At 56.4% G+C, this 57671-nt stretch carries 47 protein-coding genes (2 of these 47 only partly in view); 25 read left to right on the forward strand and 22 right to left on the reverse strand.

Annotation, left to right across the window (positions count from 1 at the left end):
* From RV1423_RS28510 to RV1423_RS10845, 3 genes are all read left to right on the forward strand, one after another.
* A protein-coding gene (locus RV1423_RS28510) for a glycosyltransferase (protein WP_231502182.1) crosses the window boundary here: on the forward strand, window positions 1-866 show its 3' portion. The gene continues 1162 nt to the left of window position 1, outside the view; the window shows 866 of its 2028 coding nt (coding positions 1163-2028); the start codon falls outside the window, past its left edge; the stop codon is at window positions 864-866.
* A gap of 255 nt (window positions 867-1121) precedes the next feature.
* Window positions 1122-1844 carry a hypothetical protein gene (locus RV1423_RS10840; protein WP_155835081.1) on the forward strand — a complete coding sequence of 241 codons (723 nt, stop codon included), beginning with the start codon at window positions 1122-1124 and terminating at the stop codon, window positions 1842-1844.
* A 143-nt stretch (window positions 1845-1987) separates the two neighbouring features.
* Complete coding sequence (locus RV1423_RS10845) at window positions 1988-3538, forward strand: hypothetical protein (protein WP_155835082.1); 1551 nt, start codon at window positions 1988-1990, stop codon at window positions 3536-3538.
* A 93-nt stretch (window positions 3539-3631) separates the two neighbouring features.
* Here the strand turns inward: RV1423_RS10845 and RV1423_RS10850 are convergent, their stop codons facing one another.
* The 6 genes from RV1423_RS10850 to RV1423_RS10875 form a co-directional block, all read right to left on the reverse strand.
* Window positions 3632-4867: a class I SAM-dependent methyltransferase gene (locus RV1423_RS10850; protein ID WP_034296376.1), complete on the reverse strand. Its 1236-nt coding sequence runs from the start codon at window positions 4865-4867 to the stop codon at window positions 3632-3634.
* A gap of 24 nt (window positions 4868-4891) precedes the next feature.
* Window positions 4892-5854: a GDP-mannose 4,6-dehydratase gene (locus RV1423_RS10855; protein WP_034296378.1), complete on the reverse strand. Its 963-nt coding sequence runs from the start codon at window positions 5852-5854 to the stop codon at window positions 4892-4894.
* 61 nt (window positions 5855-5915) lie between these two features.
* Complete coding sequence (gene gmd / locus RV1423_RS10860) at window positions 5916-7004, reverse strand: GDP-mannose 4,6-dehydratase (RefSeq protein ID WP_034296380.1); 1089 nt, start codon at window positions 7002-7004, stop codon at window positions 5916-5918.
* A 149-nt stretch (window positions 7005-7153) separates the two neighbouring features.
* Complete coding sequence (locus RV1423_RS10865; protein WP_034296382.1) at window positions 7154-7936, reverse strand: DUF4422 domain-containing protein; 783 nt, start codon at window positions 7934-7936, stop codon at window positions 7154-7156.
* Between the two features lie 76 nt (window positions 7937-8012).
* The gene (locus RV1423_RS10870; protein ID WP_155835083.1) at window positions 8013-9071 is read right to left on the reverse strand and encodes a hypothetical protein; all 1059 of its coding nucleotides are present in this window, start codon (window positions 9069-9071) and stop codon (window positions 8013-8015) included.
* Between the two features lie 71 nt (window positions 9072-9142).
* Window positions 9143-10189 (reverse strand): glycosyltransferase family 4 protein, encoded by a 1047-nt coding sequence (locus RV1423_RS10875; RefSeq protein ID WP_034296384.1) that lies wholly within the window; start codon window positions 10187-10189, stop codon window positions 9143-9145.
* A 244-nt stretch (window positions 10190-10433) separates the two neighbouring features.
* On the opposite strand from RV1423_RS10875, the gene glmU reads away from it, so the two are divergent.
* On the forward strand, window positions 10434-11792 hold the full coding sequence (glmU, locus tag RV1423_RS10880; RefSeq protein ID WP_034296386.1) for a bifunctional UDP-N-acetylglucosamine diphosphorylase/glucosamine-1-phosphate N-acetyltransferase GlmU: 1359 nt from the start codon (window positions 10434-10436) through the stop codon (window positions 11790-11792).
* Window positions 11793-11813: 21 nt separating this feature from the next.
* Here glmU and RV1423_RS10885 read toward each other — a convergent pair whose 3' ends face one another.
* Window positions 11814-12278, reverse strand: a complete 465-nt coding sequence (locus tag RV1423_RS10885) for an Lrp/AsnC family transcriptional regulator (protein WP_034296388.1) — start codon at window positions 12276-12278, stop codon at window positions 11814-11816.
* A 147-nt stretch (window positions 12279-12425) separates the two neighbouring features.
* Between RV1423_RS10885 and glmS the strand changes: the two genes are divergently transcribed.
* Entirely contained in the window at window positions 12426-14243 is a 1818-nt protein-coding gene (gene glmS, locus RV1423_RS10890) for a glutamine--fructose-6-phosphate transaminase (isomerizing) (RefSeq protein ID WP_034296390.1), read from the forward strand.
* 873 nt (window positions 14244-15116) lie between these two features.
* Here the strand turns inward: glmS and RV1423_RS10900 are convergent.
* On the reverse strand, window positions 15117-15617 hold the full coding sequence (locus RV1423_RS10900) for a DUF6471 domain-containing protein (RefSeq protein ID WP_231502198.1): 501 nt from the start codon (window positions 15615-15617) through the stop codon (window positions 15117-15119).
* Window positions 15618-16335: 718 nt separating this feature from the next.
* On the opposite strand from RV1423_RS10900, the gene RV1423_RS10905 reads away from it, so the two are divergent.
* The 4 genes from RV1423_RS10905 to RV1423_RS10925 all read left to right on the forward strand — a co-directional run bounded on the left by RV1423_RS10905 (window position 16336) and on the right by RV1423_RS10925 (window position 20522).
* Complete coding sequence (locus RV1423_RS10905) at window positions 16336-16863, forward strand: hypothetical protein (protein ID WP_034296396.1); 528 nt, start codon at window positions 16336-16338, stop codon at window positions 16861-16863.
* Between the two features lies 1 nt (window position 16864).
* On the forward strand, window positions 16865-18286 hold the full coding sequence (locus tag RV1423_RS10910; RefSeq protein ID WP_034296398.1) for a hypothetical protein: 1422 nt from the start codon (window positions 16865-16867) through the stop codon (window positions 18284-18286).
* A 279-nt stretch (window positions 18287-18565) separates the two neighbouring features.
* Entirely contained in the window at window positions 18566-19714 is a 1149-nt protein-coding gene (locus RV1423_RS10920) for a hypothetical protein (protein WP_034296402.1), read from the forward strand.
* A gap of 91 nt (window positions 19715-19805) precedes the next feature.
* Complete coding sequence (locus RV1423_RS10925; RefSeq protein ID WP_231502184.1) at window positions 19806-20522, forward strand: hypothetical protein; 717 nt, start codon at window positions 19806-19808, stop codon at window positions 20520-20522.
* On the opposite strand, the gene RV1423_RS10930 is transcribed toward RV1423_RS10925, so the two are convergent.
* Together RV1423_RS10930 and RV1423_RS10935 are read right to left on the reverse strand one after the other, a co-directional pair.
* Complete coding sequence (locus RV1423_RS10930; protein ID WP_034296404.1) at window positions 20517-21587, reverse strand: TnsD family Tn7-like transposition protein; 1071 nt, start codon at window positions 21585-21587, stop codon at window positions 20517-20519. The two genes, RV1423_RS10925 and RV1423_RS10930, sit on opposite strands and share 6 nt — an antisense overlap.
* A 556-nt stretch (window positions 21588-22143) precedes the next feature.
* The gene (locus tag RV1423_RS10935; protein WP_034296405.1) at window positions 22144-23082 is read right to left on the reverse strand and encodes a LysR family transcriptional regulator; all 939 of its coding nucleotides are present in this window, start codon (window positions 23080-23082) and stop codon (window positions 22144-22146) included.
* Window positions 23083-23202: 120 nt separating this feature from the next.
* On the opposite strand from RV1423_RS10935, the gene RV1423_RS10940 reads away from it, so the two are divergent.
* From RV1423_RS10940 to RV1423_RS10950, 3 genes are all read left to right on the forward strand, one after another.
* Entirely contained in the window at window positions 23203-24642 is a 1440-nt protein-coding gene (locus tag RV1423_RS10940; RefSeq protein WP_034296406.1) for an NAD-dependent succinate-semialdehyde dehydrogenase, read from the forward strand.
* A 23-nt stretch (window positions 24643-24665) separates the two neighbouring features.
* On the forward strand, window positions 24666-24998 hold the full coding sequence (locus tag RV1423_RS10945) for a carboxymuconolactone decarboxylase family protein (protein WP_034296408.1): 333 nt from the start codon (window positions 24666-24668) through the stop codon (window positions 24996-24998).
* Window positions 24999-25067: 69 nt separating this feature from the next.
* Window positions 25068-26048, forward strand: coding sequence for an NAD(P)H-quinone oxidoreductase (locus RV1423_RS10950; protein ID WP_034296410.1), 981 nt, complete (start codon window positions 25068-25070; stop codon window positions 26046-26048).
* A 161-nt stretch (window positions 26049-26209) separates the two neighbouring features.
* On the opposite strand, the gene RV1423_RS10955 is transcribed toward RV1423_RS10950, so the two are convergent.
* Entirely contained in the window at window positions 26210-27205 is a 996-nt protein-coding gene (locus tag RV1423_RS10955) for an alpha/beta fold hydrolase (RefSeq protein ID WP_034296412.1), read from the reverse strand.
* Window positions 27206-27298: 93 nt separating this feature from the next.
* On the opposite strand from RV1423_RS10955, the gene RV1423_RS10960 reads away from it, so the two are divergent.
* A complete protein-coding gene (locus RV1423_RS10960) occupies window positions 27299-27718 on the forward strand; it encodes an Rrf2 family transcriptional regulator (protein WP_034296414.1) in 420 nt (139 codons plus the stop codon).
* 216 nt (window positions 27719-27934) lie between these two features.
* On the opposite strand, the gene RV1423_RS10965 is transcribed toward RV1423_RS10960, so the two are convergent.
* The 4 genes from RV1423_RS10965 to putA form a co-directional block, all read right to left on the reverse strand.
* Entirely contained in the window at window positions 27935-29422 is a 1488-nt protein-coding gene (locus tag RV1423_RS10965; protein ID WP_231502186.1) for a PepSY domain-containing protein, read from the reverse strand.
* A 20-nt stretch (window positions 29423-29442) separates the two neighbouring features.
* Entirely contained in the window at window positions 29443-31599 is a 2157-nt protein-coding gene (locus RV1423_RS10970) for a TonB-dependent siderophore receptor (RefSeq protein ID WP_081768782.1), read from the reverse strand.
* Between the two features lie 117 nt (window positions 31600-31716).
* Entirely contained in the window at window positions 31717-32094 is a 378-nt protein-coding gene (locus RV1423_RS10975; protein ID WP_197034919.1) for a DUF2946 family protein, read from the reverse strand.
* 292 nt (window positions 32095-32386) lie between these two features.
* Window positions 32387-36028, reverse strand: a complete 3642-nt coding sequence (gene putA, locus RV1423_RS10980) for a bifunctional proline dehydrogenase/L-glutamate gamma-semialdehyde dehydrogenase PutA (protein WP_051516624.1) — start codon at window positions 36026-36028, stop codon at window positions 32387-32389.
* A 358-nt stretch (window positions 36029-36386) separates the two neighbouring features.
* On the opposite strand from putA, the gene RV1423_RS10985 reads away from it, so the two are divergent.
* The 7 genes from RV1423_RS10985 (at window position 36387) to RV1423_RS28515 (ending at window position 43709) form a co-directional block, all read left to right on the forward strand.
* Window positions 36387-37307, forward strand: a complete 921-nt coding sequence (locus tag RV1423_RS10985; RefSeq protein WP_034296510.1) for a LysR family transcriptional regulator — start codon at window positions 36387-36389, stop codon at window positions 37305-37307.
* A gap of 146 nt (window positions 37308-37453) precedes the next feature.
* A complete protein-coding gene (locus RV1423_RS10990) occupies window positions 37454-38479 on the forward strand; it encodes an ABC transporter substrate-binding protein (protein ID WP_034296420.1) in 1026 nt (341 codons plus the stop codon).
* A 9-nt stretch (window positions 38480-38488) separates the two neighbouring features.
* Window positions 38489-39319 carry an ABC transporter permease gene (locus tag RV1423_RS10995; protein WP_051516626.1) on the forward strand — a complete coding sequence of 277 codons (831 nt, stop codon included), beginning with the start codon at window positions 38489-38491 and terminating at the stop codon, window positions 39317-39319.
* A 2-nt stretch (window positions 39320-39321) separates the two neighbouring features.
* The gene (locus RV1423_RS11000) at window positions 39322-40383 is read left to right on the forward strand and encodes an ABC transporter ATP-binding protein (RefSeq protein ID WP_034296423.1); all 1062 of its coding nucleotides are present in this window, start codon (window positions 39322-39324) and stop codon (window positions 40381-40383) included.
* A gap of 9 nt (window positions 40384-40392) precedes the next feature.
* Window positions 40393-41271, forward strand: a complete 879-nt coding sequence (locus RV1423_RS11005) for an ABC transporter permease (RefSeq protein WP_034296426.1) — start codon at window positions 40393-40395, stop codon at window positions 41269-41271.
* Between the two features lie 105 nt (window positions 41272-41376).
* A complete protein-coding gene (locus RV1423_RS11010; protein WP_034296428.1) occupies window positions 41377-43206 on the forward strand; it encodes a CocE/NonD family hydrolase in 1830 nt (609 codons plus the stop codon).
* Window positions 43188-43709, forward strand: coding sequence for a GAF domain-containing protein (locus RV1423_RS28515; protein WP_051516627.1), 522 nt, complete (start codon window positions 43188-43190; stop codon window positions 43707-43709). The genes RV1423_RS11010 and RV1423_RS28515 overlap by 19 nt, the downstream gene beginning before the upstream one ends.
* On the opposite strand, the gene RV1423_RS11020 is transcribed toward RV1423_RS28515, so the two are convergent.
* Window positions 43693-44667 (reverse strand): AraC family transcriptional regulator, encoded by a 975-nt coding sequence (locus RV1423_RS11020; protein ID WP_197034920.1) that lies wholly within the window; start codon window positions 44665-44667, stop codon window positions 43693-43695. The genes RV1423_RS28515 and RV1423_RS11020 overlap by 17 nt on opposite strands.
* Before the next feature lie 129 nt (window positions 44668-44796).
* On the opposite strand from RV1423_RS11020, the gene RV1423_RS11025 reads away from it, so the two are divergent.
* Window positions 44797-45585, forward strand: a complete 789-nt coding sequence (locus RV1423_RS11025) for an alpha/beta fold hydrolase (RefSeq protein WP_034296430.1) — start codon at window positions 44797-44799, stop codon at window positions 45583-45585.
* An 84-nt stretch (window positions 45586-45669) separates the two neighbouring features.
* Here RV1423_RS11025 and RV1423_RS11030 read toward each other — a convergent pair whose 3' ends face one another.
* Complete coding sequence (locus RV1423_RS11030) at window positions 45670-46614, reverse strand: LysR family transcriptional regulator (protein WP_231502194.1); 945 nt, start codon at window positions 46612-46614, stop codon at window positions 45670-45672.
* Window positions 46615-46886: 272 nt separating this feature from the next.
* On the opposite strand from RV1423_RS11030, the gene RV1423_RS11035 reads away from it, so the two are divergent.
* The 3 genes from RV1423_RS11035 to RV1423_RS11045 are packed head-to-tail and all read left to right on the forward strand — an operon-like array spanning window position 46887 to window position 50192.
* Entirely contained in the window at window positions 46887-47183 is a 297-nt protein-coding gene (locus RV1423_RS11035) for a DUF485 domain-containing protein (protein WP_051516629.1), read from the forward strand.
* Window positions 47184-47216: 33 nt separating this feature from the next.
* Window positions 47217-49103 carry a cation acetate symporter gene (locus tag RV1423_RS11040; RefSeq protein ID WP_034296435.1) on the forward strand — a complete coding sequence of 629 codons (1887 nt, stop codon included), beginning with the start codon at window positions 47217-47219 and terminating at the stop codon, window positions 49101-49103.
* A 45-nt stretch (window positions 49104-49148) separates the two neighbouring features.
* Complete coding sequence (locus tag RV1423_RS11045) at window positions 49149-50192, forward strand: carbon-nitrogen hydrolase family protein (protein WP_034296437.1); 1044 nt, start codon at window positions 49149-49151, stop codon at window positions 50190-50192.
* Between the two features lie 91 nt (window positions 50193-50283).
* Here RV1423_RS11045 and ilvD read toward each other — a convergent pair whose 3' ends face one another.
* Window positions 50284-52146 (reverse strand): dihydroxy-acid dehydratase, encoded by a 1863-nt coding sequence (ilvD, locus tag RV1423_RS11050; RefSeq protein WP_034296440.1) that lies wholly within the window; start codon window positions 52144-52146, stop codon window positions 50284-50286.
* A 255-nt stretch (window positions 52147-52401) separates the two neighbouring features.
* On the opposite strand from ilvD, the gene RV1423_RS11055 reads away from it, so the two are divergent.
* A complete protein-coding gene (locus tag RV1423_RS11055; RefSeq protein ID WP_155835086.1) occupies window positions 52402-53760 on the forward strand; it encodes a hypothetical protein in 1359 nt (452 codons plus the stop codon).
* A 147-nt stretch (window positions 53761-53907) separates the two neighbouring features.
* Here RV1423_RS11055 and RV1423_RS11060 read toward each other — a convergent pair whose 3' ends face one another.
* The 4 genes from RV1423_RS11060 to RV1423_RS11075 form a co-directional block, all read right to left on the reverse strand.
* Window positions 53908-54288, reverse strand: coding sequence for a cytochrome c family protein (locus RV1423_RS11060; protein ID WP_034296445.1), 381 nt, complete (start codon window positions 54286-54288; stop codon window positions 53908-53910).
* A 33-nt stretch (window positions 54289-54321) separates the two neighbouring features.
* Window positions 54322-56082: a GMC family oxidoreductase gene (locus RV1423_RS11065; protein ID WP_034296448.1), complete on the reverse strand. Its 1761-nt coding sequence runs from the start codon at window positions 56080-56082 to the stop codon at window positions 54322-54324.
* Window positions 56083-56091: 9 nt separating this feature from the next.
* Complete coding sequence (locus tag RV1423_RS11070; protein ID WP_034296451.1) at window positions 56092-56853, reverse strand: gluconate 2-dehydrogenase subunit 3 family protein; 762 nt, start codon at window positions 56851-56853, stop codon at window positions 56092-56094.
* A 208-nt stretch (window positions 56854-57061) separates the two neighbouring features.
* Window positions 57062-57671, reverse strand: the 3' portion of a protein-coding gene (locus RV1423_RS11075; RefSeq protein ID WP_034296453.1) for a methyl-accepting chemotaxis protein. The gene runs 1151 nt beyond the window's last position; 610 of the gene's 1761 nt are visible here — the last part of the coding sequence; the start codon falls outside the window, past its right edge; it ends in the stop codon at window positions 57062-57064.

The raw sequence follows: 57671 nt of genomic DNA on the forward strand, positions 1-57671 counted from the left end.
GCGCCGACCTGATCGTCCTGCACCGCTTCACACCGGGCCTGATGCCGATCAGTTCACTCCAGGCGATTTTCGACCTTGGAAAACCGGTCATCTACGAATCGGACGATCTGCTCAACGAGATCCCGCACGACCACCCCGAGGCAGCATCCGGCGCCAGTTGGAAAGAAGGGATCGAGTACACCGTCAGGCGCGCCAAGGGAGTTGTGGTGTCAACGCAATTCCTGGCGGAAAAATATCGCCAGCTCAATCCGAATGTCCACGTCCTGCCCAACTACATCGACTACGACATCTTTTACCGTCCGGTGCCGCAGAGGCGCGACGACAAGATCACCATCGGTTTGCTCGGATCATCGATCCAGCCGTCGAATTTCGCGCTGGTGGACCAGGCCCTGCGTACGCTGGTCGAACGCTACGGCAAGCGCCTGCATATCTATTTTGTCGGCTGGGTATGCCCGAAAGGCTGGGAACACCACCCGCAAACCACCTTCCTCAGCTTCGTTCACGAATACGTCAACTACGCCGAGCAACTTCGGAACTGGAACTGGGATATCGCCCTGATTCCATTGGCGTCGGACGAATACAATCAGTGCAAGAGCTATATCAAGTGGCTGGATTATTCGGCAGCCGGCATCGCCTCGATCTTCAGCGATGTCTCGGTGTATAACGAAGTCGTGACGCACGACAGCACCGGACTGCTCATGCCGAACTCGGATCAGGCCTGGCTGCAAGCCATCACCTTGCTGATCGAATCGCCTGAAAAGCGCCATGCGCTGGCAAGCGCCGGACAGCAGGCAATCAAAGCCGGCTACGATCTACGGGAAAAATCCGCGCTATATAACGACGTCTATGGCAAGCTGGCCTCATGAGCGCTTGAGCACTGACGAATAAAGGAAGCGCAGCGTCGATGGTCATCAATGCGGCGATTTATCGATGTTTTCGCCACCAGCTTTGAATTTAGAAGCAATAAATAGACTGCTATACTGAATTTCAGTAGTACACCATGCCGTCGCAGCCGTTCTGAGCGGCAGTTCAGACGAGCCTTATCTCCGATACGTCCTCCGCTAGCCATTTAATATCGTGTTTCAGTAAATGCTTCCGGACCACATTGATGGACACATAAAATGAATGAGAGCGTCCTTTTGAACACTTGGAAATGGCAGCCAGGAATGGCTGATTTTCTGAGATTTCCATTTGAAAATGCAAAACGCATCTCTCAAAATTACTCCCAGGCGTGGCAAGACCTTTTTGTATTGACGATGTTGGATGGACGTTTGAACGGACGCTATCTGGAAGTCGGCGCCAATGTCGCCAACTTCCACAACAACACCGCTTTGCTCAATAGCGCTTTTTCCTGGGAAGGCATCTCTCTCGAATACGACCCTGCCTGCCTTCAATCATGGATGACTGAGCGTCCCGATGGCAATTTCGTGATTGCCGATGCACTGGCGATTGACTACAGAGAAGCCATCGCCCAGTGGTTTGGCCCCGACACGAAGCGCATTGACTACCTGCAACTGGACATCGACCCCAGTTTTAATACGCTCAAGGTATTGAAGCGGCTGCCGCTGGATACGCATCGCTTCTCTGTCATCACCTTCGAAACGGATGCCTATTCCAAGGATTTTCGCGCCCGCGACGAAAGCAGGGAAATTCTCCGCCAACACGGCTACGAGCTGGTCGCAAAAAATCTGTGCGTGATGTATGCCGTGGTTTCGCCCGACCCGATCCCTTTTGAAGACTGGTGGGTGGACCCTACCGTCGTCGACCGAAAGAAGATCGACGAACTGCAACAGTTGCCGAATCTGCCCTTGCTGCCTCAGCACGTTCTATTTCGCAATAGCTAGCTGTTGCAGCTTGCCGGATGATTGCCGCCCGACGCTGCACGAGGAATCTGCAGCGTCGCCCGTGTTACCCCAGCTTCAGCCTCTTTTTATAATGCCCCGCCAGCCGTATGGAACGATGATGGAAATTCAAAGCGAGGTAGTCGATGACCATAAATAGAATCACGGAACCTCATATATGGAACAGGTTTGACGAGAAAAATTACCTCGATTTTTGCCCATCCGTCGCGACGTTGCCCAATGGTGAACAGTGGGTAGCGTTCCGCAGAAACAAGAGGCCGCCCGTATGGGGTGCAGGCGAGATATGGATGGTTCGGGTAGATCAGGAACTGGCGCCGATCGGCACGCCGTTTCAACTCATTCCCGCGGGGGAAGATCCGCGATTGCTGGTCCTCGGCAATCGGTTGTTTCTCATGTATGTCTACGTGGACCGCAGCGATCAGGGTGAAATTGTCGGCACAACGATTGCCATCGCGAAAATTGACTGGGCCAATGGCTTTCAGTTGATCCATCACCTCAAACTGCCGCAGAATCCGCTTGGCTCAGGAAAAAAGCCGGACAACTCGCTTGTCGGCTACGAAAAGAACTGGGTGCCATTTTTCATCGACAGCGACACCATCGGCATCCTGTATTCCCATTCGCCGTGGATCGTCCTGGAACTGTCCGTGGCCGGCGCCCCTGGCAGTTGGTCATTTAAAAATGCGCATCAGGACAACGGACTGGAATGGGGATACGGCGAAATTCGCGGCGGCAGCGTTCCAATCGAATACAGTCCGAATGAATACATCACTTTCTTTCATTCATCAGCCAAGACCGGCGGAAAAAAAATATATTATGGCGGCGCCTGTATTTTTTCAAAGCACGCGCCATATACGCCCACTTACTTCACAGCCGAACCGCTGACGACATCGCCGTTCAAATCAGGAAGCGACAAGCATGGCTGGTATCTGGGGCAACCGATCATCTTTCCTCTCGGCGCATCTTTCAATGCAAGAAAAGATAGCTACGAGATCCTGTGCAGTCTCGATGATGCATTCATCTGTCTTTACTCCATTCCATCCACTTATCTCAGGGAACGGCTGCAAGCGGCCGGCAAGGACCACCTGGTCCCGCGCATCCTGAGCTACCGCAAGAAGAAACCGGACGACAAGGATCTCTTCGTTATTTCCGCCAAGAGACGCATTCCATTCCAGGAAGAATTGATCAGATTTTTCAATGCGATGGAAATCAGCGGGGATATCTACTTTGACATCGGTGCCGATGACGGAGATTTCCTCGTGCTGCTGAACAATCAATTTCGCCAGAGCTATTCCGTTGCCCCCACGTCCGACTCGCAAGCATCCAGGCAAAGAAACATCCAGTTGAATGCCATGCATTCCATCACCTCGATCGACGAGGCGCAATTCCCATCCTTCATTGCCGCCATGACGTCCGATATGCCGATCAAAACCGGCGACGAAATATGGATGCGTATCGACTGCGCTGAAACACACGCCAGTCTCGATACCTACATTCCGGTTGCGCTGCAAATGAGCGCTTCACTTCTCTTGTCCGGAATTTCCCAAGACGCAATGCGAGCGCTGCTCGCCCAGTACGACATGAACGGCTATGCGATATCAGTCATCGCCAGCCTGAATCAAGTCATGTACTTGCTTATCGAAAAGAGCCATGTCAAGAAATATGAATGGTTCATCTGATCCGGGAGAGTTCCGCCATCTCCATCGCCGCCATACGCTCGTCATGCCGCGCGGACAAGAGCCGACGACATGCGAGCGGCGACGAGTCCGGCGTTAATTGACAATATCCAGGTAAGGAAGAGGGAAAACCAATTTCCCTTTTTTGAGTTTGTTGTTCCTCACGAAAAATTCCTTGAAATGCCAGGGAAGAACAATCAGAAAATCCGGCTCGTTTTCAATGAATTCAAGCTCGGGCACGATAGGGATCAAGGTGCCCGGCGTAAAGCAGCCGTATTTTTCAGGATTCACTTCGCCCACCGCTGAAATCTCGGCGGCAGTGAAACCGCAATACTGCAAGAGCACGTTGCCTTTCGTCGAGGCCCCCAGGCAAACAACACACTTTCCTTCGGCCAGGGCATCGGCGACAAAACGGCGCAATACGTCTCTGCTCTCTTTCACTCTCGCTGCAAACTCCTGGTAAGGCCTCAATGTGTCCAAGCCGGATTTCCTCTCCTGTTCCAGGATTTCCTGCAAGTTTTTGCATACCGGATAGGCCGAACTCTTTTTTGCGGCGGTGATGGAAAAGCTGCCGCCATTGACGTCATTGAATTCGACATCAACGATTTTCAGCCCGCTTCGTTCGGTCATCCAATGTATCTGCTTCAATGCGTAGTATTCCAGATGCTCATGGCAGGCTGTATCGTAGGAATTGCGCTCCAGCATCAACGGCATGTAGCTTTGTTCAAATACCCAGACACCCTGATCGTCCAGAATTTCGGCAACCTCATTGACGAAATCCATCGGACGCTCAAGATCATAAAACATCGAAAATGAGGTAACGACGCGTGCTTTGCGGTTGTGGAAAGCATCGCGGAATACCTTCGCCGTAAAGAAATCGGGAATCACCGTCACCCCTTCCGGATAGTACTGCCGGAACTTGGCCGCAGTAGGATCGATGCCGACACGCGCAAAACCTTTGTCGCCGTATGCACGCAAGGTGGTTCCGTCATTGCTGCCGATATCCAGGATAACGGGTTCCCCGCTCATGTCGACCAGCCCCAGGATCCGCTCGACCTTGCTATTCAGATGTTTGACCATACTGGCGTTGAGCCCGGACCGGTAACCGTAGTTGATCCCATACATTTCACTCAGGTCATAGGAATGGGCAAGTTGCAGCAGGCCGCAACAATCCTCCTTGCCCGTACATTTGACCAGGCGCAAAGGGCCTTTGGTGATGATTTGATCACGCTGCTTGGGAAAAACGCCCGTCAGCGTTTGTTCACCGAGATCCAACACCTGTTCGAGATGCGTGTTGCCGCAAATCCGACATGCTTTCAATTCGCTATACATAAGAATTATTTCCCGTTCTTCAATTTATTCAGCTTTTTTCAAACGATCGCGATCCGCGTCCACGAGCATCTTCACCAATCCGGGAAAATCCACGCTCCGACGCCATCCCAGTTGCTGCTCGGCCCGGCCTGGATTGCCTCTCAACTCGACGGTGTCGATTCTGCCGCCAAACGATTTGTTCACTTTCACATAGTCGTTATAGTTTAATCCGACATATTCAAAAGCGATTTTGCAGAAATCCCGGACGCTATGGGTTTCACCTGTCGCGATAACATAGTCATCTCCGACTGCATACTGCGACATTCGCCAGATCGCATTGACGTAGTCTCCGGCATATCCCCAGTCGCGCCGGCTATCCAGATTGCCAAGCTCCAGCTCATCGGATTTTCCGGCGGCAATCATGACTGCCGCCTTGGCGATTTTCCTCGTCACATAATGCTCTTCACGACGGGGACTTTCGTGATTGAACAGGATAGCGGTGCTGGCGTGCAGTCCATATCGTTCACGATACATCCGGATCATATGCAATCCATAGGCCTTGGCAGCGCCGTAACTATTGACCGGCGCAATTTCCGTCGTTTCGCTTTGCGGCGTTGTCTTTGCTCCGGCAAATATCTCGCTGCTGGCAGCCTGGCAAAAATGCGTTGCCGATGAAAACTGCCTGATCGCCTCAAGAAAGCGCACTGTCGCAACGCCATTCACTTCCGCAGTCTGAATCGGATCGTCGAATAGCTGGGCGCTCGATGCTCTTGCCGCCAGATTATAAATTTCATCAGGGCGCGTCGTCGCGACCACCTCGTTCACCGCACGGGTGTCCGCGAGATCCAGTTTCATTATGTCGATTACCGCTGCGCCGCAATGCATCTGGCCCGAATCCCGATGACTCGCCCCCAGGACCCGATACCCCTGGCCGCATAGCAACTCGGCCAGATAACTGCCATCCTGTCCGCTTATGCCGGTAATCAATGCAGTCTTTTGACTGGCCACTTCGTCCTCAAATCGTTAGCGTTTCATATGCAACCACGGCCGCTCGGAATACCGCCCGCCATTACTCATGATAGGCATTGGTGTAATATCCATGCCGTTTAGTCAATTCGTCACGCTCCGTCACTTTCAAGTCTTCCCGCACCATTTCCGCGACAAGCTCCCGGAATGTAATCTTCGGTTCCCAGCCCAGCATTGTTTTTGCCTTGGTGGAGTCGCCAAGCAAAGTCTCCACTTCCGTCGGACGGAAATAACGCGGATCTACCGAGACGATGCACTTCCCTTGGTCGTCGTAGCCTTTTTCGTCCACGCCTTCGCCCTTCCAGCTCATGTTGATGCCCAGTTCCATGGCAGCGATATTGACGAAGTCGCGCACGCTATGTTGGACCCCGGTCGCGATGACAAAATCTTCCGGTTTTTCCTGCTGCAGCATGAGCCATTGCATCTCCACATAGTCCTTGGCATGGCCCCAATCGCGCAGTGCATTCAGGTTCCCCAGATACAAATGGTCTTGCAATCCCAACTTGATGCGCGTCAATGCGCGCGTAATTTTCCGCGTCACGAAATTTTCGCCTCTTAACGGAGACTCGTGATTGAACAAGATGCCGTTGCAGGCATAAAGGCCGTAGGCTTCCCGGTAATTCACCGTGATCCAGTATGCGTAAAGCTTGGCGACGGCGTATGGGCTGCGTGGATAAAATGGCGTCGTTTCCTTTTGTGGAACCTCCTGCACCAGCCCGAACATTTCAGAGGTCGACGCCTGATAGAACCGGGTCTTCTTGGTCAGTCCGAGGATACGTATCGCTTCGAGCAAGCGTAGTGCACCGACGCCATCGACGTCGGCGGCATACTCCGGGGACTCAAAACTGACCGCGACATGGCTCATGGCTGCCAGGTTGTAGATTTCGTCCGGCTGCGTCTGCTGAATGATCCGCGTCAGATTCGATGAATCGCTCAGATCGCCGTGATGCAAGAAAAAACGGACGCCTTCCTCATGAGGGTCGCTATAAAGATGGTCGACCCTGGCGGTATTGAATTGCGATGCACGACGTTTGAGGCCATGAACCACATAACCTTTGCTGAGCAGAAGCTCTGCAAGATAAGCGCCATCCTGACCGGTAACACCGGTGATCAACGCAACCTTATTTTCCATTTCTCAATTCCTTTTCGCACTTGCGATCATCAACACAAGGATCCATGAAGGAGCTCTCGAATCTGAATCTGCACCGTTACTGCCGGCGCAGTCCGAAATAAACCGGAACGCCATTCATACGTTCGGCACTGCCATCTCGCCGTTTGTCCTTAACTTACCCGGCCAGTCGTCGATGTGACGGCATGCGACTCGGAGATCATCATGTTCTGCCCGAATTTTCCCATATTACGCAACAGTTCCAGGATCAAAAAACTGTGCAGGCGTTCCAGCAGGAAACCCATTGAGCGCCTCTGATAGCCATCGCGCACAACGAAATAAGAGGAATTCATGAATCCCGATGCCCGCTCAAGATACAGATAAAGTTTTTTGAAAATCTCGATCTGGTAAATCCCCACACTGCATGCCGGTATGATGTCTTGATAGCGCAAGAATTTTGCGGCATCCACTGGACTGAACATTTCAATTTCCATCAGATATTTGACGAAATTGAGAAAATCCTCAAGCACGTGCGCAGTCGCATATTGGCTCACGACGCCATCCGAAAAATGCACGGGAGTATTGAAGCAACTGATGGAATTGGTCCTGTCAAAACAAGACGCATACTTGCCCATATCGCTTTCCTGAATAGTCGTGATCCAAGGACCATTGGAGGCTTTGGTGCCATCTACCGGCTCGGGCGACACGAATCGTCTATAGTGCGAAATATTGACGTACTCGAAATTGGACGCAATGGCATCGATATTTTTATAGAGCCAAAGCAGTTGCGCATATTCCGACAGCGCATGACCGTTTTCGCCGTAGATGTCGTCCGGTACGATTGCTCGTCTTTTGGCTCCGCCCGTAATCACGTTGGGCGAAATAGCCAGGTCGATGAAATGTGCATGCCTTTCCGGGAAAGGCAAATGCCCGATACATACGTTGATGGTATTCATACTCGATTAGTGGTCTCTTCAAAATCGTCTGGCACGCGACCGGCTCCTTGACTTGCGCAGCCCAGGAGGCTTATTTTCATCTGCTATTCCACTCCGATATCTTTAGTGCATTCGAATTCTTCTGCGATGCGGAAACGGGTTCGGGAATGGGTGCGGAAACGGGAGCCGCAACTGGAATCGTCAACCCTGGTGCGGGAGGAACGGCCTTGTTTTCGGCAAGCGGCGCCGGTGCGGCGCCGGGCAGCGTCAATCCAAAATCCGCATACCCCTTGCGCTCGTTCAGCGCCTCCCCTTCGAATACCAATACGTCGCCAATCAGTTTGTCCTCGTAATATTCGCCTTCGAACAGTCCGGGAAACCGCAACAACGAGAGCACCACTTTTTCCAAAGGCTTCGGCCCCAAGTAATAGGCGCCGCCGGAAGCCCAGGCCCGCAATACCGGCCGGCCGTAAACGCGCCGGTTCAAATCCTGATCGAGACACAGCCCCCAGTGCATGCAGCGATCGTGCTCAAGACTCGCCGAAGGCACGCCCGCATAGACGTTTTCTCGCACCAACTGGTCCAGACTCTGGCGCAATTTGTCGGCATCTTGCAGCATCATTTCGTCGTCGACTTTCAGGACCCCGACATTGTTGCCGATGTTTTCATAAACCCAGGTAAAAGCGGCTGCAACTTTTTGAGGGATCGCTTCATATCGATCCGATATATCGACTTGCAAGGCCCTCACATGCTCAATCGAAGATGTATCGGCGCCGCTCACAATCATGTATTCGATATTCGCCTGATCGAATTGCGCCGCCAGCCTCAATGCCTTGGCTTCATTTTTCTTGCTCGTGATGATCAAGACCAGATTCTTGATGCCCGAGGTCTTTTTCACCAATTCCTTGTAATCGCCGAGGATATCGCCGTTATACGGCATGGCGGCAATTGCCGACTTCAAATGCCAGATCGCCTGGCTGTTGTTTCCACGCGCCTGCTCAACCTGGAAACGCTTGTAGTCCAGAGTCCATTTATAACCGGAAGGAATGTGCAGAAAGTCCGTCTCCAGTCGATCGCATTCCTTGAGAAGGCTATCCCACGTCAGCGGGGAAACCGGCAGTTGAAGCAAAGTAATAACGCGCTGATTGAAGTCCATTGTTCTGTCCCGTCTGGTTGTCTGGTTGTCTGGTTGTCTGGTTGAAATGGCGAACGGTTATTGGCAATCGATCAATAACCGAGCCGTTTAATTTCCGATTGCATGAACGTGCGATGCAAAATGCGCTCCATTGCATCCGTCCAGTCATTGGTGAGATTCCGCAACAGAAGCGCCTTGCCCGCTTTTGTCACGCTCTTGCGCAAACCATCGCTGGTCATCAGCATTCTCAAATTGGCGGAAAGCATCTCCGTATTGCCGACCGGATGCATCATCACGTTACGCCCGTGATGCAAGCCGATGTGCCGATATGTCTCGAGATCGGACAAACAAACCGGCACTTCCAGTTCGAAGGCTTCCCAGATCGTCAGCGGCTGCGATTCGCTGTAGCTGGCCAGCACGAACGCATCGGCCGACGCCAGGTAAGACAAGGTTTCTTCATTAGGCAACTCGCCCAGCATGCGATACCGTTCGGGAAACGCATCCGCCAGTTTTTTCGCGCCGTCGCTCAACTGCAGGTACTTGCCGATGAAGACACATTCGATATCGTTGCGCAGATCGGCCTCCATGGCATCGACGGCCATGATGGTGTCTTCCATGCGCTTGCGCGGCTCGATCGTACCGATGCAGACGATGCGCTTCTTTTGCTTCGGCATCGGTTGCAGGTCTTCATATTTGTAGATTGCATCGTTCCAGAACGGCATCACATGCACCGTCGCAGGACTGTCGAATAAAAAGCTGCCGTACACGATCCTCTGGTATTCGGTCTGAAACACGATATGCGACGCATGCTTGAAACCCGGCGCCAGTTGCGGGAAGCGCAGGATCATGTCGCGGCCGACTTCGGCCTCATGGATCCACCATACCACCGGGCATTTCGGCGCCGCCTCGGCCACATGAGCGCCGGCCATCAAGGTATTAGCCACGACCAGATCGACGCTCTGGATATTTTTGACAATGGGAATGCCAAGCGCCTCGAACTTCTTCCTGACCTCGCCTTCGCCATCGATGCGCGGCATGACGAACACTTCATGATTCTGCACCAGACGTTCGGCCAGTCGCAGCATGGCGGTACTGGCGCCGGTGGTATAAAACTCGTCATTCAAAAGAAGAATCTTCATGCACTGCCTTCAAAAACCGTCTGTTTCAATTTGATGCCGCCAAATTCTGTACTTGTCATTGCGGCGGCTGACGTTCACGCGTGCCGGGTGCAGCATGAGCAAGATGCCATATTAATGGCAAGGCAAGCAGTCAAAGGGTCGAGAACATGCCGAATTAACCCTCAACTTTGCATTTGGACAAAACCCGCAAGGCCTGCCGGAGCGTCTGCATGCTACACTTTTGCCTTATTTACCACTGCTTACTATGAACGTCGTCATCCTCGCTGCCGGTATGGGAAAGCGCATGCAATCCACATTGCCGAAAGTACTTCACCCCCTCGCAGGCAAACCTTTGCTGGCCCATGTCCTCGACACCGCCAAGACGCTCGCGCCAGGTCCATTGTGCATAGTCTACGGTCACGGCGGCGATGCCGTCCCATCCCGTTTTGCTGGCGACATGCTGTCGTTCGCCAGGCAGGAGCCACAATTGGGCACCGGCCATGCCGTCGCCCAAGCCCTGCCGCACCTCGATGACAATATGCCTACGCTGGTGCTGTACGGCGACGTCCCGCTGACTTCCGCTGCCACGCTGCAGCGCCTGCTCAATGCCGCCGGCAGCGACAAGCTGGGTGTCCTGACGGTGATGCTGGACGACCCCACCGGCTACGGCCGCATCGTGCGCGACCAGGGCAAGATCGCACGCATCGTCGAGCAAAAGGACGCCAGCGAAGCAGAACGCGCCATCCGGGAAGTCAACACCGGCATCATCGTCGCCCCGACCGCGAAGCTGCGCAAATGGCTGGCGGCGCTGTCCAATCACAATGCCCAGGGCGAGTACTACCTCACCGACATCATCGCCAGCGCGGTTGCCGACGGCGTCGAGGTGGTGTCGGCGCAACCGGACGATGCGGTTGAAATCATGGGCGTCAACAGCAAGGTGCAACTGGCCGAACTCGAACGCGCCTATCAGCGCAGCATCGCCGATACGCTACTGGAACAAGGCGTCACGCTGCTCGACCCGTCCCGCTTCGATGTGCGCGGCACGCTGACCTGCGGCCGCGACGTCAGCATCGACGTCAACTGCATTTTTGAAGGCAAGGTCGACATCGAAGACGGCGCGACCATCGGCGCGAACTGCATCATCAAAGACGCCCGTATCGGCAAGGGTGCTCAGATCAAGCCGTTTTCGCACGTCGACGGCGCCATCGTCGGCGCGTCGGCGCAAGTCGGCCCGTATGCGCGCCTGCGTCCAGGCGCCGAACTCGGCGAAGAAGTGCACATAGGCAACTTTGTGGAAGTAAAGAAGAGCCGCATCGCCGCGCGCAGCAAGGCCAATCACCTGGCTTACATCGGCGATGCCACGATCGGTTCGGGCGTCAATGTCGGCGCCGGCGTCATCACCTGCAACTACGACGGCGTCAACAAGTTTGAAACCATCATCGAAGACGATGTCTTCGTCGGCAGCGACAGCCAACTGGTTGCGCCGGTGCGCATCGGCAAGGGCGCTACCATCGGCGCCGGCACCACGCTGACCAAGGATGCGCCGGCTGACCAACTGACGCTGTCGCGCGCAAAGCAATTGTCGCTGCCCGGTTGGACCCGCCCGGTCAAAATCAAGAAATAAGCTCGTGTTGCAGGATTGCGCTCACACCGCAATCCTGGTTTCAAACTTGCTGCGATGGATGGAAAAGTAACTGCGCACGTTGCGCACATTCTTGTGCGTGGCGAACAAACGGTGCGCCAACGCGTGATAAGCCGGCATATCCGCGACCTGCACCATCAGCACGAAATCCGGCCCCGGCGACACACGGTAACACTGCAGCACCGCCGGTTCGGTCGCCACCAATTCCTCAAACTCCACCTGTCGCTCGTCGCCCTGCTGGTCGAGCGTGATCTCCACGATCGCAGTCAATGCCGGACCGAGCTTTTCCGGCGCCAGAATGGCTACCTGCCGCGTGATCACTCCCGCCTCGACCAGGCGCTTGACCCGCCGCAGACAGGTTGGCGGCGAGGCATGCACGTGTTCGGCCAGTTGGAAATTGGTCTGCGCAGCGTCTTCTTGCAAAGCATTCAAGATACGCCGGTCCAACTCGTCTAGATCAATGGTCATAATCTATAAATTTTAGTTTTATTTGAAATATTATTTCACAATGAATATTGTGAGCAATAATAGTCTAAATTTATATTAATTTAGAAATTTTATTTCACTTCGACTAGCCTAAGATGACGCCATTCACTCATTTCAGAAAGGCAGCATATGTGCGGTATTGTCGGCGCGGTAGCGCAAAAGGATGTCACCCCTATCTTGCTGGAAGGCCTGAAGCGCCTCGAATATCGCGGCTATGATTCCTGCGGCGTGGCGGTGCATATGGACGGCAGGTTGCAGCGCTCGCGCAGCACGGCGCGCGTTGCCGAGCTGCAAAAGCAAGTCGCCGAAACGCACCTGGCCGGCTTCACCGGCATCGCCCACACGCGCTGGGCCACCCACGGCGCGCCGGCCACGCACAACGCCCATCCGCATTTCTCGCGCGACCGCATCGCACTGGTCCACAACGGCATCATCGAGAACTACGAAGAATTGCGCGTCGAACTGCAGGGTGCAGGCTACATTTTTGAAAGCCAGACCGACACCGAAGTCATCGCCCATCTGATCGATCACATGTATACCGGCGACCTGTTCGACACCGTGCAGCAGGCCGTGCGCCGCCTGACCGGCGCCTACGCCATCGCCGTATTCTGCGTCGACGAACCGCACCGCGTGGTCGCCGCGCGCCAGGGGTCTCCGCTGATCGTCGGCGTCGGCCAGGGCCAAAACTTCGTCGCCTCCGACGCCATGGCGCTGGCCGGCACCACCGACCAGATCATTTACCTGGAAGAAGGCGACGTCGTCGACCTGCAATTGCAGCGCTACTGGATCGTCAACGCCGCCGGCAAATCCGTCGAACGCGAGGTCAAGACCGTGCATGCTTTCACCAGTGCGGTTGAACTGGGCCCGTATCAACACTTCATGCAAAAGGAGATATTCGAACAGCCGCGCGCCATTGCCGATACGCTGGAAGGCGTTGAAAGCATCATGCCCGAATTGTTCGGCGACGGCGCGCACAAGATATTCAAGCAAATCGACTCCGTGCTGATCCTTGCCTGCGGCACCAGTTACTACTCCGGCCTGACCGCCAGATACTGGATCGAAGCGCTGGCCAGGATTCCGGTGAACGTAGAAATCGCCAGCGAGTACCGCTACCGCGACAGTGTCGCCAATCCCAACACGCTGGTGGTGACGATTTCGCAAAGCGGTGAAACCGCCGACACCCTGGCCGCGCTCAAGCACGCGCGCGGCCAAGGCATGCACCACACGCTGACCATCTGCAACGTCGCCACCAGCGCCATGGTGCGAGAGTCGGAGCTGGCCTACATCACACGCGCCGGCGTCGAAGTCGGCGTGGCCTCGACCAAGGCGTTCACCACGCAACTCGCAGCGCTGTTTCTGCTGACGCTGGCGCTGGCGCAAACCCGCGGTCTGCTCAGCGACGAACAGGAAGCGCACCACCTCAAATCCATGCGCCACCTGCCCGCCGCGCTGCAAAGCGTGCTGGCGCTGGAGCCAAGCATCGTGGCCTGGGCCGAAGCCTTCGCCCGCAAGGAAAACGCCCTCTTCCTCGGTCGCGGCCTGCATTATCCGATTGCGCTGGAAGGCGCGCTGAAGCTCAAGGAAATCACCTACATCCACGCCGAGGCCTACGCCGCCGGCGAACTCAAGCACGGCCCGCTGGCGCTGGTGACGGAAGAAATGCCTGTCGTTACCATCGCTCCCAACGATGCCCTGATCGAAAAGCTGAAGTCCAACATGCAGGAAGTGCGCGCCCGCGGCGGCCAACTCTACGTCTTCGCCGATGCCGGTTCCAGCATCACCCCCAGCGAAGGCCTGCATGTCATCCGCCTGCCGGAACACTACGGCTTGCTGTCGCCGATCCTGCACGTGGTGCCGCTGCAGTTGCTGGCGTATCACACGGCGCTGGCGCGCGGCACGGATGTGGACAAACCCCGCAATCTGGCGAAGTCTGTGACGGTGGAGTGACGTGTCGCATGGCGATTGTCATGTTTGTCACGAAACAACAGAAGCACTTTATATTGACCAGAAATGGGCGGATTTTCGGCCAACCTCAATCGGCCTGAAATCCCCTACCTATCTAACTTTGGCGGGCAGTTCTTGTACCAGATTTTCGCTCCTAATCGCACCCCCAAAGCTGGTAAGCATTTTTCCGACTTTATCCTTATCCAGACATCTTTTCGTTGCCATTTGGAAAATAAATTCCGTCCGCCCGAGAGCTGCGGGCACTCCGCACAGAAATCAATGAAGTCATAGATTTCGACCACCGAAAATGGGAGCCGGCATCGCCTCCCATAATCGAGCGACATCAATTCGATTTAATACAACAATTCAACCTCGGCAGGATTGTCACCGGCCTTAACGGTCGCGGCATCATCAATGACGCATGACCTTGAGAAGCCACCGCCGTAGTGCACCACGATGACGGAGATATCCGGTGGGAGTTTCCCTACGAACTGGGTGACGGCTACAGCCCGCTCACTCGCCAAGCTGCCTTGGAGCATCTCGGAAGCCCGAAGCGAGGTGCCCTTGGAGAGGGAGTCGACGCCTGCGAAGCAGAGCCGGAGGTTTATGCGTGTCCTCCCCAGGGCTGCTTCTGCTTTTCTGGGGCAGCGATGGAGATGACGGCCACACCAAGAAGTGTTGGCAACTGTTCGTCATCGCCCCTAGACATGGCAAGGACCTGCCGGCCCGATGTCGGCGGGTTATAAAGTTGCCTGCATATTTCCCGCGATGAAAGATGCATTATCGACCATACCAATATCAATAAATATTGACACTCAATTTAAGATACAGTCACCTCTTCAGCAAGGGCCACCGTGCCGCACCAGCACGCGTGGCTTATCCAATAAACCCTGCCTTCGCAGCCGCGAGCAAATCGGAGTAATCGAGATACTTTTCAAGACTGGGACTTCTCAGAATCACCAAAGCGCGCAAGAAAACCGGCACCGAGAATGTGCCGCTTTTAAGTTGCCCCGCAAGCCTCACCTTAGGAAGCGACATTCCCATCGCGAGCATTTTCTGCAGCAATTCCTCTTGCTGCATCGCAGGACACTCTCCAAGCTCTGCATCCAAAACCCTGATAGAACGGGCTTCCCAACCACCTTCTTCCTTAATGGCGGCGCCCCACAGCGCTGGCATCGGAGCTCCGGCCGCAGTCAGTATTTGAAGGAACATCGACAGCCTCACCTGCCCCAGGGAGACCCTTCGAGCGAGCGCCTTTTCGCCCTCATCAACCCCATATTCCTTCAGCCTCTTAGAAAGCTCTGCATACCCAATATCTTTCCGCGCAAGAACTACGCGAATCAAGCGTGCGGTCAGGCTTACCCACTGAGAATTCATTTCACTCACAAAATGTCCTTGAATTTTGGTCCGTACCGTCTAAGGTAAACACCAGTATTTGCTGATTTTTGTGATTATATGAAACCGGACAAATCCAGTTGAGCCTTCGGCGCCTAATCGCAATTGGAGTGGGCTCGCTTCACCACTCTTAGCGAACGACCACCATCAACTTCCATTGCAATCGAATTGGAGAAATAGAGGCACTCACGCCAAAGGGAATCACAGAGAAAAATTATATCCAGAATGAGAGCAGCGCAATTTTTTTACTGCGCTTGACCAGGACGGCCGAAAGATGGGTACGACAAATACGCGCCGTTAACTTGCGCACAGCGAGACAGTCGGCTATTATCGCCGGCCATTGCTTTGCTTTACGAATGCAAAGCGCGTAGATATGGATTATATACTTAAATATACCATTTAAACGGCAAAAGTGCAACTTTAAGCTCGCTTTGAATTTCCATTGGCGACACATCCATCAACCATAGGCAGACATCGACATGTAAACAACATCTCGGCACGACCGCGAAAATCAGCGCGGAAAACAAAAAAGACCCGAGAAGGGATGGCAGTCCCTTCAGAGGTCTTCTGTGATTACTACTTGGTACGTCACTAAGACATACGCGCCTACATGTACGCGCATCTTGTCCTAAGTGACGTGCCGTGTCAATACTTGCGCCCATTTTCTGATGGGAACGGTACTACGTCACTAGGACAAGAAATGCAACAGACTTCTCGCAACTCGGGCGACGCGCGCGCCTACCCCACACCCAGCCTGCAATCGGAGGCGGTTTTACAGTCGGCTCTCACCTCAGTCGACTCCATCTCGTTCCCCAAGCCACCCCAACAGGTGGGCCACGTTTCGCCAAAGGAGGCATTAGAGCTGTTCTGCATTGACAATTTCCTGGTCAAAATTGCGCCACCATCGAGTAGCGCCCATGCGGGTCCAGCGCAACTCGTCTTGGACATAGCTCCGCGACCGGACAGTGAACTCATAGCAAAAGTCCTCCTCGCTGCTCGCAGGAATAACCTGAGAAGAAAAGCTGAAGCCACAGCGCTACGAAAATATGGCTGTGAGCTCACCAGTCTTGAGCAGCGCTTCATCGTGCCGGCTCCTATCACTAACTACGAGGTGAACACGACGGCACTCGCGCAGGCCATCAAACGATGCTACCCACGGACCACTTTCACCACGCGAATTCTGAGAGCGTTCGCCGATACGAACAGCCCTGACTGCGAAGGACAGTGACATGTCCGGAGAAATTGTTGAAACGACCGCGCGAGGCAAAGCAGTCGTCGCGCCTGATAGCGGCCTCACTTCGCTGCTATCGATTGCCGATTTTCCGTCGAAGGAAATGGCGGAGATGATGCGCACTCCCAAGACCAGTGAGCTTATGAGTCGTCTGGAGCGAATCGCTGTGCCCACGGACGCGGCCAGCGTTCCTGGGCAACTGACCAAAAATGCTGAGGCTAAGGTCAAGTACAGACGGTCGTACTTCACGACGGCACCAATCCTGGAGTTTGTCTCTGCATTTGGTGCGTCCGTGCGCGACGCCTATCGCACCAAACAATTCGGAAATCCTGAGTACCGTCGTTACCTATTCGAGACATTGGCACTTCGAGTGGGAGACAAACTGAAGCCTCTTCCGGCTTGTATTCAGGAGGCCGCTGGAACGAGCTTCGCGGTCGTAGCTCCTGTTCAGTGCGGCAAAGCTGCTCTTGCAACCGCGCTTGAGCGGTGCTTTCCCAAGCCATTCAAGATTGAGAATCCGCCGCTCGAAGGTCTCTCAGAAATCCTTGTCTATCCGGTTATTCGGCTTAAGTACCCGAGAAATCGGAAGCTGAATGGACTGCTTAAGGATTTGCGCGCGGCCATTCTGGCGTTCTCCTCTGACGAGAAGACTAAGCGGAGCGCGTTGTCCGAAATGCTCGAGGACGAATCTGGCGACATTGCTATTGCGACCTGCATCCTCGTCAATGTGGGCGGCATCATCATTGAGGGCGCTACGGGTCGCAAGCTGGATTACGTGCACACCGAAGAAATCTTGGAATTCTTGGTGAAGGCGCGTGACGACGCGGGCATTCCGGTGATGTTGATGTGTACTCCTGCTTTCATGCATGGAGTAAATAGCTATGGCAAGACCTACGCATCCATCTTTGAAGGAATGACGCTTCACTTGGATTCGCTTGAGACATCAGTCCAAAAGGGACTAGCTGCCCAGGGCTCAAAAATCGCCGAGAGAAAACAACCGGAAAAGCCAGGCGAAGAGAAAGCATTCGTCAAAGAATTTTGGGATAGCGGCCCCTCAACCAAAAGCAAGCGTATGCCTGGTTGGCTGCCTCAATTTGTCGTCGACTACTGCTACGGCCGTCAAGGATGGATTGCTCAATGCATGGAGCAACTGGAAATCGAGCTCGGCGGTGCTATTGCACCTGACAGCTTAGAAAAGGAAATCGTTGAAGCAATATTTGAATATCGCATGAAGGCGATGAAACCGATTCGAAAGGTGCTTGAGGAGCTTGAAACGATTGGCTTCATTAACTCCAAGGCCAGATTTCTGAACACGGTGGATTTCCTCCCGGACGAGGTGTTTGAAATGCCGCGGCAAGAAAACTGGTACGCAATCCTCGCGACTGGGAGACAAATCAAAAATGACGTCATTGACGAATAAATTGCTGGAGGGTCATAAGGTGCTGATGGCCAGCAGATGGGGTCGTTACTACCCGGAGATTTGGGAGGCGGGGAGGAAGAATCCCCGCATCTCTAACCCCTTGATGGTCCTGGGATGGTTAAGCGAGATTGCCGGGTTTAACTCAGATGCGATTGAGCGAGGTATAGGTGCGCTGTGCGGATATCTTGCTGCGAATGGTGGTGCTGCCTACGGGCTGACCAGGAATTCCGTGCGGGAATTCGTATGTCGGCATTTTCTGAATGCTGAAGGAGGCGCTCCATGAGCGATGCCCAGACAAAACGAATGTCGGACCTGCTGTTCGTCTCCGGCTTCCCAGAGGGTGAGACCCTGTACAGCTGCCTGCATCGGAACTTTGAATACTCGCGCGTTCGTGACTTCCCGGCTGCATTCAAGCGGGCCTTCCACTGCAAGCCTGGCCTGCGGGGGACGCCAACAAACATAGGCGAGATATATGCTGCTTTCGCCTATAGGTTCCGCTCGTTCGATGAGCTCATTGCGAAGAACACGGAGTATCCGTTGTACCTCAAGGGTCTGCCCGAAGAAAAGAAGTCGCAGCTGATTGAGCGAATAACAGGGAAGGTTCCTGGGCCGGCCCGGCCTACGCGCCCTCCCCTGCTGTTCGGTTCCAGCAGCGAAACGGCGAAGTATTGCCCAGAGTGCTCGGAGCAACGACGCTACGACCTCGGTTTTACGTATCAGCACCTACGTGAAAATGCGCCGTACGTGGAATATTGCCCTATTCATGGAAAAGAGCTCCGTTCGTCTAACGTGCAACTTCCCCTATATGACCTGTACTGCAAGGAGATGCCAAGCGCCTACCAGCGCGAGCGCTCAATTGTACTTAGCCAGCGAATCTGGACGTGCTTGGATGGCGACCAGGACAGCAGTCAATTCGAGAAAGCCCAGGTCATCGAAACCTTGCGGCACGCGGGGTGGCTTGGTGAGAACGGTCGCATGAATCTGGCGCTGTTCATCCAGAGCTTTAGCGCGTTCTTTGCTGGCTCCTTCTCCGATGTTCGAATCGCCCTGCTTTGCCATGAAGAGAAGCTGGTGCACGACACTATACGTGCGCTGCTTCGGCCCGACCACGGAGTGTTCTGGCTCTGGTGCATCCTTTTCACTTGGTTCGCCAACGAGCGGCCATGTGAGAAGGTGCAACAGAGGCGCATCCCATCAGAGAAACCTGTACCACCAACGCCGGAAGAGGTTTCCAGCCAGTTGGCTGTGCATATGTCGTTGAAGGCCACTGCGGTTGCAATGAATATCCCGGCCTCGGCGTTGACCATCCTCTGCCGACGATACGACCTTCCCATCACTTGGCGCGCCAAGAAGATTGACAAGAATCTGACTGAGGCAATCTACAAGGCGTTTATCCGATGTCCCAGAAGGCTCCGTATGCCTGATTGAGGAACCAGAAACTCACCTGCATCCTAAGCTACAGCGCTATCTCGCGCAGAAAATTGACGAAGTTGCAGAACATCGCCGTCTTCAGATGTTCATGACTACCCACTCGACCGTATTCCAACAATCCAATACTTGGAAGGGCGTCCCAAAGATTTTTGATGCGACAGGCGCCGACCTGAGAGAGATGAACTGTGCATGGAGCGTCATGGATGCCTTGGGCATCCGGAACTCTGATATCTCACAAAGTAATGGAATTATCTGGGTGGAAGGCCCCTCGGATCGGATGTACATCAAGCATTGGCTACATCTTTTCTGTAAGCTCTATCAGAAAACTGAGCCCAAAGAAAATATTGACTACTCCTTCTGCTTCTATGGTGGAGCCCTTCTCTCACATATGAGTGCGGCCGAGGAGGACTCCCTGATTTCCATGCTAAAGATGAACAGAAATATGATTGTGGTAATGGACAGGGACTTCGACTTTTCCTTCAATCCAGACGGTGTGCTTATAGTGCAGAACTCAAGTTCACCAAAAGTACGGATACTCAATGAACTGAAACAGCTTTCTCCGGCTCGCCTAAAAGTATGGATTACAGACGGCTACACAATGGAGTCGTATCTCCCAGCTTCATTTAGAAGCAAATACTTCGCGGAAGTCGACGGGCGACTTTTCCTCCACAAGGGGCGCAAGGTTGAAATTGCATCAAAGTATATGAAGCGATATCTAGAGCTTGGTTCGTGCACCGAATCAATTGAAGCTCTAACCACGCATATTGAGATGCTACATACAGTCATAAATCAGTGGAACCTATGATGCGTATTCCTGATCCGAGTTTTCCTTTTTCCCAATCTCCCGTATTTTTTCGTTTAGATTCTCCTGAAGGTAGGCGTCCCAGAAACTACCCCAGGTATCAAATAGCCAGCAAATTAGTAAAATATGCCGTAGTGGATGCGTGCCAGAGCGCGGATTCCGCAATAGTCGGAGCACTAGCCCACCAAACGCGTTTGGGTTTTCTGTAACATTTGAGAAATCTGGTATATGAGATAGTTCGCCGGCGAACATCGAATATGCCGCGCCAATTTCCGTATTATTTAGCTTCCCGCTATTTGTTAGTAGTCCCCGTTTAGAAAGTGCAGAATGATAGGTTTTGACTAGAATCCTTGAGTCAAAATGAAAACCACGCTGCAACGATAGAAGCCGCTCAGCGGTTTGAGAGATCTTGATAGCGGCCGCTAATTCACGGGAACAGAATTGCCTGCAATCAATTGAAGTTAGGACCTGTTGATTTGGAAGAAGCCAAAGAAATCTTCCAATGCCATTCGATTTCTCACTCGCCATCATCAACGGCTGCTCATGCGCTAAGCAAATCCATATTCCTGGAAGTTGATGACTCAAATGCCAATACGCCGTGCCGAAATTCTTCTGATCCTCTTCCATGCATTCAGCACAGGCTTTCAAGGGATGATTGGCACCAAACCGACTGGTAAGTATCCCCAGTTGAAATTTCATCGATCCAATTCCACTGCCAGCCATAGCCAAAAACGCGGCCTCCTCATCCACAGCTGAGCGAAATGGAAGATAGAAAGGCAGGAGCGTTCGCTCCCGAATAATATCGTCCGTGGTTCCCAGAAGCCCGCCAGTATTCTGCACGAACATATCTATTCGGCTTGGAAAATCATGAGCAGTCCCTTTCTGCGCGTGACCGAATAGCTGTTTGCATGTCGTCGACGCGAGCAGATTCCCACTGAGCTTGTGGTACCGACTACACATGCTGAAGATGGTCTCGTTCGGGAGCCAGTTCGCAATTCCAGATGTAGGAAATAGATCTATCTGTGAGCGGTCAAAGGACATGGGATATAAATGGGCCGGAGAGACCATTACGGTGGCACGACTACGCACCTCACCTAGTCGTGCGCGCAACCTCTCGCGCTGCTATGGGATTCTGCCTCATATCCCTTAGCAGACTATAGGCAAAACAGGACGTTTATGCTCGATAAATTCCCGCTATAATTGCGCCGATCGCATTCGGAGAGGGATTGTCTCGGACTATACGAAACGGCAGATTTAGCGGCGGCCATATTGGCCTGTTTGTCTCAGACTTTAGCTTGCCCATTAGAGTCGGAAATGTCGGAAATACCGACATATTTGTCTCAGACTTTAATATTGCGGAACACATGTTATCGAACCACGAAACAATACGTTAGCGACCGTTTTTCAGAAGGGATAACCGGATAGCCTTCACTCAGCCGGAAACCCTTTTACACAAAGGCCGCTAACACTTTCTTTAAGCACAACCACCTTGCGTAGCACCGTCCGGATTGCGCTTCGCTGAAATCTACAAGAAACCCTCTGTGGTGGCCCGAAGACAAGAGGCAGGTTTGCAGAGATGGAGCCATGGAACGCAAGTCCTCCATCTGAAGTGATGCTTAAATCTTCAGGCGCCAGGCTCTTGGAGTCCCAGGGACCAGCCCGGCGGATAGCCGATATGCGCTCGTAGCGTATCCAGCAGGACCGTGACTCGGGCTGGCGGCTGCCTCAATGCGCGTAAGGCATGAATTCCTGTGCATGCATGTGGTTGCTCTGACCACTCAGGAAAGAGCTGCAAAAGATGACCGGTTTTGACATCTGGCCCGACCACCCAGTCTGGAAGATAGCCAATCCCTAGCCCCTCCCTGGCGGCGAGGCGCATCGCCTCAAAATCATCACAGGCAAACACAGGCTGCGAGCTTACTGCGCGCGCCGGCTGACCAAGCACGTCAGACCATCCCAGCAAGTCCGCTCCATGCAATTTGTCGATTAAGCGATGCGATGCCAGGTCTGCGAGTTCGGCCGGAGTCCCTGCTTGCGCGAGATAGGCTGGACTTGCACACAAAATCCGGGTCTGCGTTGCAATGCGGGTCCCGATGAGAGTGCTATCAGCCATATCACCGATTCGGATAACCAAATCCAGACGCTCTGCCACCGGGTCAGCAAGCCTTTCAGTGAGGTCCAATTCCAACCGCAAATCAGAATACTTACGAGCCAGTTCTCCCATGACTGGCATGACATAGCGCTTGCCAAACGTCGGGAAGCAGGCCACCCGCAGGGTGCCGGTCACTGCGCCCTTCATCGATGCCAATTCTTGCTGCGCGTCTTCCAGTGAGTCAAGGATTTGCCTGGCCCGCACCAATAGCGCCTCCCCCGCGTCGGTGAGTGTCAACAGTCGTGTGGAACGCAAGAACAAAGGGGTATCGAGGTACTCCTCAAGCGTATCAATCTGGCGCCCGATGGAGGAAGGCGTGCGACCACGGCGTCGACCGGCACCGGAGAAGCTGCCTTCCCGCGCCACATCGGCGAAGACTCCCAGAAACTCCGCGAATTTTTCTGACTGCATTTGTGCATTCCTTGCATAACCATTGTGGGGAAGAGTCATCTTATCAACAGTCCCCCTCAGTTTTAATCTTCTTCCTACGGCAAGCCCACATGCTACCGAATTCAACCAAGGAAGATAATCATGCAAAAGTATAAATACGACCAGCTCTATCTGTTTATCAATGGTGTCTGGCTGGAAGCTGGAAACCGCGACACCTCCGCTGTCATCAATCCCGCAACGGGTGCGGCACTGGGCCGTCTGCCGCTCGCCACTGCCGCAGACTTGGACCAGGCGCTAAGCGCGGCTAAAGAAGCTTTCGAGGTATGGCGCCATACAGTTCCCGCCGAACGCGCCCGCATCCTGAGAAACGCTGCCGGATTGATGCGCGAACGCGCTGAGCACATCGCCGCGCTGATGACGCTGGAAGAAGGGAAGCCCCTGAGCGAAAGCCGAGATGAAGTGCTGCGCGCCGCGGAATACTTCGAATGGTTCTCCGAGGAAGCGCGCCGTATCGATGGCCGCGTGGTTCCCGCCAATCGCCCTGGCGTCCAGCAATTAGTGAAGCGTCAGGCTATCGGTCCGGTAGCTGCCTTTACGCCCTGGAATTTCCCTGCCATTACCCCTGCTCGCAAGCTGTCGGCAGCCTTGGCGGCCGGTTGCAGCGTCATTCTGAAACCAGGCGAAGAAAGCCCTGCGACGGCCTTGGCCCTGGCCCGCTGCCTGGATGATGCCGGTCTGCCTAAAGGCGTACTGCAAATCGTCTTCGGTGTTCCGGACATGGTCTCGGGACAACTGATTGCCTCGCCGGTCATTCGCAAGGTCGCCTTCACCGGTTCCGTACCTGTGGGACGCCTGCTGTCCGAGCGTGCTGCCGCCGGCGTCAAACCCATCACGCTGGAGCTAGGCGGACACGGCCCCGTGTTGGTATTTGAGGATGCCGATATCGATGCTGCAGCGGCTGGCGGTGCCGCCAACCGCTTCCGCGGCACCGGCCAAATCTGCATTTCATCGACCCGTTTTCTGATTCAGCGTGCCGTCTACCCCCGCTTCGAGGAACGCTTCGTCGCAGCAACGCAGAAGCTGGTCATCGGTGACGGCATGGATAGCGGCACACAAGTGGGTCCACTAGCCAATCCGCGCCAACTGGCCAAGATGGAATCGCTGGTTGCCGACGCAGTGGCGCAAGGTGCAAAGGTATTGACTGGTGGAAAGCGTATCGACCGTCCGGGCTATTTCTTCGAACCTACCGTGCTGGCCGACGTGCCGATGAGCGCTCGCATCATGCATGAAGAGCCGTTCGGCCCCATCGCCGTCTTACGCCCCTTCGACATGCTGGAGGACGGTCTGGCGGAAGCTAATCGCTTGCCCTACGCACTGTCTGCCTATGCCTTTACCCGAGATGCACGTACCGCCATCGACGTCGGTGACGGCCTTGAGGCTGGAATGATTGGCATCAACCAATACCGCATCATCGCCACCGAACTGCCTTTCGGTGGAATGAAGGAAAGCGGTCATGGCTCGGAAGGCGGCACGGAAGGCATCGGCCATTACCTGACCAACAAATTCATCAGCCAGGCCTGATTCAGATACGAACAGGAAACGTCATGAAACCCATCGATTTCACCAGCCCTCGCGCAACGGCCCGCCACTTCACCCCCAAGCTGTCCGATTTCGTCGAGCAGCCGCTATATTCGGAAGTCTGGACTGACCCGGACCTCGCACCGCGCGACCGCAGCCTCATCACCATCGCTTGTCTCATCGCGATGAACCACGCCAACGAACTTCCCGCGCATCTGCGCCGCGGTATCCAGAATGGTTTGACGCAGGCTGAGCTGAGTGCGGCCATCACGCACTTGGCGTTCTACGCCGGCTTCCCGGCGGCCATCACGGCGTCCGCTTACGCCAACGCGGTGTTCTCTGAAAACCAAGCCGCCTGACTATATTTTTCTACCGCGCAAGCCCCGTAGCGGCCATCCGGCTCTATCGCAGCGAAATAAGGAACCATCATGAAAGCTATTACCTTTGACCAATTCGGCGCCGCCGACGTACTCAAAATCAACGAGGTCCCAGAACCTGTCCTCCGTCCCACCGACCTGCTGGTGCGTACCCATGCAGCCGGCGTCAACCGCGCTGACCTGACCCACCGTCGCGGCGGCTACGGCTGGCCTGACTTTGGCGACTCCACCGTCATGGGCCTGGAAATCGCGGGCGAGGTGGTCGCCATCGGCTTGGAAGTCCAAGGCTATTCTGTCGGTGACCGTGTCATGGGTATTGTTGGAGGTGGCGCCTATGCTGAGGTTGCCCGCATCGACTACCGTATGGCGATGCCGATTCCAGACGGCATGGACTATATTCATGCTGCGGCAATCACCGAAGTATTTGTGACTGCCCATGAAGCGCTCATTCACTTGGGCAAGCTGCAACCTGGCGAATCAGTTCTGGTTCACGCCGGAGCAGGTGGTGTCGGCGGTGCGGCGGTACAGCTCGCACATGCGGTTGGCGCGACAGTTTTTGCCACAGCACAGAGCAGCGCCCATGATCTGGTTCGCAAAATGGGGGCGAATCATGTAATCGATTATGAGAAAGAAGACTTCGCGGAGGCAGTTGCTACACGAACAGAAAATCGCGGCGTAAACCTCATCCTTGATTTCATCGGCGCACCTTACTTCGAACGCAATGTGAATTCGCTCGACTTCGGCGGCCGCCTGGTGCAAATCGGTATCATGGGTGGTATCGAAAACGCGAAGATACCGCTGGACCGTCTGCTGTATCGCCACCTGCAAATTATGGGCACAGTCATGAAATCGCGTTCACAAGAAGTAAAGCACGCCATGTCGCGTCGTTTCAAGGAACGTTGGTTATCCCAGTTTGGCAAGGATGGATTGAATCCAATCATCGATAGCGTCTATCCCTTGGCCGAGGCAGGCGCAGCGCAGAAACGCATGGAAGATGGTTTGAACGTGGGAAAAATTGTCCTGACTACCTGAGCAAATACTTAAGTTGTGCATACGCTTGTTCATCTAAAAACAGCGTGCAAAAAAAGTCAGACCTCTTCGGGTTTCTCAGGGTTCTTCAGAGCCCCCTGAGAAACCGTCGCCGCTTATCGCAAAAGGAATTTGCTTGATGGTTGCCAACCAATTAGGGCAACCTACGCTGCCCCGTCCCCCAGCTCTTTGGCAAAATCAAGAATTACTTGAGAGACAACATCTGGCCGCTCCTGCGGCAGCCAGTGACCACAGTCCGGAATCACACGTGTTCCTCGGAGACATGGCACCTTCGCTGACATGGAAGCAATTATCTCTTTCATGCCTGGAATGCTCAGCCCGGTGTCCCGCTCTCCAACTAGATATAGGCTCGGCACAGTAACGACCGCATCTGAATAGCTGGCCTCAAGCGCCCAATTCCTATCTAAGTTCCGGTAGTAGTTCAGTCCTCCCCGGAAGCCGCTTTCTTCGAAGGCCAGTGTGAAGACATCGATATCGTCTTGCGTCAGCCAAGATGGAAGTTTCGAAGGAAGCGGGAGTGATGCCAGCAATCCGTCTTTCCTGTTCACCATGCCGAACGGATTCGGCGTTCCGTCTCCCTGCTCGCGCGGCCCGGCTTCGCCAGACGCTGCATACAAAATTTTCACCAAGGTTTCGTTTACGCTCGTTTCGAACTCTTTTTCAGCCCTGCCTTCATCTTGGAAGTAGAGCGCGTACAGCTCCAGGTCTTCGGTGTGCGGGAAGAGCTGTGTCGGCGGAGCGGGAGCTCGCGGCATCATCGGCACGCCCAGCGCTATCAAGCCCCTGAATCGGCTCGGATATCTCAACGCAGCATGCCAAGCCACGGTAGCGCCCCAGTCGTTACCGACAATTACGGCGTCCTTGGCATCCAGGGCATTAAGCAGTCCCACCATATCCGCCGCTAAATGCTCCACCGAGAATAATTCCACAGCACCAGGACTATCGCTCTTTCCGTAACCGCGCATATCCGGAGCAACCGCCCTGAATCCTGCTGCTGCCAAGGGGCCCATCTGGTGTCGCCAGGAGTACGATGTCTCCGGAAAGCCGTGACAGAGCAGAATGACAGGGCCCTCACCCTGCTCAGCGACATTCATGTTGATGCCATTCGCGGCAACCATCCTGTACTGAATTTTTTCCACGATAGAATCTCCTGATAAGATACATGCGTAACATCATAAGTTACACATAATCTCTGGTCAACCTCAACTCTCATAATTCATTGAAAGGCGTAGATGCGCACTGACACTCGTTTGTCTCGCATGCTGCACGTGCTGGTCCATATGCACTTACTTGGCGGCAAAGAGACGTCGGAGACAATTGCACTCATGCTGAACACGAACCCGGTCGTGGTCAGAAGGACGATGGCCCGCTTGAAGAGCCACGGCATCGTACAGTCCGAGGGAGGAAAAGGCGGAGGATGGGTACTGGCGAGGCCAGCGGAAGAGGTGTCACTGCTGGATGTGCAAGCTGCACTGAGCGCGGAAGACATTTTCGCAATTGGCCTGTCATCTGATCATCCCAAATGCCCAGTAGAAGCAGCGGTGAATTCGGCTGTTGGTGGGGCGCTCGAGCAAGCTCAGGTGCGCTTCAGCGAAACACTTCAAGGCATCACGCTGGCTGACTTGGCTTCCTCTTTCAAGAAAGCAGAATAATCTGTGGCGACGTATGGACCACATCGACAAGCCAACCAGTTTATTAAAACTGACGGCGGGCCAATTACGCGGAATCTAAGCAATAGATGACGCGCCAAAGGCGGATCATCTAGCTTTATCCCCGATTAAGTCTTTCGCAAGATATCCGGCAATCTGTGGATTTTCTTTTATCCGACGGATGCTATAGCCATACCAATCACTACCAAACGGCACATACTAGCAGCGCGATAACTTATGCTTCACCCGACGCCATGCGACAACGATTGCACTGGTCGACAAGGCCAATCCACCTAAGCTGAGCAGCACCAGAATAAGCTCCCGCAACCATCCGACTTCAAGCATCGGGCGTAAATCCCAGCTATGGAGAAAACTGAACAACCAACGCCCGACGCGCTGCGCGCGATCCGCACTGAGTTCCAATTGGCCGGTACGGACATCGATATAGGCTTGCGTCGCTCCTGCATCGCCGAACTCGAATTTGAGAACGGGCAATCTCCGTTCGGAACCGCCCATCATCGCCTCCGGCTCACGGCGATAGAAATAGGCGTCGTATTCTGCCAGCAGCGCCCGATGACGGATCGGCGCCGTCATCAGATGAGCTGCGGCAGTTTGCAACGTGTCGACAGGCCATTCAGCAAGGACTGCCAGCTTCGCATCTTCCTCAACGACGAGGCGCGAATTGTCGGCGGCGTCGCGTGCGAGCACAAACGGCTTGCCGTTGAGTGTTTTCCACTCCAGCTCTACCGCATGGAAATCGCCATCCCGCAAAACCTGCAGGATGGCCGAGGGCGTGGCATCCACGCGTTTTCCGGCAGGCGTTCCGCCAGCGTAGGCAGCGATATCGGGCCGAATGCCGGCAGAGAAGATACCCAACGGGTTCATCGACATCAACCCACTGAAAATCCATGTCAGCGTAATCAGGGAGAAAGTCAGTCCGAGAAGGTGATGCCATCGCATCCAGCCGGTCTGATACGGCGACCGCGATCCGGATTTGTAACGCCCCGCAAAGCGCCAGCGCCAGACGCCGACCAGAATGCCGCTGCAGGCAAGCAACACGCATCCGGCCGACAGAAGGATCACCGTCCAGGTCCAGACGTCATCGACCGGCTTGTTCTTGAACATGTAAAGCCAGTGCAGCCAGGCGCCGGCGAAATTCCAAAGCCGTTGCATACGTGGGGCCTGCATGACTACTTCCCCCGTATGCGACGACACGTACAGCAGCGTTGCATCTGCGTCATGCATCCGGATCATATATAGCGGTCGGTGAGGATCCAGGCCGCGCGAATGCGTCCAACGATCTTCTTGCACCGCACCGACGTATGTCGCGTCCGCTTGCGGCAAGAACAGTCCCGCAGAACGCAATGCATCAGTGGCATCAAAGCGTCCGCGGCGCTCGCCGCTGACGGCGTCGAACACATCGACGCTGCCGTCGGCGTAATGCAATACATAGCGGGAACGACCGTCAGCGGCATTGAACGTCATGCGTTCCGGCGGCATGCGAGCGGCCGCCACAATTTGCTCCGGCGTCCGGTATGAGGGCTCGGAAGCCAGTGCGGGCAAGGCATGCGACCTATCCCAAGGAGTGAGCTTGGGATAGCCGACGAACAACATGACGATGCCGCTCGCGAACCACAGCGCCATCAGCACGCAACCCGCCACGCCGCACCAGCGATGAGTCAGGTAGGTCCAGCGCCGCAGGCGCACTGATAGCTTTGTCATCCCGATCAAAAGCGATGATTGACGCTGAACTGGACTTCACGTCCCGGCCCTGCCAGCCATTGCGTACTGTTGTAATACGCGGTGGTGTAGTAGCGCTTGTCGAATACGTTGTTGCCGCGTAGCGTCAGCGTCGTCGCCGATGTCGCCCTCCACTGCAGCGCCAGGTCGGTAGTCGTGTAGGCCGGCAGCTTCAGCGTATTGGCGTTGTCCGCGTAACGTTTACCCACATATTGCAGGCCGCCGCTGGCGGTCCATGCCGGCACGAAATTCCAGCTCAGCCACAAATTGGCAAGTTGTTCCGGGACATTGGTCGGCACATTGCCGTTACGCGATACCGCGACGCTGCCGACCGCCTCGGAAAAATCGTCATAGCGCGCACGCAGCAGCGATGCGTTTGCGTCCAGCTTCCAGTCCCTTGCGAAGGCCAACGACAAACTTGCTTCGATCCCACGGGAAGACTGCTGGCCGACCTGGACTTTCAGGTTGGGGTTGGCAGGATCGCGCGTGAGCAAGCTGTTCTTGCGAATTTCATAAGCGGCCAGCGTCCACTCCCCGCGCTTGTCCCAGAAAGCCTGCTTGAGGCCCGCCTCTAGCTGGCGGCCGGTGGACAGGTCGAATTTACTATTCGATTGCGTCAGGAAAAGCATGCCGCTGACCGGATCGGCGGCCTTGGAATACTGGCCGTACACGCTCAGATCCGGCGTGATAGCAAAGACCGTTCCCAGTCGCGAGCCGACGGTGGAGAATTTCTGGCTGAAATTGTTGGCGCTATTGACCAGATCGCTGCGAGAGACATCGGCATGGTCGAAGCGCAGTCCGGCCAGCACGGTCCAGCGCTCCGTCAGGTTCAACTTGTCCTCGCTGAACAGCGAATATTGCGACGCCGTATTGCGGTAACGTGGAATGAAGGGAATGGCGCTGCTATAAGTGCCGGGATCAAAGCTATAAGGATTGACCGACGGGAAGTCTCCTGCGTAAGTATTGTTGGTATGCGTAAAAGTGCTGGAGTTGATATCGAAGCCGACCGAGACCTGATTCTTCAATCCGAACAAATGACCGCGGAACGTGGCATCCGTCGTATTGCCGGTCTGCGACTGATCATGCCGGATCTCGGTAGCTGCGGAGCGGTCAACCAGACCGGTAGCGGCGTTGTAGGTGTAATACTCGGCATTGCGCCAGTATCGGTTGCTGTTGATCTGGTACAGGCGCGTACGCACGGTGGCGTCGGCATTCGGCGTCCATTGCGCTTCCAGTTGCGCCCAGCGATCCTTGTAGTCGATCGCGCTGTCGCTGACGTCATAGTTTTTGTCGCGCAGGGCCTCCAGTTGTTGCCCGTTGACCAGGGGCGTTCCGAAATAGCGCATCGGACGCTGGTGTCCCTGTGCGTAACTCAGTTGTACAAACAGTTCTGGAGTGACGTCCAATCGCAACGCGCCCGAGAAGGATAGATTGTTCGAATTGCCGCGATCAACCCAGCCATCGGAACGGTCTCCGCTGATGTCGACGCGATAAGAGAGCATGTCATTGATGGCGCCGCCGCTACCAAGGCCGAGACGCTGGGTATTGTGCGAACCGACGGTCAGTTCCGCCTCATTCTCGATCTTGCCGCGCGTCGGTTTTTTCGGGACCACATTGACCACGCCGCCGATAGCGCCATCGCCGTAGATTACCGAGGCTGGGCCGCGCAGCACTTCAATGCGATCGATACTCCAGGTGTCGAACGGGAAACTCACGCCTACGCCGCCATACTGGCGCACGCCGTCGTACAGACGCATGACCGATGTCGTGTCTGTAAAGCCTCGCACCGACAGCGAACTGCCGCTGTTGCCCGGATGGCCGATGCTGCTGTAGCCGGGCGCGCGGGTGATGGCGTCGACAATGCCGGCGTCGCCGCGCTCTTCCAACTGCTCGCGCGAAATCACGCTGACGCTGGCGGGATTTTCCAATGGTGTCAGGTCCAGGTTGGAGCCGACCGATACCGGTTTGCTCAACTGTCCCGGACTTTGGGCGGAGACAGAAATCTCCGGCAATGAGCCGGCCGCTTCGACTGCCCAGGCAGCCTTGCCCAGACCCAAAGCGCATGGCGCGCAAGCCAGCAGACGAAAGAGTTGCGTTGAAATGTTTGCGTGGGGACGATGCAGCCGCAATGCTTGTTTTTTCATGATGATGAGAATTGTGCGTACTTGCCCGTGAGCGGGCAGATGCGTCTCTACGCCGACGCGAGTGGAGTTGGCATAGGGAAGCTCGAAGGAATGCCGGCAATATCGCCGACAGGATCATCAACAGATCGCGGGCGGTCCGCGCGAGGGAAGCGTCAGCCACGCTTCAGAGAGAATGGGTATGGCCTTCCGGTTTGCTGCGGGCAAGGCCCAGCCGGCAGGTGCAGCCAGCACAATATCGAATCGAGTGGGTAAAACATACATTGCATTCTGTTTGCAGCAGAACGCGCAATGCACATGCAGACTGTCTTTGCTGTGACCGGCTCCCGACGTTCCGGCGTCGATGCCTTTGGCATTGACCGAACAGATTTCTCCCCACGGCGTCTGACTCGTCGTATCCGGTACGACAGCCGTCGCTGTACCGGACCACAGCATCGTCAGCAACGCTGCGATAGTGATCCAGGACATCAGCCGCAAAGAAGACTGGTAGGTTTTCATGGGCGCCGATTCTACCGCGCCGCTCATCTTTCAGTGCATCTGAAATTTCCACGTAACGATATGAGATTTTTCCGCATAGGCTTGTGTACAAACGCTTTCCAGCGGTTTGCAGCATTCAGTGCCGGCTTGAAGTGCGACAATTAGTCGCACCTCGCGGAGAAACTTCGGCGAAGCAACGTCTGCCACCGAATCGCTGCCGCGGGATGCCGCCGGTCTGACCCAAGCCATGACAATATTTAGAACAAGACCGGATACCAGGGCAGCGGCCCGCATTAATCATTGACGAGGAATCTCAACGCGATGTGCCGGAAAAATCGATATCGCCGCCCATTGTGGAAGTGTTGACCGATACGGTTTTCTCCCGCAAAAGCCGCTCAAAAGAGAAGCATCGAGGGTGGCGGTCGCCGATTGCAGCAAACTGAATGCTGACAATCGGGCCGTCAAGAGATGCTACCGATTCGGCCAATCGTTGCTCCCCTTCCCGCGCGTCTTGCACCAAAACGGCAGATGGACGGGCCGAAGAGAGACTTTCGACAAGCTCCACCCGTTCCTGCAGCGCGGGAGTCAACTCGTTGAACACAAGTCTTGTATCGGGCTGCGAAAGCCATATAGCGCGTGAGCCGGCGGCGAGAACGAACGCAAGCTGAAAAAGATAATCGGCGCGGTTTGTCGCAACGCATAAAACACGCTCGCAAGGCAGAAGGCGATAGAGATTCGTTTCACCGATAGCGCCAGGCAACTCGAGCTCCAAGCCAACCGCGCTAGTCTCTCGAAAAATATCGCAGCACGCAATCAATTCCCGGTCTTGACCGCCCTGCAACCAGGAACGCAGTTGCGACAATCCTTCCATCAAGCGACTCCGTTTTCCCGACAGGCCGGCATCTTCAGGCGAGCCCGGAAGCAACTTCAAAGGCGCTTTTGCCAGCAGTCGGCGCAGAAACAACGGCCCGACGACTTTCGGCCCGCTGGCCGACAGACCTTCACCGCCCAGAAGCTGCCCACCGAAAACAGACCCCGCGGAGCTTGTGTTCACACACAGATTACCTGCGCTGACGCCGTCCGTTACGAATTCGATGGTCTTCTCCAGGCGCGAATACAGGCCGAGCGAAATGAAGTTTCCCGCCGTCTTCATTTCGTCAAGAAGACGCGGCAAATCGTCTCGTTCGAACCGAAGTATGTGTAATACCGGTCCAAAAATATCGCCGCGTACTGCATCGATACTGCTTACTTCAACCAAGGTCGGCGCCAGGAAGTTTTCTGATTTTGCAAACTCATCCCCGATAGCCGCCTGGAAGACAGGATGACCGGTTGCACGCATTCTCGCAATATGTTCTTCGACTGACCGACGGACATCGCGACGAACCATCGGCCCGATGTCGGTGCTTGGAATATCCGTTCTTCCAATCGACAATTCGGCCATTGCTCCCTTGATCTTTTCGATAACCGGTTGAGCGATGTCGGCCTGGATGCAAAGAAGTCGCAATGCCGAGCAACGCTGTCCCGCGCTGTCGAAGGCGGATGCAACGATCTCGGCAACCACGCGTTCCGGCGACACGGATGAATCCATTATCATTGCACTCAGACCGCCGGTTCCCGAGATAAAAACCGGAACCTGCCCGAATGCATTTCTGCGCGACGCCGCCGCTCGATTGACCTGGCGGGCGACAGCGAGCGAACCGGTAAAGAGCACGTTTTCGACCCTGGCGTCTGCGACCAATGCGGCGCCGATATCGCTCCCGCCCGGCAGAAGCTGGAGTACATTGTCCGGGATGCCGGCCTGGTGCATAAGCTGAACGACTAGCGCCGAAATGAGCGTCGTTTCCTGCGCCGGCTTTGCGACGACAGAATTTCCGGCAGCAAGAGCGGCCCCGATCTGGCCTGCGAAAATAGCGATAGGCGAATTCCAAGGGCTGATGCAAGCCACGACGCCCATCGGTTGATGCGTATCATTTGAAAATTCGAATCGAATCTGCGCAGCGTAGTATCGCAGCGCATCGATGGCCTCGCGCAACTCCGCTACGGCATTCGCAATGGTCTTGCCGGCCTCGCGCACCGCGAGCGAAATAAGACGATACCGCGCCCCGTGAATCAGCTCGGCGCTGCGCTCCAGCACCAGGGCGCGTTGCATCGGAGACCATTTGCTCCAGACGTGGCTTGCGACGACGCTCAACCGCAATGCGCGGTCAACTTCATCTGGATTTGCCGGAGTGACATCCCCCACGATGTCGCTGTGGATTGCCGGGTTTCTGATGCAGCGGGATGCAAAATGACGTGCATCTTCGGATTTCGCCGACCAATGCGCTGCCCACAACTTTCCGGCCTCCCTTGCGGTGGCGTCAGCCAGATCCGAGAGTGTCGATTCGTCCGCCAGGTCGACTCCGAGCGAATTCTTCCGGGTTGTTCCGTAGAGTGCGATCGGCAACGGGATCGCATTGTGCGGCCGGCCGATGTCACGGCGCCCCTCTATCGGCATCTCTGCAACGTCGACTGGATCCTGAACAAGCGTGTCCACAGAGATGGCGCTATTTATCAAGTTTTTAACGAATGACGTCCCGGCGCCGTCATCAAGAAACCGCTGCACCAGATAGGGAATCACTACACGCGATGATCCGATGAGCGAGTGGATACGGCAAGGACGATCGAGGCTATCGGAAGCGTTTCCCTTCACCACGTCTGCATAGATATATTCGCCAACGCCATACAAACCTTGGAACTCATACTGCCCGTGGTGGAAGTCCCGACCGGCTATCTCGCGTATATACGCCAGCGTGTGAGGATTATGTGTGGCAAATTGCGGATAGATACTTTCCGGCTCGGACAAGAGCCGTCGTGCACATGCCAGATAAGAGATGTCGGTGTGCTCCTTGCGTGTGAAAACAGGATAGTCTTCCAAGCCCTCCCGTTGCGCACGTTTTATTTCTGAAGTCCAATACCCGCCCTTGACCAACCGCACCATCATTCTTCGGTTGCCGCGCTTGGCCAAACTGACGACGAAGTCGATGATTTCAGAGCAGCGCTTCAGGTAGGCCTGAACCGTAAAACCGATGCCATTCCATCCGCGGAGCGAGCGTTCCTCGCAAAGTTTCGCGAGAAGGTCCATCGACATATCGACACGGCCATATTCTTCCGCGCCTATGCACATGCCTATGCCGTATCCTCTGGCCAGCTCGGCCAAGTGCCGCAAGCGCGGGTACAGTTCGCTCATGACGCGCGGATATTGGCTTCGAACATAACGCGGATGCAATGCCGAGAGTTTGACTGAGATAACGGCTTTCTCGTAAATTTCCCTCGTACCTGCAGAACGTCCGATGTCGTGAATTGCATTCTCATAGAGATGCACCGCCCTTTGCGCGTCCTCCTGGGAAAGCGCTGATGCCAGGGCGAGGCCGAAGGAGTAGTTGAAATCCTTCTTCGATGCGGCGTTATGTATCGCCTCATCCATTGTCCGGCCGAGAACGAAGCGACCGCCCATTTTCCGGATGAGGGTATTCATTCCGCCGCGCAAGACGGGCTCGAGCACGGAACGCGCCATTCCCTTGATCCTCGATTCCAACGGATGCGCCTGGTCTTCCGCAAACAGATGCTTCGCGACGTTCAATAGCCTGGAAACCACGTTCAACGCTATCGATATGTCAGGGTCCAGACCGGAGTGCCGGTGCGCTTTATCGAGTTCACCGCGAATCAGCGCATCGCTTGTCGCTGCGTCCGGTATGCGAAGCAGCCCTTCAGCCAGACGCAAAAGCGCAACGCCATCAGGAGAAGAAGGCGGATACGTGCGGAAGAAGTCATGAATGAATCTGTCGAGACGATCGGTCGTCGCAGCAGCTCGAAGCGTGTGGACAATGCCGCTTGCATCGGCGAGAACACGCGTCTTCTGCGCCCAGGACAACCGCGCCGAATCGATGAGTAAGGCAACGGCTTGCTGCTCTGGCATGGGAAATGCTTGGCAACTGTCTCTTCGCGATGCGGACCTGGCCAGCGGCTCGGGCAAGAAAGAGGAACGCTCGAATAGCGTCGGAAGCTCGCTGGCAGTATTTGTTTCTGGGGCAATCATCGGCGTGGCCGTCCGGTTGGGCTGACCTCCACTATATGAAGCGCAATAGAGGGTTGCAATCAAAACCGTTTGGCGCTCCCATATGACATTCCAATGCATCCATCGCTTTATCGTCTGGACTGAGATAGGCAAATACGTATTTGCATGGAACGCATCTCACGTCTATTGACGAAATGAGTTCTGATATTTTCTCGTGTGCCTTAAGATTGACAAAAAGCTGACCTTTGGAAGAGACGACATGGATTTCAAGCAATTAAAATACTTCGCGCGCATTGTCGAACTGGAGAGCATCACTGCGGCCGCACAATCCCTGTTCGTCGCGCAGCCGTCGATCAGTCAGCATCTTGCAAATCTCGAAGCCGAACTCGGCGTAAAACTGCTCAACAGAGGGGTGCGGGGCGCACGGCCGACGCCGGCAGGGGAACTTCTCTATCAATACGCGAAAACCATCCTGCGACAAATAGACGAGGCGACCGTCGTCGTCAAGCAGGAATCGACCGACCCAACGGGACATATCTCGCTTGGCCTGCCAACCAGCACGTCGAAAATGGTGGCGGTCGAGTTATTGGCCGAACTGACATCCAGATACAAACAGATTTCCGTGGAGATTGTGGAAGGGGCTACCGCGGACCTTGCGGAAATGGTGGCGAAACAGACGCTTGATATTACGGTCGGCGTCGATATCCAGGAAAGCACCAAATTCGATATCTATCCGCTCCTGATAGAAGACCTCTTGCTGATAGGACCTGCATCGTCCCCCCTCGATCACTCGCCGACCCTGGAACAGCTTTGCATGATGCCGCTTGTGCTTCCCAGCTTTCCGAATTCTGTCCGGGTCAAAATGGAGCGCGCCTGCACCGAACAAGGTCTGCGGTACTCCGTCATCGCTGAAAGTGCAGCCGCTTCGGTGATGGTGGGCGCCGCCCGCGAAGGACTGGCCTGGACCATTCTCCCCTGGGCGGCGCTGAAGGGAGAAAACCTGGAATTGCTGCGGTGTACCCGGATCGAGGGCGTCACATTGCAAAGAACGCTTTCTCTCTGCGTGTCGAAGGGGGCCATTTCCAACTCGGCCTGCGGAGTCGTACGAGATACGCTCGCGCGCTTGATTCGTCAGAAGGTGGAACGAAAGGAATGGCTTCATGTGACCCCCATTTCATAGCGCATCCACAACCCGTTGCGGTTGTCGCTGACGAAGGCAAGACATGCCTGCCATAGTCGAATTTTATATATTGATTGGAATTTCATGTTTGTCATCTGCCCTGGAAAACAATAATCTGGTGACTCACATCACAATAGAGGGCCAAAATGAACGTAAATCGTCGTCATCTGCTCTGCGCAACTGCTTCCTCCCTGCTTCTCCCCCGTTTCGCGCTCGCCCAGCAAAATCAGACAATTGTTGGCACCTGGGGCGGCGATTTTGGCGATACGCTTCGCAGCGGAGTCGACACACCCCTGATCAAGCCGAAGGGAATCGAGGTGATCCAGGACATCGGGGCACCCACCCAGCGCAGGACCAAGCTGATGGCCGAGCGCCAGTCGCGCCGCGGCAGCATGGATGTTGCCTGTCTCGCAGACTTCGACATGTATGCCGCAGGCCAGGCGGGTGCGCTTGAACCCATCACCGAAGCGAACGTTCCGAGGTCCGCCCTGATCCTTCCGTTTTTGAAAAGCAAATTCTCCATCGCACACATCTATTCTGCGCACGTAATTGTCTACAACACGGAGTTTGTGAAAACACCTCCGAAGTCATTTGCGGATTTGTGGGACCCGAAATACAAAGGAAAAGTCGGCCTCTCCGACTTCCTGTTCACAACCAATACGGTGGTGGCTGCGGTCGTCGGCGGCGGGTCGCCTACAAACATCGCACCGGCGCAGGCGAAGCTCACTGAACTCCGCAATCTGGACGCCAAGGTCCTGCCCTCCACCGAAGCAGTCGCCGCAGCGCTGAAGTCCGGTGAAATATGGTTCACCATCATCGCGGCTGCGCGTGCCTATATGTGGCGCAAAGCCGGCATTCCGGTCGACCGCGTCATACCGACCGAAGGCGGCTTCCCGACGCTTTACGAAGCCGGCGTCCCGAAAAACGCTCGCAACAAGGCAAACGGCCTGGCCTATCTGAATGCAATGCTGGAGCCGGCGGCACAAACCGCATTTGCCGAGAAACTCGGCTACCTTCCCACCGTGAGCGACGCCAAGATTGCACCGGAGCTCAACGCCAGGATTGGCTTCACCGAAGCAGAGCGCGCCCGCATGCTCAAGATTGACTACGCCTATCTGGCTCAAAACCAGGTGCAGATGCTCGACTTCTGGACGAAAACGCTTAAGTCCTGAGAGGTCAGAATGTATTCACGTCCGTACTTCCGGCGAGGCTTGTCCGGAGCCACGTTTATTCACCGCGTATTTGTGGCGCTGATGTATCTCTTCATGCTCGCACCACTGATTTGCGTTGTATGGATGAGCTTCTTCAAGGATGCGATACCCCATTTCCCGCCGTCTGGTTACACCACGCACTGGTACGGCAACGCCTGGCGCAATCCGTCGTTCGCAAACGGCTTCATCGCCAGCATCCAGATTGCCGCCGTTGCCACGTTGACAGGCGGTGCGCTTGGCATGCTGGCTGCGTTTGGGATCCAGCGCAACAAGTTCAGGGGAAGCCAACTAGTCAGCACATTGCTGCTATCCCCCGTGCTGATTCCCGGCATTGTCGCCGGCATCGCGATTTATCTGTTTTATGTCCAGGCAGAAAAATTTCTCGACCGGGACATCGTGGGCACACACGCGAGTCTCGTGATTGCGCATATCTGTTTGACGATTCCGTGGACGGTCAGGCTCGTTGTGGCGGGGATGAAAGGCCTGGACCGCACGCTTGAAGAAGCAGCGAGCGTACTGGGAGCCAGCCCTCGGGTTGTCTTTCTGCGCATCACCTTGCCCATGCTTCGTCCGTCCATCGTTGCGGCGGCGCTGTTTTCGTTCGTGGTGTCGTTTGAGAACCTTGAACTGTCACTTTCCCTGGTCGGTCCAGGCCACACGACGCTTCCCATTGCCATCATGCAGTACCTCGAGTTCAATCTCGACCCAACGATCGCCGCCGTTTCTGCAATGCAGATTCTTCTTCTGGGAGCGGTGATGCTCATCACCGACCGCTTCGTCAAACTCAGTCAGGTTGTCTAATCATGGCCCAAGTTGTCATCGAAAATTTGAATAAACGCTTCCCTGGCGCTCCTGCCGCCGCGGTGAACGACTTCTCGCTGCGCATCGCGGACGGAGAGCTCGTGGCTTTTCTGGGGCCGAGCGGTTGCGGCAAGACGACCACGCTGCGCATGATTGCCGGCTTCGTCGAACCGACTTCCGGCCGCATTCTTATCGGCGTCTCAGACGTCACCGGCCTCCCGGTGCACAAGCGCAACACCGGCATGGTGTTCCAGCGTTACGCATTGTTCCCGCACATGACCGTGAAGGAAAACGTTTCCTTCGGCCTGGAAATGCACAAGGTGCCCGCCGGCGAGCGCGTTGGACGCATCCGTAAAGCGCTGGATATGGTGCGCATGGCGCAGTACGCCGACCGCTATCCGCGGCAGCTTTCCGGCGGCCAGCAACAGCGTGTGTCGATTGCTCGCGCGCTTGCAATTGAGCCCAAGGTGTTCTTGCTGGATGAACCGCTGTCAGCCCTCGATGCAAAGCTGCGTGTCGAAGTCCGCGACGAAATCAGGGAGCTCCAGCAACGCCTCGGCCTCACGACGATTTTCGTCACGCACGACCAGGAAGAGGCATTGGCCATCGCTGACCGCATGGCCATCATGCATGACGGGAAGGTCCAGCAGGTCGGAAGCGCGCAGACCCTGTATGAGCAGCCGGCCAATTTGTTCGTTGCAGACTTCCTGGGGCATATGAATTTCTTCCCGGGCAAGCTGGACGGCGACCGCACTTTCTTTACCGAAAAAGGAACCTCGATTTCGACCTCGCAGACTGTGAAAAACGCCGTGCGTCTCGGCGTGCGCCCCGAGAGAATATTCCTCTCGGGGGAGCAGACGCCTCACGTCAACGCGATTCCAGGAAAGATTGAATCGGTCATCTATCTCGGTGCACAAGTTGAAATAAGGGTGCGAACCGATCAACACGAACTCATCTCTTGCCAGGTCCCGAACAACAAGGCCCTGGCGGACTGCGACGCAGCCATTGGCGCGAAGGTCCATGCCTGTTTCAACTACGCGGATGCTGTTCTCTTCACTGAGTAAAGAAGCGCCATGACAACCACTACTGTTCGCAGCCGCACAAACCTGCGCGGCCCATTCATGGCTTTCCCGGCGTCCCTGATCGTCTTGGGCATAATTGTCATCCCCATCCTCTTTCTGTTCCGTTACAGCTTCAATCACTACGACGTGACAGACCTGATGGTGTCGGCATTCACCTTGGAGAACTATGCGAGATTCTTTTCCGATGCCTACTACAGCAAGGTATTGTGGACGACGCTGTGGATTGCTGCACTGTGCACGTTCCTGGCGCTTCTGTTAGGGCTGCCGGTTGCCTACTTCCTGGCCAAGACGCAAAGTCGCTTCAAGAGCCTGTTTGTCATCCTGCTGGTCTTCCCGTTAATGGTGGGTAATGTCGTGCGCGCCGCAGGCTGGATGATTGTGTTTGGCAATGCCGGTCTGGTAAACGCCGTGCTGAAAGACTTCGGCGTCATCGATGCGCCATTGCAACTTCTTTTCACCCCGTTTGCCGTCATCGTCGGCACCACCGCCGTCGTGATGCCTTACATGATTCTCACCCTGCAGAGCGTTCTTGAAGGCATTGACTTCTCCGTGGAAGAGGCGGCCCAGGTCTTGGGGGCCAACTTCTTGACGTCATTCCGTCGAGTCGTGCTGCCGATCGCGGCGCCAGGCATTGCCGCCGGCACGATGCTCGTTTTCATCCTCTGCATGAACGCTTACGCCACTCCGGTGCTTTTGGGCGGCAGCGGCGTGACGATGATGGCGCCCGCGCTGTACGACCAGATAACCAAAGCATCCAACTGGCCGTTTGGCGCCGCGTTGGCGCTGGTATTGGTCATCGGCACCTTGGCCATGGCGCTGCTGTCGAACTGGGTTATTCATCGGCGATATGCCAAGACGATGGAAAGCTGAAAACTAACGCCGACAAGAATCCCCTCCCCCTTTTTCCGGCAATCTTGCGGGGCCTGATTTTCAGGCCTTTAGGGGGTCCCTTTACTTAAAATTCAAGAGATATCCATGGAAGATCTAGATAGCGTCAAATCCGGCTGGAAAATTCCTCCGCAAAAGTATCTGGAATCAAGGCCGCCGGAGTACGCGATACCGACGTTGCCGGAGTCGCAATATCTGACAATGCGCGACGGTTGCCGCATCGCTATTGACGTCTATGTCCCGCAAAGCGGAAAACCGGGAGGAAAATTCCCCGCCATCACCATCTTCACACCGTACAACCGGCGCTTCAAGCTGCGCGAGGCCGGCGCCGAACCGAGCCCGAACGGCGCCAAGTATCGCGACTTCTTCGTGCCGCGCGGCTACGTTGTCGTCATCGTCGACGTCCGCGGAACCGGCGCCAGTTTCGGAACCCGGGATGCCTTGCGTTCCCCCAAGGAACGCGATGATTCCTATGAGGTGGCAGACTGGATTGTTTCCCGAACGTGGTCGAACGGCGTCATCGGTGCGACAGGGATCTCCTACCTGGGCGCAGCTTCCTGCTTCCTTGCCAGCACCGGTCACAAAGCCGTTAAAGCAATCGCTCCCCTGTTTTCCGTTTCCGACATCTATAACGAGCAGCTTTTCCCCGGCGGCATGCTCTCCCGCGTCTGGAGCCGGGACTACGACGAACTGATGACTGCGCTGGACCACAATGACCCGGTCCTGACGGCAAAATTCCCCTACTTCAACGACCCGCGGCTGGATGGTCCGCAGCCGGTCGACGAAGACGCCGACGGGGCTTTGCTCCAGGCCGCAATCGCCGAGCATAAGAACAACTTCAGGCTGCATGACATGATGCCCGAGATTGCGTTCCGCGACGAAGGTCCGATTTACGACCCCTCGTTGAACACGGATGTGTGCAGCCCGTTCTATTACCAACTGGAAGGCACGTCCAAAGACGTGGCCATTTACTCGATTTCGGGCTGGTACGATGGCGGAGGCTATGCCAATGGCGCGATCACTCGCTTCCTGACCATGGCCGGTCCCAACGACCGCCTCCTGCTGGGTCCCTGGGACCATGGCGCCCGCACGAACGTGTCCCCGTGGCGCATGCAAGTGTCGTCGCAGTTCCCGCTTCTGGCCGAAGTGCTGCGTTTCTTCGACGAGCACCTGTTGGGTATGGCCACCGGCATCAAGGAAGAGTCTCCCGTTCACTACTACAGCGTGCACGGCAATACATGGAATGAGTCCAATGTGTGGCCGCCCGTTGCGAACGAGAAGAGGTTCTTCACCGCCGAGGGCGGCATCTCGACCGCCGCCGCGGAAGAACAGGCGCGGATTCCGTACCAGGTCCGGTTTGATACGACCACCGGCGGCGACACCCGCTGGGAACGGTTGGGCGCGGCCAACATCGAGAACTATTACTTCGATTGGCATGGCCGGGACAAGCTGCTCCTCAATTTCACGTCCGAAGTTTTGGAGACCGACCGCGAACTGAGCGGCCATATCATCGTTGCACTCAACGTTGCCAGCTCCCACACCGATGCCGCCCTGTTCGTATATGCGTCGGAAATCGAAGACGACGGAACGGTTCGCTACATGACCGAGGGCATGTTGCGAGGCATTCACCGCGCAAAGGCCAATCCGCCGGCGGCATATAAGACCACCTGGCCATATCGGACCTTCTACCGGTCTGCGGCTTCGTTGCTCACGCCCGGAAAAGCCGAGGTCTTCGAATTTGCCCTGCTACCCGTATCGTGGCGCCTGAGGAAAGGCAGCAGATTGCGGATTTCCATTGGCGGCGCAGACATTGACCACTTCCCGCAAATACCAAATGGGCAGCCGCCGTTGCTCCATATCGTCACCGGTGGTGAAACTGCATCCTATGTGGAAATTCCGTGGCGCGCCGCTCCGTAAGCTCGCCGGCCGATTACCTGGTCAAGCTATGCAGGCTGTCTGGCGACGTCGGATCGCCCAAGCACAGCTTTCGCATGCTTGACCGGTATCTGAAAGCATCCGTCGGGCATGCCTTGATGACCATTCTGAAAATAGATGCCTCCGAATCATTTTCGGAAAGGATTTATAGCAGCAAGCCGGACCTGTTTTCCTCGGGTGGTCAAAAGGCACTGGATACGGCCCCGCAAATGAGAAAAGTCATTGCTGCCGGGAGACCGCTCGTTGTTGATGGACGGGATGCCATTCGAGCCAGTTTCCCTGACCACAATCTGATTTTTTCCTTGGGCTGCGAGTGCATCATCAATGTGCCTTTACGCTGGCAAGGAAAGACCGTTGCCAACGTGAACGTGCTCGGGCCGAAGGGCGCCTATGACAATGAGAACGCGATCAAGATTGAGGTGGCCTGTTACCTGTGCTTGCCCGTAATGCTCGGCTCATTCCTCCCCGTCATGGTGAGCTCGTGATGACGCCCCTGCCGGGCTTGCTCCCCGAACCGTCCTGACGTTGGCTTGCTTCGCTCGGCGCGTAGCCGAACTGCGCCTTGAAGGCGCGGCTGAAGGCGGCGTCCGATGCGTAACCGATGCGTTCCGCCGCTTGCGTGACGCGCAGCCCGCCGCTGGCAAGCATGTCCGCCGCCAGCGTCAATTTCAACCGTTTGACATAGTGCAATGGCGCCTCGCCGACCCGCTCAGTGAAGCGCTCCGCAAAAATCGAGCGCGACATTGCGGAGATGCCGGCCAATCCCTCCACCGTCCATGGATGATAGGGCGCGGCATGGATGGCGCTCAGCGCGCGGCCGATACGCTCGTCGCCCAATGCGCCTACCCAACTGCTTGGCCGCGTCTGACCGGCAGCCCAGGTGCGCAGCGTGCGTATCACCAATAAATCGATCAGCCGCGAAATCATCAGCGAGGAGCCGGGTTCGACCTCACGCGACTCCTTGACCAGAAAATGGGTCAGCGCGTGCAACCAGTCCGGTGTCTTGCCTTCCTCGCTGGGGATATGCACCACCAGGGGCAGGGCCGCCATGATGGCGGCCAGCGATCCCCCTTCAAAATGGAACAGGCCGCCGACAAGGCAAGTCGATGCGCCATCGCCGCCGTAATCGAGCACCGATTTGTCGCGGTCGAAATGTCCGCTGATGAGGCTGCCGATTTCTGCCGGCGGCGTGGCCGGATGGTCGCAAACCTGGTGGCCCGTGCCATGCGGCAGCAGCAACATGTCGCCCTGATTTACGGCAATCGGCTCGGCGCCCAGGGTCTTGACCCACATCGTACCCATCTCGACGAAATAGAAATGCGCCGCCCCTTTGGGAAAAGCAATGCTCCAGGGCGCTCGCAGCCGTGCTGAATACACCAGCTCGCCGCGTAACCGGATCAAGGTCAGCACCTGGGACAGGACATCAGCGCGAGTGGCCGCCATGCCATAGTCCGGCATTTTTCCGGACGATCGATCATGAAGTTCGGGCTCCTGGATATGGCTGGTCATGTCGCTGCGTCCTATCATTTTCTCCGTGGTTCCCGATCTTATCAACCCTTTTAGGAGTATCACATGAAAGCATTAAACGTTTTGGTTCTGACTTCCGCCGCCTTGACCGGCGTTCATGCAATGGCTGCAGAAAAGCCGGCTATCGCCCTCGTCCACGGCGCATTTGAAGACGCGCATGTCTGGGATGGCGTCAGCGCCAAATTGCAGGCTGACGGCTATCGCGTCATCAACATCGATCTGCCTGGCCGCCCGAGCGCACCGATGGCGACCAACCTGGTCAGCGGCGACGTTTATCGCGACACGGTACTCAAGGCGATCAATGGCGAATCGCAGCCGGTGGTGCTGGTCGGCCATAGCTTTGGCGGCATCGCGGTGTCGGCAGTGGCGGAAGCCGCTCCGGCCAAGGTCAAGACCGCCGTGTATCTGGCCGCCTACCTGCCGCAGGATGGCGAATCGATGTTGTCGCTGGCCAAGCAGGATCGCGACAGCAAAGCCGGCCCGGCGCTGCAGATCGATGAGGCCAAAGGCATGATCTCGGTCAATTACGCCTCCCGCGCCGACCTGTTCGCCAACGGCGCGCCGGAAGGTTTGCGCAAGGCATTGCCGGATCTGATCATCGATGAACCGCTGGCGCCTATCGCCACGCCGGTGAAGTTGACCGCTCAACGTTTCGGCAAGGTCGACAAGGTCTACATCCACACCGCGCAGGATCAGGTCGTCAGTCCTTACTTGCAGCAAAAGATGGTTGCCGCCACGCCGGTGCGCCTGGAGTTCACGCTCAACACCGGCCATACACCGTTCCTGACCGATGTACCCGATCTGGTTTCAGCGATCGAGAAATCTGCTGAATAAGCAGATTCGATGACGACTCATCTGTGCCGCTGGCGCGCTTGAGGCCGCCAGCGCACGCTGCCGAGCACTTTCATGGTTGGCGGGTCAACTTCCCCGGATTCCTGGCGGCAAAGGAAAGTCTCGCGCAAGGATGTCTTTCAGGAATTTTTGAACCGCCTTTATGCGCGGCATGAAACAGCGTTCGCGATGAACCGTCATCCATATGGTTCGTTTCACTTCGAACGCGTCCAGCAGCACCGGCCGCAGGCCGAATCGTTCCGCGTTCGAGAACGCCGGCAGCATGACGATGCCCCCGCCTTCGGCCGCGGCAAACAACTGCGCGATCATGCTTGAGGAATGAAAGACCACATGCGGGTTCTTTATCGCCTCTTCCAGCCAACGAACGGTATTGAGCTGAATCAGGTCATCAACATAGGACACAAACTGATGCTGACTGAGTTCATGCATCGACTCGGGTATGCCGTGGCGGGAGAGATAGCTCTCCGACGCATATAAATGCAAAGGAAACGCTCCCACTGGCTCCACTTCCAGTCCTTTGCCTTCCGATGGAAAGAAGCTGAGAAAAATATCCGCCTCTCGTTGGCTCACATGGACCAGTTGGGTGGAAGTGACAAGCTCAATCTGAATCAGCGGGTACAGGTCTTTGAAACCCACGAATTTCCTCGACAGATACAGCGAAGCGATGCCCTCCATGGTCGCAATGCGAACCGGGCCGGAGGGAATACGAGACGTTCCCGACAACGATTCCCCAATTGCCAGGGCCCCGGACTCCATGGTTTCGACATGCGCCAGTAACTCGCGCCCCTTTGCCGTGATGTGGAATCCCTGATGGTCGCGCTCGAAGACCGGCGCATCAATGACAGATTCCAGGTGGGCAATGCGCCGGCTGATTGTTGAATGGTCCACCCTCAACTTTGCCGCGGCGCCGGAAAGAGTGCCGGCACGCGCGACCTCGAGGAAGATACGCAAATCGTTCCAATTGGGTATTTTTGTGCTCATCTGCAATTTCGCAATGGGTTGTTCGGTCACATGCCGGCGACTCAGTATATCGCGGCCTAACGCATTCACAACAAGCACGATAAATGTGCATTTGCAGCAAAATATGCACTGAAATGGCAAAAAACATGCCTTGCAAAAATGCAATGGCGATTGCGGAATCACCAGTTTTTTTTGTCAAAATGGCCTGATAACCTTGGTTCGCCAAGTGAGTCTGAGCGTTGTCGCCACAAAAGCGTCGCCGGGGTACGTATTCTCGCAGGCAGTTGGATTTTTATCTTTATTCAATCTTCCGAGGGGCGTTCATGCACAGCGACAATCCGCCGGATACGTGGTCGGCCATGTATCGGAATCCGCAATTTCACGCAATTTCTCGCAAACGCAGAACCGTGGTCACGACGCTCTTCATCGTTGGCGCACTGTTCTATTTTTCCATTCCCGCGATAACGACTTTCTATCCGTCGATATTCCACATCCGTCTGTTCGGCGTCGTCAACCTGGGGCTGGCTTACGCCCTGCTCCAGTACCCCATCGGCGGCCTTATTGCCTATGCGTACGCAATCAGCATGCGCAAGCTGGACCAGGAAATTGGCCGGATCTGAATCGACACTTAAAAAAAGCTGAAAGGAATTGGCATGAGTCCATTGCTGAAAATCAAAAGCGTGCTGGCGCTGGCGCTTACCCTGGTCGCCGGCGGCGCCTTTGCGGAGACCAAAGTCCTAGTCGGCACCGAATTTCAAGGAATGACCATCGCGGTCTTCGCGATCTTCTTCGGCGCGACGTTGTTCATCACTTATCTTTCCGCCAAACGGAACCGCACGGCAACCGATTTCTATACCGCGGGAGGCGGCATCGGGCCGATTCGGAACGGCCTCGCGATAGCCGGCGATTACCTTTCGGCCGCGGCGTTTCTTGGCGTTTCGGGATTGATCGCACTGTACGGCTACGACGGCATTGCTTATCTTATCGGCTTCTTCGTTGCGTTCATTCCCGTGCTGCTGCTGGTGGCAGAGCCCTGCCGCAATCTCGGACGTTACACGCTCGGCGATGTTCTTGCCTATCGCAACAGCTTCCGCAGCACCAAGGTTGCAGCCGCTGTTTCGAGCATCATCGTTGCCGTGTTCTACATGGTCCCCCAGATTGTCGGCGGGGCCGTCATTCTTCGCGCCCTCATCGGCATTCCGTACGAAATCTCAGTCTTGGCGGTTGGCATTCTGATGCTCACCTATGTTGTATTCGGCGGGATGCGGGCAACGACATCCGTACAGGTCATCAAAGCCGTATTGTTGATTTCGTCGTGCTTTGTGCTCGTGATACTGTCTTGGGCGCCGTTCGGATTCAACGTCTCCGGGTTCTTTGTTTCGTTGACGAAGAACCCGCTTCTGCAATCGTATGTCAGCGAGATATTGCTCAAGGGTTCCCATGCGCTGGGCACGCAAGAAGCCGGACAGCGCTTCCTGGAGTCCGGACTGTATCTGAAGAACCCTCTCGAACAGATATCGCTGGGACTGGCGCTGGTGCTGGGCACCGCCGCCATGCCGCACATCCTGATGCGCTTTTTTACCGTTCCCGACGCCAAGGCGGCGCGCAGTTCCGTCCTCTGGGCGATGCTGGCAATCGGCGTATGCCATCTCTTGATCGTGTTTATCGGCTTTGCCGCCGCCCACTATGTCGGCGCCAAAGCCATCGTCGTCTTGGACAAGGGCGGCAACCTTGCGGCGCCGATGCTGGCGCAGTTCTTGGGCGGCGGGGCAGATAGCCTGGCGGGCAACTTCATGCTGGCCTTCGTCGCGGCGGTGTCGTTTGCAACCATTGTGGCTGTCGTGGCCGGCCTGACGCTGGCGGCAGCGTCCGCACTGGCCCACGACGTCTATGTCGGCGCCATTCGCAACGGCCGGGCAACCGAACAGGAACAGGTGCGGGCGGCCCGCGTGGCAACGTTGATGATGGCCGTGATTTGCGTCGTTTGCGGGATTCTCGCCAAAGGTCAGAACGTTGCGCATCTGGTCGGCCTGGGTTATGCGGTCGCCGCGTCCGCGAATCTGCCGGCGCTGTTGATGACGTTGTACTGGAAACGCTGCAGTACGGCAGGCGTGCTGGCAGGAGTGATCGGCGGAACGTCGCTGGCGATCGTGTTGGTCCTGGTATCGCCGAACATGACGTATCCGCTGCAGCAGAAGGAGGCCGCCATCGCCAACGTCGCAGCATTGAACACGCGTATCGCCGAGGCCGGGAAAAATCCCGGAACCGCGACTGTCGAAGAAACGAACAAGCTGCGCGCGGAAAAAGAAACCGCCGCCGCATTGGCCGCAAGCATTCCCGACAACGCGACCAGTCTTGTGGGACTGAAGGCGCCGCTTGTCTCGTTGCGCAACCCCGGCCTTATCTCGATTCCTGTCGGATTCCTGCTGGTCTTTGTCTTCTCGTTGCTGTTCTCCGACAAGCGTGCGATAGCCCGTTGGGAGGAGCTCGCCGTACGGCGTGAAACCGGCATCGGCGTGGAAAAGGCCGTCGCTCACTAAAACGGTTGTCTTTTGATTTCAGTTGATAAACGAAAGGATTATTTGATGAATCTCCCAACGGTCAAAGTCGCAGCGATGCATGTTGCGCCCGTTTATATGGATAGTGCGGCGACGCTGCAGAAGGCGCTGTCCTTAATCGGCGAGGCGGCCTCAAACGGAGCGGAACTTATCGTCTTTCCCGAATCCTTCATCCCCGGATTTCCAGTCTGGGCCGCCTTATGGGCGCCGATTTACAACCATGAATGGTTCAAGAAAATGGTTGCGAACAGCTTGCTTGTGGACGGCCCCGAAATGGCTGAACTCCGTGCGGCCGCAGCTCGCCATCGAGTGTTTGTCTCAATGGGTTTCAGTGAATCGACCCGTGTGAGCGTCGGCTGCATCTGGAACTCCAATGTGTTGATCGGCGACGATGGAAGTATCCTCAACCATCATCGCAAGTTGGTCCCGACTTTCTACGAAAAAATGGTCTGGGCTCCCGGCGATGGCGCCGGGCTGCATGTCGCGGATACACGCATCGGCAAGATTGGCGGCCTCATTTGCGGTGAAAACACAAACCCGCTCGCACGTTACGCTCTCATTGCCCAGGGAGAGCAAATCCACATTTCCAGTTGGCCGCCGATCTGGCCGACCAAGAAGCCGGCGACGGGCGAGAATTTCGACAATGTGGCGGCCAACCGCATCCGGGCCGGCGCACATTCGTTCGAAGCCAAGGCATACGGCATCCTGTGCGGAAGCTATCTGGACAAGACCGCATTCGACATGCTGACTGCCGAAGATAATTCAGTGGCGGACCTCCTGGAAAAGACGTCCAAGGCGGCAACCCAGTTCGTCACGCCAACCGGGAGCCAGATCGGCGATTCGTTGCAAACCGAAGAAGGCATCGCCTATGCCACTTTCGATCTGTCTGCCTGCATCGAACCGAAACAGTTTCACGACGTCGTCGGTTATTACAACCGTTTTGACGTATTTGACCTTGTTGTCAATCGGAAGCGCATCAAGCCGATTACCTGGGAAAATGTTGAAGGCCTTGATTCCGACGAGGTTCTTGGCGCCATCGCCAGTTCGGCGGTTGGCGCTGCCCAGCCCTGAAATCTGCGCAAGGTGTAGAACTCATCTCGCGGCGAAATAATCTGTGTCCGCCCCGGGATGCCCCAGGGCCGGACACGGACTCTGCGCCGGATCAGCGCTTCAGTTGCGACAGATCGCGCACTGCGCCGCGGTCGGCGGAAGTGGTCAGCGCGGCGTAGGCTTGCAGCGCCTGCGAAACGACGCGCGCGCGGTTCACCGGCTGCCAGGCATCGCGGCCGCGTGCTTCCATTGCGGTACGGCGTTGCACCAGTTGCTCGGCCGCGACGCGCAGGTTGATGGTGCGCGCCGGGATGTCGATGTCGATCACGTCGCCCTCTTCCACCAGGCCGATGGCTCCGCCCTCCGCCGCTTCCGGCGAGGCGTGGCCGATCACGAGGCCCGAAGAGCCGCCGGAGAAGCGGCCGTCCGTGAACAAGGCGCATGCCTTGCCGAGGCCCTTCGATTTGATGTACGAAGTCGGGTACAACATTTCCTGCATGCCCGGACCGCCCTTCGGACCTTCGTAACGGATGATGACGACATCGCCGGCATGCACGGTATCGCCGAGAATGCCTTCCACCGCCGCATCCTGGCTCTCGAACACGCGCGCCTTGCCGGAGAACTTGAGGATGCTCTCATCCACGCCGGCCGTCTTCACGATGCAACCCTTTTCGGCGATGTTGCCGTACAGGACCGCCAGGCCGCCGTCCTGCGAATACGCGTGCTCGCGGTCGCGGATGCAACCCGCGCTGCGATCCAGATCGTTCTCTGCATAGCGTTCAGACTGCGAGAAAGCCACCTGCGTCGGCACGCCGCCCGGCGCGGCGCGGAACAGCTTGTGGACGGCAGCATCGCTGCTGATGCGGATGTCGTATTTCCTGATCGCTTCTTCCAGCGACTTGCTGTGCACCGTCGGCAGCGAGGTGTCCAGCAAACCGGCGCGCGACAGTTCGCCGAGGATGGCGATGATGCCGCCGGCGCGGTGTACGTCTTCGATGTGATACTTGTTGGTCATCGGAGCCACCTTGCACAGGCACGGCACCTTGCGCGAAATGCGGTCGATGTCGGCCATGGTGAATTCGACTTGCGCCTCATGCGCCGCCGCCAGCAAGTGCAGCACGGTGTTGGTCGAGCCGCCCATGGCGACGTCCAGCGTCATGGCGTTTTCAAACGCGGCCTTGGTGGCGATGCTGCGCGGCAGGATCGAATAATCGTCCTGCTCGTAGTGGCGCTTGGCCAGTTCGACGATCAGGCGGCCCGCGCTCAGAAACAATTCCTTGCGGTCGGCGTGGGTGGCGACGATGGTGCCGTTGCCCGGCAGCGACAGACCCAGCACTTCGGTCAGGCAGTTCATCGAGTTTGCGGTGAACATGCCGGAGCACGAACCGCAGGTCGGACACGCGGAACGCTCGACTTCAGCGACATCGGCATCCGAGATGTTGCTGTCGCCGGCCTGGATCATGGCGTCCACCAGGTCCAGCTTGATGATCTTCTTGTCGCTGTTGACCACCTTGACAACCTTGCCGGCCTCCATCGGGCCGCCGGACACGAACACCACCGGGATGTTCAGCCGCATCGCGGCCATCAGCATGCCCGGGGTGATCTTGTCGCAGTTCGAGATGCAGACCATGGCGTCCGCGCAGTGTGCGTTGACCATATATTCGACCGAATCGGCGATCAGGTCGCGCGACGGCAGCGAGTACAGCATGCCGCCGTGCCCCATGGCGATGCCGTCGTCGACGGCGATGGTGTTGAATTCCTTGGCCACGCCGCCGGCCGCCTCGATCTCGCGCGCCACCAGTTGGCCCAGATCCTTGAGGTGCACATGGCCGGGCACGAACTGCGTGAACGAGTTCACCACGGCAACGATCGGCTTGTCGAAGTCGCCGTCCTTCATGCCGGTGGCGCGCCACAGCGCACGGGCTCCGGCCATGTTGCGACCTTGGGTGGTAGTGTGGGAACGGTAGGCTGGCATGGTGGGTGTCTCCTCAGTAACGACGAACAAAATAAGAGCGCAAGAGTGCCGTTAGCGCGACAAGTTGTCCAATATATTATTCAATGCCTTTTAATTCGCATTGAATATCACAGCTTATGCCCACCGATATGCTTGCTGCGCCGCCATGGCGACGGAAGCGGCCGACCACTTGCGCCATGGTCGGCAACGGCGGCATACTGAGGCGCTGCACGGTGTGCAGCAGTGCTGACTGACATTGGCGAGGGTGGCGGCGACATGCAAATCAATGACAAAAAGAATGCCGTACCGGCCATATCCGTTGACGACCGCACGACCGCGACGCCGACCGGATTTGTCGACAACAGGCCTGCGTTCAAGCAACAGCAGCCGCTCATCGGCGCCATCCAGACGCGCGCGCTGCGCCCTCCCGGAAGCAGCATCGCCAAGCCGGTTTTGCAAGCCAAGGTCGAGACGGTAAAAGGAAAACTCAACAAGACCGAAATCAAGTTCACCTCCGGGCCTTATGACTACGTCGACCTGGACGACAAGACCGAGACCAAGAAGAAAGCCGAAGTCGGCACAAAAATGGAAGCCACCTTGCATCTCGACGACCCCGTCAAAGGACAGGCGACCGGCCCCCAGTGGAAGTGGATGGATTCCCTGAAAAAGAAATCCAAGACGCGCGTCATTCGCGGCCATCTGTTGAATCACGATCTTGGAGGACCGGCGCTTCCCTATAATCTGTTTCCGATTTCAGGACAGGCGAATCAGCAGCACTCCATTCAAGTCGAACAAAAGGTGAAGGATGCCTTGTTTTCCGGCCCGCCCAAAGCTTCCGCGGGTTCGGCGACTACGCCGGCGAGCGGCACTGGCACTGGCACTGGCACTGGCACTGGCACCAGTGTCGCCCCGACATCTTCCGATGTTTCCGCGCTCGACGAAAAGACATCGCACATGGTCACCTACCATGTTGACGTCACCGCCAGAGACGATGACGCGGGGACGGCAACGTTCACATGCGCATGGGGCGTAGGCAAGAAGGTGGGCACGCCGGTCGCCATTCCCTCAGATCTGAAAAACGCCGGTCAATCCTATCGCCCCGGCGGCAAGAAAACAGCGACGCCGTTCAAGATTCCTGAAGCGTGGAGCAAGAGTCCGGGAGGCGCCATAGCCGAAAAGTATAAGAGCAAATACAACATCGAAGTCGGCACGACGACGCACGAGATTTCCGCGGTCGCTGAAGGATCGTCTTACAAGAGAGAAAAATGGGAGTTCGAAAAGACGATCGACAATCTGGGACCAAGTACGGATGTGTTCCAGTCCTACATTAAAGCGTTTCTTCAAAGACACAGCGGCCAGCGGGAGCTCGGCAGGCAGGCATTGGACGCCGCATATAAAGATAGAGAAATGCCGCAAGCGGCGCTTTATTATGAGTGGACCGGCGATGAAATCACCAAAATCGATAACGACGCAAAGATGACGCCACAAGAGAAAGCCAATGCCACAAGCAAGGCCGTCGACTCCTATGCCAAATATTTGACGTACACGGTTGCGGAGGCGATCTTCGACGAGTTGGTTGAAGAACATGAAGAAATGGATCAGCTCGGACGAAATGAAAGCAAGGACGACGACTGAATTGCGCGGCAAGAGCCGGTCGTGATTTCCGGCGGAAGCGGTTGCCGATAGCAGCCATCTGAGATGAGGCACGGTCCTGCATGCGGGCGCACACGGCTCCGGGCTTGTCCACACTGGAACAAGCCCGGACGAAACCAGCTATATCGCTTACTTCACCGTCTTCAGATACGCAATCAGATCGGCGCGTTGTTTTGCGTCGGCGATGCCGGAGAACGGCATGAGATTGCCGGGCACGACTTTTTGCGGATCGGCGACGTAGGCATCGAGACTTTTTTCATCCCACGTCAGATTGGCGCGCTTGAACGCCGGACTGTAGCGGAAGCCGGGCGACGCCGCCGACTTGCGGCCGACAATACCCAGCAATCCGGGCCCGACGCCGTTGACGGCGGTGGCGGTGTGGCAGGCGGCGCATTGTGCAAAGACCTGCTTGCCGGCGTTGACGTCCTGCGCCATCGCCGGCGTCAGCGACAGCGACAAACCGGACAAGGTGAGCGCGGCTGCCAGCGCCGCGCGACGACTATATTCCATCTGTTTACTCCTGAAAAAAATCCGTTTCGTTCATCACAGCATGCGCGGACGCTGCACGTATTGCACCAGATCGTCGCCCAGCCGCAGCGCCAGCGCTGCCAGCGGACCGGTCGGGTTGTAGCCCGAGTTGTGCTGGAACACCGATGCGCCCACCACGAACAGGTTCTGCGCATCCCAGTGCTGCAAATGCGGAGAAACCACGCTGGTCGATGGATCCATGCCCATCGGCGTACCGCCCGTGATATGCGTGGTCTGGTACATGCGCGTGTCGAACGGACTCTTGCGCGGCGCAGCCGGACCGACGATGTCGGCGCCCATTGCCTTGGCGATGTCTTCCATCTTCTTGGTCACGTAGGCCGACATCTTCATCTCGTTGTCGCGCCAGTCGAAGGTCATGCGCACCAGAGGCTGGCCGTAGGCATCCTTGTATACCGGGTCGAGATCGAGGAAGTTCTCCGTATGCGGATAGCAGCTTCCCTGGATCGACATGCCGAACGAATGGGCATACCAGTCGACGTTGGCCTGCTTCCACTTGGTGCCCCAGCGCGGCGTACCCGGCGGCAGGCGACGCGCCACGATAGGCCGGCCGCTGAACATGTTGGCGCTGATCATGCCGCCGCCGAGGAAGCCCAGTCCGGTGTGGTCGAAATTGTCGTTGTTGAAATCGTCAATCACCGTGCCGGTGCTGCCGGTGGACAGGAAAGGATTGGTCCAGCGATCCTTCATGAAGACGTTCACCGCCGACGTGGTCTGATAGCAGAAGTTACGGCCGACCACGCCTTTGCCGGTCTGCGGATCGTACGGCGTGCCGATCTTGTCGAGCAAAAGAATCTTGTTGTTGGTCATCGTGAATGCGCCCAGCACCACCACGTCCGCCGGTTGCTCATACTCCTGGCCGGTGCGCAGGTCGAGATAGCGCACGCCGGTGACGCGCTTGGCTTTGCGGTCGTAGTTCACGCCCAGCACGTGGCTGTTCAGACGCAACTCGAAACCCTTGCGTTGCTTGAGCATCGGGTACAGCAAGACTTCCGGCGACGCCTTCGCCTGGGCCTCGCAGATGAAACGTTCGCAGTGGCCGCAATACTGGCATTGGCCGAGCTTCTGGTTGTCCGGGTTGGTGTACACGCCGGAAGAGTTGGCCGCCGGCGTCGGGAATGGGTGGTAGCCCATCTTCTCGGCCGTCTGCTTGAAGACCGAACCGGCTTCGGTGATCTCCAGCGGCTTTTGCGGATACTCGCCGCGGCGCGGCGCTTCGAACGGATTGCCGCCCGGCTGGATCTTGCCGTTGACGTTGCCGGCGGTGCCGGAAATGCCGAACAGTTTTTCGAACAGATCGTGATACGGTTCCATCTGCTTGTACGTCACGCCCCAGTCCTGCAGCGGCACATTCGAGGGAATCGCCTTGGCGCCGTAACGGTTGGTGTAGTGCGTGCGCAAGGTCGGGTCATACTCAGCCCAGCGCCAGGTGTGGCCGTTCCAGTGATTGGCCGCGCCGCCCATGCCTTCTCCGGGCAGGAAAGCCTCCATCCAGCGTACCGGCAGCGATGCATCGGCGCGCGAGTGGCGCAGCGTATAAGTCTGCACATTCCATTTCTGCACCAGGCCCTGGCGCACGTCCCAGCGCAATTCGTCGCGTTGGGACGGCAGTTTTGCTTCGGCGCCGCTGGTGTGGTCGCCGCCGCGCTCCAATACCAGCACGTCGATCCCCTGCGCCGTCAATTGACGCGAAATCAGGCCCGCAGTGAGCCCGCCGCCGACGATCACGACCGTCCGCTTTTCCAGTTTCTTTATCATGAGCTGTCCTTAGCTGAAATCGAGGATGGATTTGGGATCTTTCGCGCCGGGGAACGGCTTGCCTCGGTAGTTGACCATGTCGAGCGTATGCGTCGCCGGCAAGCCGGGGTAGCCAATCATCTTCCAGAACACCTTGTTGTTGTTGCCGCCATAAAGCGGGTCGGCGTAACAGGCCTGCGTGAACAACGGATAGACCAGTTCGTTGAACCAGGAAGCCAGCGGGATCTCGTCGTCGACGATCTTGCCGTCGGCAATGGCGGCGAGGAAGGCATCGGCGTCGGCCGGCGTCAACTGGTCGAAGGTCTTGCCGAATTTTTTTTCCGCCTGGCGATTGGCGGCTTCCACGCCGGCCTTGAAGAACTGCTCAGGCGTCAGCGGCAACTGCAATCCGAGTTGCGGCTTGCCTTGCGTCCAGGGACCATTCATGTAACGCCCCGCGCCTTTTCCATAGGCTCCGCTCAATTGCCTGTCGATGAAAATCGCCAGGCCGCAATCGACGCCGTTGGGGGTGAACTGGTCGGCCGGACACATGACATTGACCATGGTTTCCGTGAAGGCGGCTTCATCGGCGCTGAAACTTGCATAGCCGCTCAGCCCTGGAACCGCTGCCGCTGCGGGCGCATCTGCAGCGACCGCACCGGTTGCCGCCGCTGCCGCACCGGCGCCGGCGCCGATAGCGAGCGGGGAAGAAAGCGAAGCCGTTCCGGCGACGCTGATGACTTGTCGCAAAAAGTGCCGTCGTGCCGGGGGTTGGGTTGTGTCGTCACTCATCTATGCCTCCTTGTGTAAGTGGGTGAGATTGTCGTTTGCGGGCGCAAGCCTGATGCGAACGCCTGTTTTGTTCCGCCGTAGCGAATTCCGATTTCGTGGCGCCGACGCCAGACATGCGGCAGCCGACCGGAGAAATGTTTCCGTTTCTCCGGCCATGAATGGTGTTGTTACGCGATGAAGCGTGGTGGGCGAGGCGGCGTCTGAGGAATCAGAACGTTTCCCATTCGTCGCTCGACGAGGCTGCAGGCGGCTTGCCGATCGCCGGTTTTGCGGAGGCTAGCGCCGGCGCCGTGGCAGGAACCTTCAGCGGGGTGATGGCTTTCGGCTCGCGTGCCTTGACCTGCGCCTTGACCTGCGCCTTGATCGGCGCTTTGCTTACCGGACGAGAAGATGCCGGCGCCGCGTACGACTGGCGGCCCTGGTGTTCCTCGGCGATCTTGAAGATGGAGACGGCATCCTTCAGCGCCAACGCCTGCTGTTCAAGCGATTGGGCGGCAGCGCTGGCTTCTTCGACCAGCGCGGCATTCTGTTGCGTCGCTTCGTCCATATGCGTGACTGCGCGCGAGACCTGATCGATACCGGAACTTTGTTCAGTGGACGCCGAAGAGATTTCACCCATGATGTCGGTCACGCGTTGCACCGCGCCGATGATTTCGCTCATGGTCTCGCCGGCCTGGCCCGCCAGTGAAGAACCGGTTTGCACGCGATCCACCGACAACATGATCAGGTCCTTGATCTCCTTGGCCGCACTCGAAGAACGTTGCGCCAAAGCGCGCACCTCGCTGGCCACCACCGCGAAACCACGGCCCTGCTCGCCG

This window comes from Herbaspirillum sp. RV1423, assembly GCF_000577615.1.
Classification (GTDB): domain Bacteria; phylum Pseudomonadota; class Gammaproteobacteria; order Burkholderiales; family Burkholderiaceae_D; genus Herbaspirillum.

What these genes read in the sequence shown, in the direction of transcription:
- RV1423_RS10935 (WP_034296405.1), bottom strand. Translation starts at nt 23,082, where the DNA reads ATGCAGTCAGAAAAATTCGCGGAGTTTCTGGGAGTCTTCGCCGATGTG.
- RV1423_RS10870 (WP_155835083.1), bottom strand. Translation starts at nt 9,071, where the DNA reads ATGGACTTCAATCAGCGCGTTATTACTTTGCTTCAACTGCCGGTTTCC.
- RV1423_RS10885 (WP_034296388.1), bottom strand. Translation starts at nt 12,278, where the DNA reads ATGACCATTGATCTAGACGAGTTGGACCGGCGTATCTTGAATGCTTTG.
- RV1423_RS11040 (WP_034296435.1), top strand. Translation starts at nt 47,217, where the DNA reads ATGAGTCCATTGCTGAAAATCAAAAGCGTGCTGGCGCTGGCGCTTACC.
- RV1423_RS10990 (WP_034296420.1), top strand. Translation starts at nt 37,454, where the DNA reads ATGAACGTAAATCGTCGTCATCTGCTCTGCGCAACTGCTTCCTCCCTG.
- RV1423_RS10945 (WP_034296408.1), top strand. Translation starts at nt 24,666, where the DNA reads ATGAAACCCATCGATTTCACCAGCCCTCGCGCAACGGCCCGCCACTTC.
- ilvD (WP_034296440.1), bottom strand. Translation starts at nt 52,146, where the DNA reads ATGCCAGCCTACCGTTCCCACACTACCACCCAAGGTCGCAACATGGCC.
- gmd (WP_034296380.1), bottom strand. Translation starts at nt 7,004, where the DNA reads ATGGAAAATAAGGTTGCGTTGATCACCGGTGTTACCGGTCAGGATGGC.
- RV1423_RS11065 (WP_034296448.1), bottom strand. Translation starts at nt 56,082, where the DNA reads ATGATAAAGAAACTGGAAAAGCGGACGGTCGTGATCGTCGGCGGCGGG.
- RV1423_RS10950 (WP_034296410.1), top strand. Translation starts at nt 25,068, where the DNA reads ATGAAAGCTATTACCTTTGACCAATTCGGCGCCGCCGACGTACTCAAA.
- RV1423_RS10985 (WP_034296510.1), top strand. Translation starts at nt 36,387, where the DNA reads ATGGATTTCAAGCAATTAAAATACTTCGCGCGCATTGTCGAACTGGAG.
- RV1423_RS10910 (WP_034296398.1), top strand. Translation starts at nt 16,865, where the DNA reads ATGTCCGGAGAAATTGTTGAAACGACCGCGCGAGGCAAAGCAGTCGTC.
- RV1423_RS11005 (WP_034296426.1), top strand. Translation starts at nt 40,393, where the DNA reads ATGACAACCACTACTGTTCGCAGCCGCACAAACCTGCGCGGCCCATTC.
- RV1423_RS10975 (WP_197034919.1), bottom strand. Translation starts at nt 32,094, where the DNA reads ATGAAAACCTACCAGTCTTCTTTGCGGCTGATGTCCTGGATCACTATC.
- RV1423_RS10930 (WP_034296404.1), bottom strand. Translation starts at nt 21,587, where the DNA reads ATGGTCTCTCCGGCCCATTTATATCCCATGTCCTTTGACCGCTCACAG.
- RV1423_RS10850 (WP_034296376.1), bottom strand. Translation starts at nt 4,867, where the DNA reads ATGTATAGCGAATTGAAAGCATGTCGGATTTGCGGCAACACGCATCTC.
- RV1423_RS10865 (WP_034296382.1), bottom strand. Translation starts at nt 7,936, where the DNA reads ATGAATACCATCAACGTATGTATCGGGCATTTGCCTTTCCCGGAAAGG.
- RV1423_RS11020 (WP_197034920.1), bottom strand. Translation starts at nt 44,667, where the DNA reads ATGGCGGCCACTCGCGCTGATGTCCTGTCCCAGGTGCTGACCTTGATC.
- putA (WP_051516624.1), bottom strand. Translation starts at nt 36,028, where the DNA reads ATGCCAGAGCAGCAAGCCGTTGCCTTACTCATCGATTCGGCGCGGTTG.
- RV1423_RS11035 (WP_051516629.1), top strand. Translation starts at nt 46,887, where the DNA reads ATGCACAGCGACAATCCGCCGGATACGTGGTCGGCCATGTATCGGAAT.
- RV1423_RS11000 (WP_034296423.1), top strand. Translation starts at nt 39,322, where the DNA reads ATGGCCCAAGTTGTCATCGAAAATTTGAATAAACGCTTCCCTGGCGCT.
- RV1423_RS10995 (WP_051516626.1), top strand. Translation starts at nt 38,489, where the DNA reads ATGTATTCACGTCCGTACTTCCGGCGAGGCTTGTCCGGAGCCACGTTT.
- RV1423_RS10925 (WP_231502184.1), top strand. Translation starts at nt 19,806, where the DNA reads ATGACTACCCACTCGACCGTATTCCAACAATCCAATACTTGGAAGGGC.
- RV1423_RS10840 (WP_155835081.1), top strand. Translation starts at nt 1,122, where the DNA reads ATGAATGAGAGCGTCCTTTTGAACACTTGGAAATGGCAGCCAGGAATG.
- RV1423_RS10905 (WP_034296396.1), top strand. Translation starts at nt 16,336, where the DNA reads ATGCAACAGACTTCTCGCAACTCGGGCGACGCGCGCGCCTACCCCACA.
- RV1423_RS11045 (WP_034296437.1), top strand. Translation starts at nt 49,149, where the DNA reads ATGAATCTCCCAACGGTCAAAGTCGCAGCGATGCATGTTGCGCCCGTT.
- RV1423_RS11025 (WP_034296430.1), top strand. Translation starts at nt 44,797, where the DNA reads ATGAAAGCATTAAACGTTTTGGTTCTGACTTCCGCCGCCTTGACCGGC.
- RV1423_RS11010 (WP_034296428.1), top strand. Translation starts at nt 41,377, where the DNA reads ATGGAAGATCTAGATAGCGTCAAATCCGGCTGGAAAATTCCTCCGCAA.
- RV1423_RS10940 (WP_034296406.1), top strand. Translation starts at nt 23,203, where the DNA reads ATGCAAAAGTATAAATACGACCAGCTCTATCTGTTTATCAATGGTGTC.
- glmU (WP_034296386.1), top strand. Translation starts at nt 10,434, where the DNA reads ATGAACGTCGTCATCCTCGCTGCCGGTATGGGAAAGCGCATGCAATCC.
- glmS (WP_034296390.1), top strand. Translation starts at nt 12,426, where the DNA reads ATGTGCGGTATTGTCGGCGCGGTAGCGCAAAAGGATGTCACCCCTATC.
- RV1423_RS10920 (WP_034296402.1), top strand. Translation starts at nt 18,566, where the DNA reads ATGAGCGATGCCCAGACAAAACGAATGTCGGACCTGCTGTTCGTCTCC.
- RV1423_RS10875 (WP_034296384.1), bottom strand. Translation starts at nt 10,189, where the DNA reads ATGAAGATTCTTCTTTTGAATGACGAGTTTTATACCACCGGCGCCAGT.
- RV1423_RS11055 (WP_155835086.1), top strand. Translation starts at nt 52,402, where the DNA reads ATGCAAATCAATGACAAAAAGAATGCCGTACCGGCCATATCCGTTGAC.
- RV1423_RS11070 (WP_034296451.1), bottom strand. Translation starts at nt 56,853, where the DNA reads ATGAGTGACGACACAACCCAACCCCCGGCACGACGGCACTTTTTGCGA.
- RV1423_RS10960 (WP_034296414.1), top strand. Translation starts at nt 27,299, where the DNA reads ATGCGCACTGACACTCGTTTGTCTCGCATGCTGCACGTGCTGGTCCAT.
- RV1423_RS10970 (WP_081768782.1), bottom strand. Translation starts at nt 31,599, where the DNA reads ATGAAAAAACAAGCATTGCGGCTGCATCGTCCCCACGCAAACATTTCA.
- RV1423_RS10900 (WP_231502198.1), bottom strand. Translation starts at nt 15,617, where the DNA reads ATGAATTCTCAGTGGGTAAGCCTGACCGCACGCTTGATTCGCGTAGTT.
- RV1423_RS11060 (WP_034296445.1), bottom strand. Translation starts at nt 54,288, where the DNA reads ATGGAATATAGTCGTCGCGCGGCGCTGGCAGCCGCGCTCACCTTGTCC.
- RV1423_RS10845 (WP_155835082.1), top strand. Translation starts at nt 1,988, where the DNA reads ATGACCATAAATAGAATCACGGAACCTCATATATGGAACAGGTTTGAC.